Annotated in this window: 47 protein-coding genes (1 of these 47 running past the window's edge); 21 read left to right on the top strand and 26 right to left on the bottom strand. The window is 61.6% G+C overall.

Features of this window, described 5'->3' with window-relative positions:
- Both VGG64_01630 and VGG64_01635 read right to left on the bottom strand, forming a co-directional pair.
- A partial coding sequence (locus VGG64_01630; protein ID HEY1598272.1) for a hypothetical protein occupies positions 1–255 on the bottom strand: 255 nt, incomplete at its 3' end.
- 63 nt (positions 256–318) lie between these two features.
- Positions 319–552 carry a hypothetical protein gene (locus VGG64_01635; GenBank protein HEY1598273.1) on the bottom strand — a complete coding sequence of 78 codons (234 nt, stop codon included), beginning with the start codon at positions 550–552 and terminating at the stop codon, positions 319–321.
- Between the two features lie 409 nt (positions 553–961).
- Here VGG64_01635 and VGG64_01640 point away from each other — a divergent pair, with 409 nt between their 5' ends.
- Positions 962–2,227, top strand: a complete 1,266-nt coding sequence (locus VGG64_01640; GenBank protein HEY1598274.1) for a DUF1501 domain-containing protein — start codon at positions 962–964, stop codon at positions 2,225–2,227.
- A 20-nt stretch (positions 2,228–2,247) separates the two neighbouring features.
- On the opposite strand, the gene VGG64_01645 is transcribed toward VGG64_01640, so the two are convergent.
- The 9 genes from VGG64_01645 to VGG64_01685 form a co-directional block, all read right to left on the bottom strand.
- On the bottom strand, positions 2,248–2,865 hold the full coding sequence (locus VGG64_01645) for a lectin-like protein (protein ID HEY1598275.1): 618 nt from the start codon (positions 2,863–2,865) through the stop codon (positions 2,248–2,250).
- 227 nt (positions 2,866–3,092) lie between these two features.
- Positions 3,093–3,233: a hypothetical protein gene (locus VGG64_01650; protein ID HEY1598276.1), complete on the bottom strand. Its 141-nt coding sequence runs from the start codon at positions 3,231–3,233 to the stop codon at positions 3,093–3,095.
- A gap of 390 nt (positions 3,234–3,623) precedes the next feature.
- Positions 3,624–4,982, bottom strand: coding sequence for a hypothetical protein (locus VGG64_01655; GenBank protein ID HEY1598277.1), 1,359 nt, complete (start codon positions 4,980–4,982; stop codon positions 3,624–3,626).
- A gap of 169 nt (positions 4,983–5,151) precedes the next feature.
- Positions 5,152–5,802 (bottom strand): protein-L-isoaspartate(D-aspartate) O-methyltransferase, encoded by a 651-nt coding sequence (locus tag VGG64_01660; GenBank protein ID HEY1598278.1) that lies wholly within the window; start codon positions 5,800–5,802, stop codon positions 5,152–5,154.
- A 96-nt stretch (positions 5,803–5,898) separates the two neighbouring features.
- Positions 5,899–7,677, bottom strand: a complete 1,779-nt coding sequence (recJ, locus tag VGG64_01665; protein ID HEY1598279.1) for a single-stranded-DNA-specific exonuclease RecJ — start codon at positions 7,675–7,677, stop codon at positions 5,899–5,901.
- A gap of 140 nt (positions 7,678–7,817) precedes the next feature.
- The gene (rpmG, locus tag VGG64_01670) at positions 7,818–7,985 is read right to left on the bottom strand and encodes a 50S ribosomal protein L33 (GenBank protein HEY1598280.1); all 168 of its coding nucleotides are present in this window, start codon (positions 7,983–7,985) and stop codon (positions 7,818–7,820) included.
- Between the two features lie 307 nt (positions 7,986–8,292).
- Positions 8,293–9,156 carry a hypothetical protein gene (locus tag VGG64_01675; protein HEY1598281.1) on the bottom strand — a complete coding sequence of 288 codons (864 nt, stop codon included), beginning with the start codon at positions 9,154–9,156 and terminating at the stop codon, positions 8,293–8,295.
- A gap of 62 nt (positions 9,157–9,218) precedes the next feature.
- The gene (locus VGG64_01680) at positions 9,219–10,355 is read right to left on the bottom strand and encodes a leucine-rich repeat domain-containing protein (protein HEY1598282.1); all 1,137 of its coding nucleotides are present in this window, start codon (positions 10,353–10,355) and stop codon (positions 9,219–9,221) included.
- Positions 10,356–10,366: 11 nt separating this feature from the next.
- Entirely contained in the window at positions 10,367–10,858 is a 492-nt protein-coding gene (locus tag VGG64_01685) for a VanZ family protein (GenBank protein ID HEY1598283.1), read from the bottom strand.
- 728 nt (positions 10,859–11,586) lie between these two features.
- On the opposite strand from VGG64_01685, the gene VGG64_01690 reads away from it, so the two are divergent.
- From VGG64_01690 to VGG64_01700, 3 genes are all read left to right on the top strand, one after another.
- Positions 11,587–13,392, top strand: coding sequence for a hypothetical protein (locus VGG64_01690; GenBank protein ID HEY1598284.1), 1,806 nt, complete (start codon positions 11,587–11,589; stop codon positions 13,390–13,392).
- A 159-nt stretch (positions 13,393–13,551) separates the two neighbouring features.
- On the top strand, positions 13,552–13,905 hold the full coding sequence (locus VGG64_01695) for a helix-turn-helix transcriptional regulator (protein HEY1598285.1): 354 nt from the start codon (positions 13,552–13,554) through the stop codon (positions 13,903–13,905).
- A gap of 18 nt (positions 13,906–13,923) precedes the next feature.
- Positions 13,924–16,128 (top strand): hypothetical protein, encoded by a 2,205-nt coding sequence (locus VGG64_01700; protein HEY1598286.1) that lies wholly within the window; start codon positions 13,924–13,926, stop codon positions 16,126–16,128.
- 36 nt (positions 16,129–16,164) lie between these two features.
- Here VGG64_01700 and VGG64_01705 read toward each other — a convergent pair whose 3' ends face one another.
- Positions 16,165–17,208, bottom strand: a complete 1,044-nt coding sequence (locus VGG64_01705) for a hypothetical protein (protein ID HEY1598287.1) — start codon at positions 17,206–17,208, stop codon at positions 16,165–16,167.
- A 185-nt stretch (positions 17,209–17,393) separates the two neighbouring features.
- Positions 17,394–18,614 carry a hypothetical protein gene (locus tag VGG64_01710; GenBank protein ID HEY1598288.1) on the bottom strand — a complete coding sequence of 407 codons (1,221 nt, stop codon included), beginning with the start codon at positions 18,612–18,614 and terminating at the stop codon, positions 17,394–17,396.
- Between the two features lie 508 nt (positions 18,615–19,122).
- On the opposite strand from VGG64_01710, the gene VGG64_01715 reads away from it, so the two are divergent.
- Genes VGG64_01715 through VGG64_01725 form a run of 3 tightly spaced genes read left to right on the top strand, consistent with a single transcriptional unit; the run spans position 19,123 to position 24,466 of the window.
- Entirely contained in the window at positions 19,123–21,405 is a 2,283-nt protein-coding gene (locus VGG64_01715) for a hypothetical protein (protein HEY1598289.1), read from the top strand.
- Between the two features lie 2 nt (positions 21,406–21,407).
- Positions 21,408–22,412, top strand: coding sequence for a trypsin-like peptidase domain-containing protein (locus VGG64_01720; GenBank protein ID HEY1598290.1), 1,005 nt, complete (start codon positions 21,408–21,410; stop codon positions 22,410–22,412).
- Positions 22,409–24,466 (top strand): hypothetical protein, encoded by a 2,058-nt coding sequence (locus tag VGG64_01725; protein HEY1598291.1) that lies wholly within the window; start codon positions 22,409–22,411, stop codon positions 24,464–24,466. The genes VGG64_01720 and VGG64_01725 overlap by 4 nt, the downstream gene beginning before the upstream one ends.
- A gap of 207 nt (positions 24,467–24,673) precedes the next feature.
- Here VGG64_01725 and VGG64_01730 read toward each other — a convergent pair whose 3' ends face one another.
- Both VGG64_01730 and prpB read right to left on the bottom strand, forming a co-directional pair.
- Positions 24,674–25,792 (bottom strand): citrate/2-methylcitrate synthase, encoded by a 1,119-nt coding sequence (locus VGG64_01730; GenBank protein ID HEY1598292.1) that lies wholly within the window; start codon positions 25,790–25,792, stop codon positions 24,674–24,676.
- Positions 25,789–26,673, bottom strand: a complete 885-nt coding sequence (gene prpB, locus VGG64_01735) for a methylisocitrate lyase (GenBank protein ID HEY1598293.1) — start codon at positions 26,671–26,673, stop codon at positions 25,789–25,791. The genes VGG64_01730 and prpB overlap by 4 nt, the downstream gene beginning before the upstream one ends.
- A 198-nt stretch (positions 26,674–26,871) precedes the next feature.
- Between prpB and VGG64_01740 the strand changes: the two genes are divergently transcribed.
- The 7 genes from VGG64_01740 to VGG64_01770 all read left to right on the top strand — a co-directional run bounded on the left by VGG64_01740 (position 26,872) and on the right by VGG64_01770 (position 33,579).
- On the top strand, positions 26,872–28,443 hold the full coding sequence (locus VGG64_01740) for a DUF6798 domain-containing protein (protein ID HEY1598294.1): 1,572 nt from the start codon (positions 26,872–26,874) through the stop codon (positions 28,441–28,443).
- Positions 28,444–28,445: 2 nt separating this feature from the next.
- Positions 28,446–29,129 (top strand): CoA pyrophosphatase, encoded by a 684-nt coding sequence (locus tag VGG64_01745; protein ID HEY1598295.1) that lies wholly within the window; start codon positions 28,446–28,448, stop codon positions 29,127–29,129.
- Positions 29,130–29,271: 142 nt separating this feature from the next.
- Positions 29,272–30,453, top strand: a complete 1,182-nt coding sequence (locus VGG64_01750; protein HEY1598296.1) for a GNAT family N-acetyltransferase — start codon at positions 29,272–29,274, stop codon at positions 30,451–30,453.
- A 118-nt stretch (positions 30,454–30,571) separates the two neighbouring features.
- Complete coding sequence (locus tag VGG64_01755; protein HEY1598297.1) at positions 30,572–31,261, top strand: HAD family phosphatase; 690 nt, start codon at positions 30,572–30,574, stop codon at positions 31,259–31,261.
- Between the two features lie 237 nt (positions 31,262–31,498).
- Positions 31,499–32,248 (top strand): NTP transferase domain-containing protein, encoded by a 750-nt coding sequence (locus VGG64_01760; protein HEY1598298.1) that lies wholly within the window; start codon positions 31,499–31,501, stop codon positions 32,246–32,248.
- A gap of 187 nt (positions 32,249–32,435) precedes the next feature.
- The gene (locus VGG64_01765; GenBank protein ID HEY1598299.1) at positions 32,436–33,281 is read left to right on the top strand and encodes an HAD family hydrolase; all 846 of its coding nucleotides are present in this window, start codon (positions 32,436–32,438) and stop codon (positions 33,279–33,281) included.
- Positions 33,282–33,354: 73 nt separating this feature from the next.
- Entirely contained in the window at positions 33,355–33,579 is a 225-nt protein-coding gene (locus VGG64_01770) for a hypothetical protein (GenBank protein HEY1598300.1), read from the top strand.
- 119 nt (positions 33,580–33,698) lie between these two features.
- On the opposite strand, the gene VGG64_01775 is transcribed toward VGG64_01770, so the two are convergent.
- Positions 33,699–34,190 carry a 6-pyruvoyl tetrahydropterin synthase family protein gene (locus VGG64_01775; GenBank protein ID HEY1598301.1) on the bottom strand — a complete coding sequence of 164 codons (492 nt, stop codon included), beginning with the start codon at positions 34,188–34,190 and terminating at the stop codon, positions 33,699–33,701.
- Positions 34,191–34,201: 11 nt separating this feature from the next.
- Positions 34,202–35,080: a triphosphoribosyl-dephospho-CoA synthase gene (locus tag VGG64_01780; protein HEY1598302.1), complete on the bottom strand. Its 879-nt coding sequence runs from the start codon at positions 35,078–35,080 to the stop codon at positions 34,202–34,204.
- Between the two features lie 35 nt (positions 35,081–35,115).
- Here VGG64_01780 and ppk1 point away from each other — a divergent pair, with 35 nt between their 5' ends.
- Positions 35,116–37,551, top strand: coding sequence for a polyphosphate kinase 1 (ppk1, locus tag VGG64_01785; protein ID HEY1598303.1), 2,436 nt, complete (start codon positions 35,116–35,118; stop codon positions 37,549–37,551).
- Between the two features lie 70 nt (positions 37,552–37,621).
- Here the strand turns inward: ppk1 and VGG64_01790 are convergent, their stop codons facing one another.
- From VGG64_01790 to VGG64_01805, 4 genes are all read right to left on the bottom strand, one after another.
- Positions 37,622–38,800, bottom strand: a complete 1,179-nt coding sequence (locus VGG64_01790; protein ID HEY1598304.1) for an ATP-binding cassette domain-containing protein — start codon at positions 38,798–38,800, stop codon at positions 37,622–37,624.
- A 115-nt stretch (positions 38,801–38,915) separates the two neighbouring features.
- Positions 38,916–40,070 (bottom strand): ABC transporter permease DevC, encoded by a 1,155-nt coding sequence (gene devC / locus VGG64_01795; protein HEY1598305.1) that lies wholly within the window; start codon positions 40,068–40,070, stop codon positions 38,916–38,918.
- 104 nt (positions 40,071–40,174) lie between these two features.
- A complete protein-coding gene (devC, locus tag VGG64_01800; GenBank protein HEY1598306.1) occupies positions 40,175–41,371 on the bottom strand; it encodes an ABC transporter permease DevC in 1,197 nt (398 codons plus the stop codon).
- The gene (locus VGG64_01805; protein ID HEY1598307.1) at positions 41,364–42,548 is read right to left on the bottom strand and encodes an efflux RND transporter periplasmic adaptor subunit; all 1,185 of its coding nucleotides are present in this window, start codon (positions 42,546–42,548) and stop codon (positions 41,364–41,366) included. Before VGG64_01805 ends, devC (VGG64_01800) begins: the two co-directional genes overlap by 8 nt.
- 909 nt (positions 42,549–43,457) lie before the next feature.
- Here VGG64_01805 and VGG64_01810 point away from each other — a divergent pair.
- Both VGG64_01810 and VGG64_01815 read left to right on the top strand, forming a co-directional pair.
- The gene (locus VGG64_01810) at positions 43,458–43,967 is read left to right on the top strand and encodes a hypothetical protein (protein ID HEY1598308.1); all 510 of its coding nucleotides are present in this window, start codon (positions 43,458–43,460) and stop codon (positions 43,965–43,967) included.
- Positions 43,968–44,085: 118 nt separating this feature from the next.
- A complete protein-coding gene (locus tag VGG64_01815; protein ID HEY1598309.1) occupies positions 44,086–44,265 on the top strand; it encodes a hypothetical protein in 180 nt (59 codons plus the stop codon).
- A 258-nt stretch (positions 44,266–44,523) separates the two neighbouring features.
- Here VGG64_01815 and VGG64_01820 read toward each other — a convergent pair whose 3' ends face one another.
- Positions 44,524–46,779 (bottom strand): transglutaminase family protein, encoded by a 2,256-nt coding sequence (locus tag VGG64_01820; protein HEY1598310.1) that lies wholly within the window; start codon positions 46,777–46,779, stop codon positions 44,524–44,526.
- 202 nt (positions 46,780–46,981) lie between these two features.
- On the opposite strand from VGG64_01820, the gene VGG64_01825 reads away from it, so the two are divergent.
- From VGG64_01825 to VGG64_01835, 3 genes are all read left to right on the top strand, one after another.
- Complete coding sequence (locus VGG64_01825; GenBank protein HEY1598311.1) at positions 46,982–48,397, top strand: amidase; 1,416 nt, start codon at positions 46,982–46,984, stop codon at positions 48,395–48,397.
- Between the two features lie 105 nt (positions 48,398–48,502).
- Entirely contained in the window at positions 48,503–49,567 is a 1,065-nt protein-coding gene (locus VGG64_01830; protein HEY1598312.1) for a tartrate dehydrogenase, read from the top strand.
- Between the two features lie 67 nt (positions 49,568–49,634).
- A complete protein-coding gene (locus VGG64_01835; GenBank protein ID HEY1598313.1) occupies positions 49,635–50,390 on the top strand; it encodes a hypothetical protein in 756 nt (251 codons plus the stop codon).
- A gap of 32 nt (positions 50,391–50,422) precedes the next feature.
- Here the strand turns inward: VGG64_01835 and VGG64_01840 are convergent, their stop codons facing one another.
- From VGG64_01840 to VGG64_01855, 4 genes are all read right to left on the bottom strand, one after another.
- On the bottom strand, positions 50,423–51,409 hold the full coding sequence (locus VGG64_01840) for an NAD-dependent epimerase/dehydratase family protein (GenBank protein ID HEY1598314.1): 987 nt from the start codon (positions 51,407–51,409) through the stop codon (positions 50,423–50,425).
- Positions 51,410–51,508: 99 nt separating this feature from the next.
- The gene (locus VGG64_01845; GenBank protein HEY1598315.1) at positions 51,509–52,744 is read right to left on the bottom strand and encodes an FAD-dependent oxidoreductase; all 1,236 of its coding nucleotides are present in this window, start codon (positions 52,742–52,744) and stop codon (positions 51,509–51,511) included.
- 114 nt (positions 52,745–52,858) lie between these two features.
- A complete protein-coding gene (locus tag VGG64_01850; protein ID HEY1598316.1) occupies positions 52,859–53,719 on the bottom strand; it encodes a phosphotransferase in 861 nt (286 codons plus the stop codon).
- Between the two features lie 97 nt (positions 53,720–53,816).
- Positions 53,817–56,009 carry a PQQ-dependent sugar dehydrogenase gene (locus VGG64_01855; protein ID HEY1598317.1) on the bottom strand — a complete coding sequence of 731 codons (2,193 nt, stop codon included), beginning with the start codon at positions 56,007–56,009 and terminating at the stop codon, positions 53,817–53,819.
- A 192-nt stretch (positions 56,010–56,201) separates the two neighbouring features.
- Here VGG64_01855 and VGG64_01860 point away from each other — a divergent pair, with 192 nt between their 5' ends.
- A protein-coding gene (locus VGG64_01860) for a CehA/McbA family metallohydrolase (GenBank protein HEY1598318.1) crosses the window boundary here: on the top strand, positions 56,202–57,671 show its 5' portion. It continues 66 nt past the right edge of the window; 1,470 of the gene's 1,536 nt are visible here — the first part of the coding sequence; it begins with the start codon at positions 56,202–56,204; the stop codon falls past the right edge of the window.

Below are 57,671 nucleotides of genomic sequence, written 5' to 3' on the forward strand. Positions count from 1 at the left end.
CCCGCCGCTGCTGTCCTTCTCCAGAAATTTGAAATTGAAGAAATAGAAATCACATCTACCGGCCATCAGTTCGTCGCATTGCCATCGCGTCACGAGGCTCTTTGATACCAAATAGTCTCCCAATGCTGCTAAATCAGAACCCCTTGATCGTGCCGCCCTCGATCCGGCCATAAACTCGCGAACGGAAGCGTTTAAGGTTTCCGCCGCAATCAAGCGGCTGCTGACAACATGTTCCAGGAACGCATCAAGGTCCACGGATACCGGTCCCCAGGTCCGAACGCCTACTCATGCCCTCATGATACCCGGCCGGAGGGGCGATCAACTCATTTTTGCGGTATGGCGCGTTCCCAAGTAGGAGAGCCACGCAATGGGTTCTGCAAAAACTAGCATCAAGAGGCCGCCCACTGCTTCGGTACCATAGCCCATTAGGTAGTTCATTGCGGTGTAACCCTCTGCAGGATTGAAAATCCCGTTCAAGCCGGGTAGGCCGTGGAGTATTCCAATGATGCCAGCCGTTCTGACGATCAGTCCAAATATGTCACGAGCGTTCATCGAAAGGCCTCCTGGGATGCGGTGGACAGAATCCTTTTGCTGGCCTACAGCTTGGCCACTACGTTCTTCTATCACAACTTCAACCGGGGCCAGCACGCAGTTAGGACCGCGCCAGCGGCCAACTCCAGGGTCACGAAGCACAAATGAACCGTCGAAGGTATGGTCGAGCCAATGCCGTTTAAGGTGGCCAAAACACGCGGCTCCAATCGACAGCGGCGGCAATTAATTTCCGACTGCCCCACGTCCGCATGATCCATAAGCTTGCATTTATGGATTAGGCGGCAGTACAATGCCGGCGGCTAACGGGGCCGCTCGCGACGTTGCTCTGTAAGGCGGTGTGGGTCACGGATAGATACCCAAGGTGACGCCCAAACCCGCCGCACTGTGCTAACACCTCAGGAGGCCGGCGATGTTGACCTTTTTTGGACGGCGACGGCGGTTCTGTGACGGGGTCTCGCGGCGAGATTTTCTCCGCGTCGGCGCACTTTCGGTCGGCGGCCTTTCTTTGGCCGACCTGCTGCGGCTGAAGGCCGAGGGGGCCGTCGGTCCCACGCCCGGCAAAAGCGTGATCATGGTCTTCCTGCACGGCGGGCCGCCGCACCTGGACATGTACGACATGAAGCCGCGCGCCCCGGTGGAATTCCGCGGCGAGTTCAATCCGATTAGCGGCAACGTGCCCGGCATGGATTGCTGCGAGCTGATGCCCCGGCAGGCCGGCATCATGGACAAGCTGGCAATCTTGCGCGGGCTGCACTTTGTTGAAGAACACAGTGCCCACTCGCTGTGGACCGGCTTCCCCGAGCGGATCAATCGGCCCGCGTTTGGCTCGGTGGTCAGTTACTTGAAGGGGAAGCAGGATGGGCTGCCGCCATATGTGAGCTTGATGAATCAACCGCTGTCCGAGAATCCCGCGTATTGCGGCACGCCGCATCGGCCGTTCGTGCCCAACGGGCCGGGTTTGGAAGATTTGGGGCTGGCGGCCGGCATTTCCGTCGATCGGTTGAAGGGGAGGCAGCAGTTGCTCGGCGGACTCGACACGATCCGCCGCGAGGTCGACTACCGCGGCGCGCTGGCCGGCATCGATGCTTACACGGTCCGCGCGCTCGACATGGTGGCTTCCAGCAAAAGCCGCGAGGCGTTCGACCTGGATAAAGAATCGCCCGCCGTGCGCGAGCGCTACGGCAAGGCGAACGAAGATTTCTTGCGCGCCCGGCGGCTAGTCGAGGCGGGAATTTCGGTAGTAACGCTGGTCGTGGGGGGCTGGGACACGCACAGCAATAATTTCAACTCGATGCGCAACCTGCTTCCCAAGCTCGACCAGGGGATGCACGCGCTAGTGAGCGATCTGCACGAGCGGGGCATGAATCGCGACGTGGCGGTGATCCTGTGGGGCGAGTTCGGCCGCACGCCGCGCGTCAACGCCACGGCCGGTCGCGACCATTGGCCGCGGGCCGGATTTGCGGTGATGGCCGGCGGCAGTTTTCAGACGGGCCAGGTCATCGGCGCTACCGACGCCCGCGGCGAAGCGGCCGTGGGCTTGTCGATGAAATCGAGCCATGTGCTCGCGAGCCTGTACCAGCACATGGGCATCGACCCGGGGATCTCGATCCCCGATCACAACGGCCGTCCGACTTATCTGCTGGACGAGCGCGACCCGGTGCCGGGGTTGGTGTAGAGACTGTAGTAGAAGCCGCTTCACTGCGTGCGTGTGGTCGACGACCCGCGGCCGCGATACGCTAGCAAGCCGCCGACGGCCAGTACGACCGCGGTCGTTATCGAGGCCGGTTCGGGGACGAATTCCACGACGCCATTAAATGGAATGCCGATCGGATCGAGGGTTTGATTCGACCAGTCGTTCCAAGCACCCGGATTGTGGAAATTCGGGTAGTACATGGCGACCCAGAACTCGGTTCCAAAGGCATTGTTTGGCTCGCCGCTATCCCAATTGGTGTACGTGATCGGCGCACCGCTGACCCAGAGGTAGTTGTCGGCCGGGTTCGCGGCGTTGATTTGCTGCGTCGGGTCGTAAAGACCGATCCAGAGCAGATGTTGTTGGCCGCCATAGCCGCCGAACACGTCGAGCAAGAAGTTCTGCTGCTCTTGGTTGCCGATTGTTGCCAGGTGCCCGCCGAGAGCTTCTGCCTCCGCCTCTGAGTCGGCCCAATTCGCATTCGACAATAGTTGGTAACTATGCCCCGTCGCTGGATCGGAAATGACGGGACTGATGGGAATCACGCCTGCCGAGCTTGGTTGCGTGGCGGCACAGTAGATGACCGCCGATAGCGCTAAGAAAACGGGAACGCTTTTGAACATGTATCGAGCTCGCGGGGGTATTTCAGAGCTGTTTTGACGCGAGATTCGATTGTTGCTGCGGGCGGCAACCATGTCGAGAAAATTGCTAAAAGAGCAAAACGTGCGCAGGGGAGGCAATGGAGAGCCGCCCAAGTTGTGCCTAAAGCGGCATGGCGTAGAGGAGGGGACGCCCTGTGTCGTTGGGTGCTGCGTCGGCACTAAGTTGACAGGCGAGGAGCAGCCGCTGATTACGTGCGGATCAGTGCAGCGGCGCGCTTTTGCGAGCACTGCGGGTGGACGCCGCCTGGGGAATAGGAGGGCTTGCCGCAGACCGGGCAGACCTTGCGGGGAACGCTCAGGACTTCGGGCTTGGGCTTCTTTTCACTCATGGCGTGATCCCCAGTGTTGCTCGGTCAGTGACGAAACTCGCCGCGGCAGATGGTGCTGATTCGCCGCGGCGCGGCAAACTCGCGGAATGTCTCACTTCAAGGCGTGGTGTGATCGGATCGAGGGCCGGCGCAGGATTCCGTTCCGCTCGGATCTATGGAGGGAGGCTCATGAAGTGTCGGCTGCACAAAAGTCAGCCTGCATAGATGGGAGGTAGTTACATTGTCGCCGCAAAGTACCGACGCCACAAGCGGCAATCGTCGGGTTGGGCGAGCATCTTGCTGGATCGCCAAGCGATTAGGCCCCTTTTTTCCGGTTAAGGCATGCTGGCGCCTGCGCTGCACGCGGGCAGGACGTGCGCGGATTAGCTCGGCGGTGTGATCGAACGGGTGTCATTTACCATCAATCGGCCAGCGAAACAGCAGTTCTTGGTCTGCGCCGGTCTCGGCATCGATCTTCGAATTCACATCGTGCCACTTGCTGTGGAGAAGCAGGCCACGATCATCGAGCTTGTAAACAAAGGGCTCGCCCGAGGTGGCATCGAGCGGCACTTCCGTAATATATGACGGAGCGAGATCGGACAACTGCTCGGGAAAGCGGCCTTGATCGAGTCGATAGCGGGCTAGCGCCAAGGCAAGAATGCCGACCTGATTCGCGGCCGTGGTGCGTGCTCCTTCGCGTACGTATTGCACCAAGTGGCCGAGGAATTCCGGCAGCAGGTCGAAATCGAACGTCGACCGCCTCGGTGGGTAGGTCGGATGCTTCACATCTTCTGTCTGAGCTACTACCACGGCCCACGGCTGTGCGGCGACATCGATCAATCGGCGCATGGCGTCGAGGTAGCGGACGGCCAGTTGCTGTTTGGTCGCATAGTGAATGGCCGTGGTCAGATTGCCGCCGATGCGGAGGTTGTAGCCCATCGTCGTGGGATCGTCTGCCGAGACAATGCCTGCCACGCGATCACCGAGCAGGCCGATCTGCAAGCCTGGGCGGATGTCGACCGCTGCCAGCGCGACTTGCAACCGCTCGAGGTCTTGGGCGCTGAAATTGACTTGCGGCAGCAGGTGCTTCAGATTCCTGACGAACGCGCGCTGATTCGACATTCGCACGAGTTGCGAGACGGCCAGCGGATTGGATTCCAGCGATTGGGCGATCGTCAGGGCATCACACAGCGAGTCCGTCGCGCCGGTCGCATCGCCATGCCGCGCTCGCAGATACCCTTCGAGAAGTAAGCAACGGACGATGCCACGCAGCGGGCTAACCCAGGGGACCGATCCACCGTAACCCTCTTCGGCGTGCATGGGAAAATTCGCGCGGCCCCCGAGCGCGGCCGCCTGATGCCAGCGGGCGAAATCTTCGCGGCAGTCCAGCAGCAATTGTTCGGCAATGGGCAGCGCTTCCCACTCCCCGGCAAGCTCAGGGAGTTGTTGGTCCGAGTCGAATTGCGGTAACAACCGCAGCTTATCTCGGTACGCCTTCATCCAGGTTCGTTCGTCGGCCTGGTAGAGCGCGAAGCAATCCTTGTCGGGCGGGATCCGCGGACTGTTGGCGTACAACTCGTCCGGGGTGACCGGTTCGCCGCGTGCGCGAATGGCAGCGAGCGCGGCCTGCACCTCGCTCGATTGCCACCACCACCAGACAACTGGTACGGCGATCGTCGCGACGGCGACCGCGGCGGCCACGATCAGCACGATCCGCTTATTACGCGATGCGGTGGGCGTTTGGTTGTGGTCCACTGCGCGACCGAACATAGGCCGGTTCCGGGGCGGCTTGCGCCAGAGAAAAATAGAGTCAGATTAATTGTCAACGATGGATTACGGCTGTGCCAGAGATTTCGCGTTCGCCACGGCCGAACGCGGGGAATCCCACTACGATCACCACGCCAGTAACGTTGCCCAGTCCCGATCCGCGAGGGCTCTGTTAACTCTCATGCGTACCTCCACCAACCAACGGCACGAAGCGGCACTTTGTCAATTCCAGGCGGTGGTATGTCTCGCCGTGGCGCTCGATGCGCTCGAGCGTCTGGCCGCTGGGGCTACCGAGAGGTATGGCTAATCGGCCGCCCTCGGCCAGTTGATTCAGCAGGGCAGGGGGGCAGGTCGTGGTAGCCGCGGCAACCAGAATGCCCCGGTAGGGCGCCTCGTCTGGCCACCCCTGCGTGCCGTCGCCGACCAACAATTTGACGTTCTGATAGTTCAGCTCTGTTAGAACGCGGCCGGCCCGCGCCGAAAGTTCAGCATGTAATTCCAGCGAGATCACGCGTGCGGCCAACTCAGCCAGGATGGCGGTTTGATAACCGCTGCCGGTGCCGATATCGAGGACGGTTTCATGGCCCGCGAGTTCGAGCGCCTCGCTCATCATGGCCACGATCAGGGGCTGGCTGATGGTTTGCTCGCAGTCGATGGCCAAAGCGCGATTGGCGTAGGCATCGGCCAGTCGCGCGACATTGACGAAGCGCTCGCGCGGCACACGGCTCATCGCGTCCAGCACACGGCGATCACGAATGCCGTGCCGCTCGAGGTCGCGGACCATGCGCAATCGCGCAAGATGGACTTCGCTGTCTGGAGGCATACGCGGGGTCTCGCCATCGACAGAGTCGCCAGTTGCTTGCTCTCAGGCAACTGTGCCACAGGCGGCCGTGCCGCAATCGCCTTTTGATGTCGCTGGCTATCGCGGCGTGGCCGCGGCCAATTCGGTGACAGATTTTTCTGCCGCGCGCCAATCGGCCACGTGCAATTCTACCGTGCGGCGGCCGCGAAATTCGTTGATCACGGGCCGAAACGCAATCGATATAGGGCCTGGGCATTGCGCCATCGGCTCGGCCCAATCGCCGCCGCCAAACGCTACGCCGCGCAGACTTGTTTTGGCCTGGGCCAACTTCATCGACAGGTGCCGTTCGCCCCCTCCCATGCGCTTGGGGGGCTCGGCCAGCGTAATGCCCGTGGCACATAGCATGGGACGAGGATTGGATTGGCCGAAGGGAGCCAAACGTTCGATCTGTTCGACGGTGGCCAGCGTCAATTCGGAAAGATACACCTCGGCATCGATCGATAGTTCCGCCACGCGCTGCTGCTGGGTGATCGTTTCGGCGGCGTAGTCGCAAAATTCGCTGCGAAAGGCCTCGACGTTTTGCTCGTTGATTTTCAGGCCGGCCGCCGCGGCGTGACCACCATGGGTTAGCAGGTGTTGCGAGCACGCGACAAGCGCCTGACACACGTCAAAGCCGGGAATGCTGCGGGCTGATCCGGTGCCCGGCTTCACGCCGACTTCGTCCAGCGCGATCATCACGACCGGGCAATGGTGTCGGTCTGCCAGGCGGCCAGCGACGATGCCGATCACGCCCGGATGCCAGCCCCGTTCGGCCAGCACCAGCGCCGCATCTTGCCCGGCGTCGAATTGCGCTTGAGCTTGCGCCCCGGCCGCGAGCAGAATGCTGCGCTCCAGGCTTTGGCGGCTGCCATTGAGCTGGTCGATGTATTCGGCCAGCATGTCGGCGCGCTCTTGCGAAGTAGTCATCAACAGCTCGACGGCCAGTTGTGCCTGGCCCAGTCGACCCGCCGCGTTCAGTCGTGGGGCGAGCGCGAAACCGATGTCCTCGGCATTGAGCGCCGGCTTGCGATCCAACTCGGCTCGTTTCATAAGCGCGGCCAGGCCCAGCACCGGCCGATCACGCAGCGCGACCAGTCCGTGTTGCACAAGCACGCGGTTCTCGTCCACCAGCGGCACCACGTCGGCCACGGTCCCCAGTGCGGCCAGTCCCAATGCCGATAGCAGGAACGAACGCATCCGGTCGTTCACCTTTTGGCCGCCACTGGCCTGCTTTGCCACCAGCCACGCCAGCTTGAACGCCACGCCGGCGCCGCTCAGTCCGGCAAAGGGATATCCTTGCCCAGGCAGGCCCGGATGAACGATCGCGGCGGCATCGGGCAGCACGGCGCCGGGCTGATGGTGATCCGTGATGATCAGATCGATCCCCAACTCGCGGGCGGCACGCGCCTCGTCGACGCTGGCGATGCCGCAGTCGACGGTGATTACCATCTTGGCCCCCTGGCGCGCGAGCGTGGCGAGCGCTTCCTGGTTCAGGCCATAGCCCTCTTCCAAGCGATGGGGGACGTAATAGCCGACGTTGGCGCCGAGCAACGTCAAGCATTGCCAGAGCAGGCTGGTGGCGGTCATGCCGTCGACGTCGTAATCGCCGTACACAATGATCCGCTGGCCGGACTGCACCGCGCGCAAAATCTGTTCGGCGGCACTCACGGCGCCGGGCAATAGCTCGGGATCGCGCAGCGAAGAGAGCTTGGGTTCGAGAAAGTCGCGGGCTGAGTCCGGATCGCCGAGCCCTCGACAGATTAGCAGCCGGGCCACGACCGTGGGGAGGCGTGCGGCGCGCTCCAGGGCGCGAATCCGCTCCGAATCATGCGAGTGAATGCGCCACTGCTTCGGCATATCGTCCTGACGAGCATCGAGCGGCGGTTTGTTCCTTGGCGCCGTGACCTAAAGCAATAGCAGGCTGCGTCCAAGCGGCGGCCCGAAGTAGAGCCCTGGCCGCCCGCAGGCGGTAGCTGTTGGCTAGCCCACGCCGGCAGCTACCGCTTCTTCTTCTCGACGTGCAAGGTGTGCTTGCGCAGCCGTGGGCTGTACTTCAGCAGCTTGAGCTTCTCGCCGCCGGTCTTGCGGCGGACCGTATAGTTCAGGTCCCCCGTCTCCTCGCAGGCGAGAAAGACGACTTCGACCTTTTTCTTACTTTTGCCCATCGGATCACTCGTCTCCCGAATTTCCAGGCATTCACGATTTTGTCAGGGGGTCGATTCTACCCGGAAAGGGGCCAGTACCGCCAGCCCTGGGAAATAGCGGGTGGCGGCCTAAAAATGAGCTGGTCCGGGTCTCGCGGACATCCCAGCCTACGATCACCAAAAGCTCATGGCGATGACCCAAGAGAGACGCCGTTCGCATCCACGTGGCAGTTGTGAGCAAGGGGTAGGTTTAAAGCCGCGACCCTATGAAATCGTTCGGGACTTGTTGAAAGTTCGACGGCGGCACAATGCGAGTCGGGGCGCCCTTCTACGGCGCGTCGTAAACCTTGATCGTACAGTCGGGGAGCAACGCCTCAGCCGATCCGACATCAATGTCTTTCAAAGAGTCGTTGCTGATCAGCCATGTTGCCCAGTCATTCTTGGCACCCATAAGGCGCCACGTAACCGGCGTCTTTACCTGATCGCACAATATAATCCAGGAGTGGCTTGGGTTTGGTTGCCCTCTAAGGCTGCGCAGGTGGTCAATAAGTTCATTCCTTTGACGAACCTGATGCGCATTCCACCCCAGCCACAGGGCCAAGAGCGTAACCATCGAGAACATCGTCCCAAGCCCGAACTGGTACCAGCGGCGCGTGTGTTTAGCGGTTTGCGACATTATTGAATTGTATCGCGGGCTGCGAAGGCAGGCACTCCGGGCATCCTCGATGTCTACGGTCGCGCTCGCCGAAGCGGCAGTTCTTGAAACCAGAGACTCGACCACTTTTTCCGGAATTCCTGCCGTCTCGCCATAAAGATCGAGGACGATTGGTTCTTCGCCCGTCGCAGGATAAATAACGATCAGTGGCGGATACTTGCGACCCAAAGCCGATAATTCGGCTTCGACATCGAGACCAAAAGGCGTGCAGTCCATTTGCAGCGGAACAGCTTTCGTCTTACGCAATGCCCTGCGGACTTTCGGTGTGTCGACGTAGTGTTCCAGCATTTTCTGAATGACATCCCAATCGGCAGTGAAACTGGCGAGAACGTCGTGTCCCTCAGCGTGATATTGCCGCATCGCGGCACGCGAGAAGGGCTGCCATGGGATCGTCCGCCAACGTTTCTCGTCCAAATAGTGCGACCAGAGCCAAGTGGCAACTGCCACGAAGGCGATCGTGACGATCAGCGTCCGCAACGAAAATCGAAACCGGCGGCGGACATGCTTGGGTGCTGGGGGCATGGACGCTGCTCGGCCGATTACGGTGTGGTAGGAGCAGGACGGACGGAGAAGTCAGAAAATATCTTGCAATTTGGTAGGGCCGCTTGAAGTAGCTTGACTTGCTCTTCGCTGACGGGCGTCCCTTGGACGTGAAGCTCGGTCAGGTTCTTAAGATTTGCGAGCGGCGTTAGGTCGCTGACTTGTGTGTCGTCGAGCCAAAGCCGTCCGAAGTTCGTGAGATTAGCTAGTGGTGAAAGGTCGCTGACCGCTGTTCCTTGGACGTGAAGGTCGCCGAGAAGTTTCAGCGCAGCTAGAGGAGCGAGGTCGGTAACTTTCGTCCGATCGGCGTACAAAACTTGCAAGTACGGAACGCTGGCAAGGGGAACGAGGTCGCTGATCGGCGTGTCCTCGCATTCTATCTGCCATACATTCTTGAGCCCGGCCAGCGGCGAGAGGTCGCTGACTTGCGTGCCACGGAACGAAAGGCGCTCTAAGTTCACGAGCCCGGCCAGCGCGGACAGGTTACTGACCGGCGTGTTGCCTAGGGTAAGGGTATCCAGGCTCTTGAGCCCTGAGAGCGGTGTGAGGTCGTGGACCGGGGATCTGTTGAGCTTAAGTGTGTCCAAGTGCGTTAGTCCGACGAGAGGCGATAGATCGCTGACGTGAGTGCCTTCGACGTCGAGCCTTTCTAGGAGGACCAGCGCGGCAACGGGCGTTAGGTCGCTCACTTGGCTATCGTTAAGAAACAGAGCAGATAGGTTCGTTAGTGCTGCCACCGACGATAGGTCGCTGACCTGCGTCTCCTCGACGCTGAGCATTTCGAGGTTTCTCAGCGCAGAGAGCGCCGAGAGGTCGCTCAATGAGGGATTTTGATTTGCAAGTACGGCTTCGACTCTTGGCCCGCAGATGGCCGACAACGTCCTACGCCACCAGGAAGGTTCTAACAATCTCCCTGACGAATCAAACGCAGAGGGCTGGTCAAACCGGCCGACGAATCGAATGTCGACGTTCTCGTATTTGGTTTTTAGCTGCTCAACAATCTGAAGTTCGTGTCGGGATTGGGCGCGTTCGTACGAGACCCATACCAAAGGCAGGCTTACGACGGTGATAAGAACGAACAGCGATCGCAGGCTGTAGGAAAACCAGCGGCGGGTGTGTTCGGGGACTGGGGACATGAAAGCAGTCGTTAGCCAATGGTTCTCGGCGTGGAGTTGTCGATGGCGAGTTCGCGATTCTTTATCCAATTGAACAGCGTCACAGCACCGACTCCGAGAGAGTCGATCAGCACGTCCAAGATCGTCCCTTCTCGACTTGGGACAAACGTCTGGTGAAATTCGTCGCTCGCCGCGAATATCACAGCGATGATGCCGGCCGTGAGAGCGTTTCGTCGTTTGTGCGACGGTCGCCAGGAGTTCAATAGCAGGACAAGCGCGGCTGTCAGAATCGCGAATTCCGTGGCGTGCCAGCTCTTCACGACGGCAAACCAGGCAATTCCCCAAAAAACCTCGAACCGCTCCAACAGCTTCCGACCGAATACCGATTCGACTGCGGCGAATAGCTGATCCATGCTTACGACCGTACAAGATGTCGCGAAAATCAGCCCTGCCCAAAATAGGATAAATGCCACTTGGAACCGGAACCAGTTGCGGGCGTGCTTGGGGGCTTGGGACCTGGACATTTCTTCTACCCTGGCGTGTTATGTTTCTGACGCCGCGCCCTCGCCCCAAGCAAGAAACGTATCCAGAATCTGTTCAAGCCTGGTCTCGTCACCTGCCCCGTACCAAACTCCATCTTCAACACGGCAACGTAACCACCGCGGATCCGACTGGAATCCAGCGGCGTCAACATTTTCGGGAATCGGCGGAAATCTGCGGTCGACGATTGGCGCTTCAGCCAGATCGATTGTGACCCATCAGCCTGGATTGTGGCAACTCTCAATCGAAATGCCGTAGCGATGTTCGCGCACTCCATTGCAGTGTCTGGCAAACCAAGACGCCGCGCGAGCGCGGCCCTAGATTAGTTGCATCGGAATCGGCCGAGGGCCTGCTCGATCACCGCGTTCGCGAGCTTGCGGTACGCACTCCAGCCCGGCTCCCTCTGTACTTGGTTTGCCCGACTCGCCGGCGGCGGAATGTCCGCCACTGTGGCGACTATTTAATTGTTGCTGGTCCCCGGGGGGATTGATGGGCCTATTTTCCGGAATTGCCGCTGTAAACGGGCCCGCTGCACGATTTGTTGCATATCCTCGGGTATCATGTACCGTAGGTAGTGGAGCGGGGTGCGCTTAGATCGCGGTCACGTCGACGCATCACCCGGTCGAATCACTACGACTTACGACCGCAAATATCCGCGAGTTGCGACTGCCTGTCGCGCCCCTGTCTGCACGTGAGGGGAATGGAACCGAGTATGGCCGACCAGCCATCGCCGAATGCGCGCCAGAAGCTGGCAAGTTCCGCGGCGACTACCGCCAGCGGCGGCGCGGACGGCGCGGTAGCACAGCCCTCGGCCACTGCCACGTCGGGCGTATCAGCTACAGGAGCCGCAGGTACACCGACGGCGAACACACCAACGACCGGCGCTGCGCCGACCGCCACGACGAAGACCGATACCGCGAAGGCCGGCGCTGCGCCCGCGAGCGAGAAAGCTGACAAAGCTGCAGCCAGCCAACCTGCCGACAAAAGCCAGCCCACCGAGAAGAAAAAATCCGCCGCGCCGGCTGATCCCGCAGGGGATGATCGGGTCGGACGATTTGCCTGGATGACGGTCGTGCCCAGTTGGCTCGTGAGCCTGTTGGTGCACATGTCGATACTGCTGTTACTGGCGTTGATCGTCGAGCCGGTGAAATTGACAAAGCAGCTCGTCGATCTCGTGGCGACGGATGCCCCCATCGGAGAGCAGGTGGATCAGATCGTGACTTCGGATCTGCCGCCCGGCGCGACTGACTTGGGGCAGACCGAAGGCCTTGCCGACGCACTCATTGTCTCGGCCGAAGCAGACGGTATGGATATTTCGACGTTCAACGAACTGCCCGCCGCGCCGGGGGGCCCTGGCGAAATGACCAACATCGGATTGGAAGCTTCGCAGGTGCTCGACCTGGGCAAGGCGCTTGGTGGTGGCGGAGGCGCGGGCGGAGCGGCCAACGATAGCGGATTGTCGGGCCGCGGTGACGCATCGCGCAAAGCACTCGCGCTCGAGCGTGGTGGCTCGGAGGGAAGCGAGAACGCCGTGGGATTGGGATTAACCTGGCTCGCCCATCATCAAAACCCTGACGGCAGTTGGAGCTTCAATCATCGCAAAGGGCCCTGCCAGGGGCGCTGCGGAAATCCGGGCCGGCTGGAAAACGGCGATATCGCGGCCACGGCCATCGCCTTGTTGCCGTTTCTGGGTGCCGGTCAAACCCATTTGCAAGGAAGCTACAAGAAGAACGTGCAAGCCGGCCTGTATTATCTCGTGAATCGCATGCACATCGGGCCTGATGGCGGCGACCTCTCGTACGATCAGGGCGTGATGTACGGTCACGGCCTGGCGTCGATCGCACTGTGCGAAGCCTACGGCATGACCAAGGATACCGGGCTGGCCGAGCCGGCGCAGCAGGCGATCAATTTCATCGTCTACGCGCAGGATCCGGTCGGGGGTGGCTGGCGCTACACGCCTCATCAGCCGGGTGATACCTCGGTGCTGGGCTGGCAGTTGATGGCGCTCAAGAGTGCGCACATGGCCTATTTGAATGTGCCGCCCAAGACGATCAAAGGAGCCGTGAACTTTCTCAACTCGGTGCAAGCTGAAAGCGGCGCCACCTACGGCTATGTGAATCCGGGGCGCGGGCCGGCCACCACCGCGATCGGCCTGTTGTGCCGGATGTATCTGGGTTGGAAGCATGACGAGCCGGCGCTCGAGCGCGGCGTGCAGTTGCTGGGCGGTCAGGGGCCTTCAGACCGCAACATGTACTACAACTATTACGCGACGCAGGTCATGCACCACTACGAGGGAGAGCAGTGGACAAAGTGGAACGCCAAAATGCGCGACTACCTGGTGAACTCGCAGATTCGCGCCGGCCACGAACGAGGAAGCTGGTTCTTGGGGGGCGATCATAGCGCCGAGCAGGGGGGCCGTCTCTACACGACCTCGATGGCGACCATGACCCTGGAAGTCTACTACCGCCACCTGCCGATCTATCGCAAAGACAGCACAATGTCTGAGTTCGACGAATAGCCTCCACGACGCGCCGGCAGGCAGGGCGCGACGAATGTCAGGCGAACGGCCCCTCCGGATGCGCGGCAGCCCGCATGTTTGATCAACAATTCTGTTGACGGCTTGCGCGCCCATTGCTATGTTACGCATAGTATGTGACACAAATCGTCGAGGTGTGCCATGCGGATCGAACGGGAACTGATGCGTGGGGCCGGGCCGGTCGCCGTGCTGAAGCTGCTCGAAGGGGGCTCGAAGTACGGCTACGAGATGGTGGAAACACTGGCGCGCGATTCGGACGGCGTGTTGGACATGGGGCAGGCGACTCTCTATCCCCTTTTGTACAACCTGGAAGCCCAGGGGTTGGTCAAAGGGGAGTGGCGCGAGTCGGAATCGGCGCGACCCCGCAAGTACTACGCGTTAACGGCCAAGGGGAAGAAGCGTCTGGCGCATGACGTCGAACAGTGGCGCGCGGTCGCCCGTGCCATGCGCGGCCTGGGGGTTTTGCAGCCTGGCCTCGGTGGCGCTACCGGTTGAAAGGGAGCGGCGACGGCGATGCGCGATTTCTACGATCCAACGCCACGCTGCGGATGGCTCGCCCGGGCGTACGACACGCCGGTGAGTGATGCCTTTCATGGAGAGCTTACGGCGCGGCTTGATGCGCGGCGCGTGATTGCCGCGGCCGGTTTGCCGGCCCCGCTACCTGGTCTGATCTATGCCGTGGTCCGTCGTAGCCGATTGCGGCGCGGTGAGCGGCTGGATGTGGCCCGCGAATTGATCGCGCATTTCAATCGTCAACTGGCGACCGGCCGTTCGGCCGCCGAGCTGGCCGGAGATTTCGGCCTGCCAGACCAGATGGCCAGCCTGATTCGGCAAACTATGGTTGGTCGGCGCCGTCCGTTGTGGAACCGGCGCGCGACGAAGGACGAGCAGTGCGGACTATTTGCCGTCGGGCTGCCGGCGGCACTCTCGGCTGTGGTCGAGACGGTGGTGCGCAGCAGCCGCCTGTGGCGGCGCGAAAAGCTGGACGTGGCCCGTGAGCTGACGGCGCACTTTGCCGATGGCCTGGCGGCCGGACGCGCGCCCGACGAGCTAACTCGCGATTTCGGCCCCGTAGAGCAGGCGGCGCAGCTGATCCGTCAGGCAAAGATCCGCAACCGTTCGTTTGTCTGGCATTGCCGGCGGATGGCCCTGCGTGCTCTGGCAATCACGTTGTTCGTCGCGTTGATCGCGTACGGGCTGTTGGCCGCGCGATTCTATTTTGCTTCACCCGCGGTTGCGCACAACTATTGGCAGGATATCAACGCGGCCCGCCAGGCCGGCGAATCGGACGCTGCCTGGCCGCTTTATCGCCAGGCGATCATCAAGCTCGGCGATCCTCAGGACAAAGTGGCCAACCTGATGGCCGATCCCCTCTGGGCTGATTGGGTCGATCAAGGCCCTGCCGGCGAGCATTGGTCGCGCATCGTGGCCATCGTCGAGCGTTATCAAGATTCGATCAAGCTCGCCCGCGAAGCCGCCGAAAAGCCGCAAATGGGTTACCTGTTGGGCAACCCGGAAGATCGCAAGGCGTATCTGGCGGCGCACGCCGATTGGCTGGCCAAGGCGAAACCGCAGTCTGCCGATGCTAATACAGAGTTGGTCGGCGCGCACTTGGACGGTGTGCAGAATCTACGCGACGTGGCGCGCTTGCTGTGGGCTGACGCGCGTGTGGCGGCCGTGGCCGGGGAAGGTGATCGCGTGGTTGAGGACATTGTGGCGTCGCTGGCCATGGCCGCGCAAATCTATCAGCCGCGCAGCTTCTTGGTCGAGCAATTGGTCTCGCTGGCCATTTTCGACACGACGCTGGACAAGTTGGCAGCGATTCTGGCCGAAACGCCGGAAGTACTGAGTGACGGACAATTGCGCGATTTGGCGCACGCTATCGCGGCCTATCGCGATGATGCCCTGGTGATGGACTTCACCGCTGAACACGATATCGTTGATGACATTTTGCAGCGAACCTTCACCGATGATGGTCATGGCGACGGGCGCGTTACGCCGGCTGCCTGGGTTTGGCTGGAGCAGTTCGGAGATTTGCGACCTGCGCTTCATGGCGAAGCGACGCTGCGGACCACGCTGCGAACGACGATGTTGCAGCCAGGCTTGTCGGCTGTCATTGCCAGTCGCGCCCAGATGCGAGAGATGATTCAGTCGCTGGCCAACGAGCAGGCGGCTGATCACGTGGGGCCACCGTGGCTTTGGAATACCGAGAAGATTAATGCCACGAATGACCGCATGCGGCAACTATCTGCGGGACGGCTCGAACAGTTGCGTTACTTTTTGCCGACCTTGCTGATGCCTGCGACCACCCAGGTCTACATCGCTGCCGAGCGCGCGATTCAGGTGCGTGATGACGTCGAAGTGGCCTTGGCGCTCGAGCTTTATCATCGTCGTCATGGCGACTGGCCGGCGAGCCTCGACCAACTGGTGCCGGATTTGCTGCCAGCGGTGCCGCCTGACCGTTTTGACGGTCAACCGCTGCGCTATCTGGTCCGCGACGGCCGTCCGGTGCTGTACAGCGTGGGTGCCGACCGCGACGACGATCGAGGTCGTCCAACGGCGCTAGCGAGTAGCGCGATCCCGATCGAGTATGGGCAACTCACGCCCGCATCACTCGCGCGTTACCAGACTCATGATCATGACGGCGATTGGATTCTCTGGCCGCCGCTGCCGCCAGAGAAGCCCCAGCCGGAGTCACCGCCGAGTGAAGAGGATTAGCCTCCACAGTGATGACTAGCAATCCGAACCCGGCTCTTAATTGCCGGGCGCGGCGATTGGATTGACCGGCTGGCCAACATCCTGTATTCCGAGTGCGCACGGCCCCCAGACGAATGATTGGCCCATACCGACGAGTACTCGTCCCTCCAATTTTTGTAAAACCTTGCGCACCTCAACGTGCACTTCCGGAGTCTGACGGATGGCAATGATGCGGTGAGATAGGTGCGGCGGCGCATCGCCGGCGACGTCGTACGGGATCCACGTTACTGCACACAGTGAACCGTCTCCTCCTTGCGTGCTCCAGCTTTCGGGGGCAACAAGCGTCGAAATGGCTTTTGTAGCATCCTCATTTGAGATGCGTTGCAGGGTATAAGCGACAACCCGAAACTCGTCCGACGTCACCTCGGACGAGCCGGACACATTTGTTGAAAGTCTGTCCGTCTTCTTCGGCGGAACGGAACGAAGTCGCGACAGCAGATCCGTGATATTCTCGTGGACGTCGGCCCTCTGGCTCACAACAAGGACTTCGCCAAACGGAACGATCGATCCTGGGCCGCCGTTTTCGTCCCACGAATCGGGGTGCACCACAGAGGTGATTGCCTCGATCAGTTGGGTCATCGCGGCTCGGCTGCTACTTCCGCGGTCGAGCAAATCCGCAACGTCGTATGTATTCATAATTAAGACCTCGTCGGCCTTTTCCTTGGTGGTGATCAATAGCACGTCGTCCTTGATCGTGTACGTCAGATCGAATTCCTCCAGGATCAACTTCAGGCCCGAGGCGAGCCGGATCGGCTTGCGGATCGATTTGGTGACGGGCGACGACGGATCGATGGCCGCGTCGGTCAGCCCCTTGTTGTCGAGGATCATGACAATGTCGTGCTTGTTGGCGAGATAGTCGACGACATCCGATAGCGGCGTGTCTGCGAAATCGAACACGGTCGGCCCGCGCAGGGCCCGTTCGAGCGAGGCCCGCGCCGTGGCGGCGATATGCGGCTCCGGCGGCGCGTCGGCCGCGACGGCACGGATGGAACAGGCGAGAATCACGACCGGCGCAGCAACCAACATGACAAGACGTGACATGGCGGCCTCCCCTGGGCTCGAAGCGGTTCGCAAAATTGTATAGCGCGAGCGAATGCTCGGCGGGCCGTTCCGGCAGCCCGACACTAGCGCATGCTAATCCTGGCACTGATGGACTGCAATGAAAATTGCCCGAGGCGTGCTTCTGTTCATTCGCACGGTTGGGCAAGCCAACTGTGTCACCCGTTTTAATGCCGTAGCGTTTCGGGGGCGGCGGCTGTTTCGGGTCGCGTGGGCGCGGGGGACAGAGCCGGGTCGATCGATTGGGGAGTGACCAGAACGAGTCGCTTGAAGAGATGTACCGTTTCCGCTTCATCGGAAGTTGTGTTGCAGGTGCCTGGGGCCGCGTCTGTGAGGGACACGTGCATCACCAGATCGCCGAGGGGTATTCGCCAACGAACGGGTCGCGCCCGCTTTTCCGCCAGTCCCGCACAGACGAAGGTCTCGCCCACCCGCGCCTGGAATCGCGTATTGATCTGACTGACCTTGAGCGCCGGGATCTGGTAGTCGCCGATTTTGAGAAGTCGTGAGGTATCCAATTCGGACAAGGACGACCAAATGTCGATCTGCACACGTCCGTCGGCCAGCACTTGCGGCGTGAACTCAACCTCGGTGCCATAGTTTTTCATGGTGATGTTTGTCCCGCCTGCGCCACTGGGAACGGGGAACTGCCCGCCGCTAAGAAATGTGGCGCGTCGGCCGTTATAGGCAACAAGGTTCGGCTCGCAGACGACCGTGGCAATCTCCTGCTGTTCGAGCATGTCGAGCAGCGCGTGCAGCCGATGGTTCTGTGGTATGACGCCCAGCGAAGAATGCCCAGGCGCGGCCTGCGGTTGGCCGTCGGTCGGTGCGAGCAGATTCTCGATCAGGGGACGATCGTCGATCGCCTTCTCAACACTATCGCCGGGCGTAACGATGGGGCGAAAATCGAATCCCACGTGACGCAGCTTCGTGACGTCGATATCTATGACTTTCAATTTTACCAGGACCGCCGGGATAGCGCCGGTCTCAGCCCGCAAACGATCGACCTCGGCTTGTAGCGTCTGCAACTCGGCGAGCTTTTTTTCCAACTGATGTCGGGCCGTTTGCTCTTCACGCGCAATCTCTTCGCGGACGCTGTCGGCCGCCGAAGAAGCGCCGGCTGCTTCCAGCTTTTCCAAAGCCGCACGCAGCAGATCGAGCCGGGTCGGAGGAGTCGTGGGGGAAACTGCCGGGGCGTGAGCCGGAATCGGCTGCGGTACCGCGGCATATTGCGTCCGGGCGGTCAGCCGTTGGAATGTCGGCAGCGGCATGGCCGGTATTTGTGCCGGGGTAGGGACTTCGGCCGGAGCGCCACGCGGCTCGTCGGCCGAGGCCATGCCGACGGCGGCCATTGCGATCAAACCGAGCACGGCTGTCATGAATCGCATGGCGAGCTCCTTAGGCAAGAGACTTTACCGCAGGCCGCAAACCGTTTGGGGGCTGGCTGGCACCGGGCGAGCAAAGTGAGACCATTCGTAGAAACGGTCCATGCAGGCGGCACGGTATGTACCACCGTCGGCCAGCGAGCGTCAACGACAGTCTGTTTGAAACAAGATTCGGGAGGCGTTTTCTGGCCCATGCGCCAAAGGCCGCCGCGACGGGGGCTTGCGCGCCGGGTCGCCGTGCCGGCGGTACGCCGATGCCGATTCTAGGGATTTGGACCCGCAGTTCGAGACACCGCAGAGAGGATTGCCGGCCGGAAACGGGCCGGCAGCGACCTAGAATTGGGGGATTCGGCGCACCAGGCGAAAAAACGGCGGATGCCTGTACGCTAGCGGACGGCTGCAGGGCAGAGTTCCTTCCCGGGCTTTGCGGCCACCGTTATAGTCTGGTGGAATACGTGGGGAGTCGAGGGTTTGCGGAAGCAGGTCGTTAGCCTTTTGCAATGAAGTTCTCATGATCAATTTTGCACGCGTCAGTTTTCGCAGCGTTACACAGTTCGGCCCCTCGTTCTGGGCTTGCTGCGCAGGGACGACCGGACCGGCGCGAACGGATCGCCGCATTGTTGCGATCGTCGCTGCGCTGTTATCGGTCTGGACCCTCAATGCAAGCTCTGCCTGTGCCGCCGAAGAGTTGGCTGGCTGGCAAGGGATGCGGATCGTTAAGCAAGAGGGCTCGCCCAATCGGTTCTTCGCCGCCGATCTGGCCGGTAACGGATTGCAACAGTTGATCGTCATCAACACGCGCATGTCGCGGTTGGACATCTATCGCTGGCTCGCGCCGGCGGAACGGCAGACCCCGTCGACCCCGGATGCCGAACGACCGAACGAGCTGCCCGGTAACCCCGACTGGAAACGGACCGAATTGGCACTCGACGAAGTGCCGGCCGATGCACTGGCCCGCGACCTGGACGGCGACGGTAAGCCGGAACTAGTGATACTGACAGCTCCGTCAAACAAGGTCTTGCTCTTCAAGTCGACCGGCACGGATGAATGGAAGCGGACCGCTTCCTGGGACTTGCTGCCGGGAGCCAGCGCGGGCAAGCAGGAGCTGCTGTTGTTGCGCGAGCGCACGCCGGGCGAGTTCGAACTGTTCGTCAGTTGCGAGCAAGGTATTCAAACGTTGCTGTTGCAACCCGGCGCGAGGCCCACCTGGCTCAGCCCGCGCGAACGGCGAGGGCGCCTCGGCTGGCGGTTTGTCGATCTCGACGGCGACGGCGATCTCGATTTGTGGGAATGGTCGCAGACGCCGAAGCAAACCATACGCTGGTACGAGAATCGCGATGGCAAGCTGATGTCCGCGCAAGTGCTATACGATCAGGCGGCTGTCGGTGCGCGGGCGCTGCCGGTAGCCGGCGCACAGGCCGAACTCTTGCTGCTGGGTGGCGTGCAAGAAGGCTTACTGCGACGTTACGCGTTGGGGCGTGGCGAAGAAAGCGATCTTGGCCGCCAAGAATCGCTTCCCATGCCTGGTGGACCGAAGGCACTGTGGACCGGCATGATGCTTGCTGGCAAGCCGGCGCTAGTGGCCGTCGACGCTGGACAGCCTCGCCTGCGCGTGCAACCCGTCGGCGAGAACGGCTGGCAGGCCGAAGAGACGTTCCCATTGATCAGCAACGTGCGCGGCCTGGCCGCGGCGCAGGCGCAACCGGGCAAGCTGCTGTTGTGGGTCAAAGATGCCACCGATTTGTATAGCAGCGTGTGGGAAAACAACCGCATGACCTATCCGGCCGCCATGCCGCAATCGGCCGACGTTACCGATCGCACGATTCTGGCGCTCGACTCTGTGGGGACGACCGTCTGGTGGGTGCAGCGCGTCGGCGCCGATCTGGATTTATACGTATGGGAGAAGGAACAAGCGGAGCCTGTGCGGACGCGCTTCACAGGACAGGGAGCCAAGGCCGAAAAGGTGGTCTGGCTGGGGGGCAAGCGTGTGCTGGTGCAACCCGCATACAGCAATACCCTGAAGCTGCTTAGCGTCGACGATGACGGCAAAGTTACTTCGCGTGAGCCGGCGAATCTGGTGAAAGTCGACCTCGGCGAATTCGGCATCTACAACTACGGAGGCCGGCCGCGATTGGGCCGATTGACCGATGGCGTACTGCAATGGCTCAATGAAGATATGCAGCCGACCGATCAGGTCATGCTGCCCGACGGTCAGAAGATCGCCAGCTTTGTGCCTTTGCCCGACGGCACGGCGTGGGCGCTGGAGCAGGGGGGCGCGTTCGTTCATTTCCTGAAGCCCGACGAAGCGGGCATCCTGCGCGTGGCGCGCACCATCAGACCGCCGGGCGGCAGCCAGTTGTTGCTCGACCCTGTGCTCGGATTGATGCTGGTCGATCAGGAGAGCATCGTGCGACTCGGCAAGGGGCGTCCCTGGGAATTGGTACTGAAAGACAGCTTCGATGGCCGCGTAGGCCGACCGAGCGGAGTGAAGGAACCCGCCATCCACCGCCTGGCCACGACCGACGTAACCGGCGACGGGCAAGAGGATGTTGTCTTGTTCGATGATGCACGTCATCAACTGACTGTGCTCTGCCGTGGCGAAAAGGGGCTCGATGCGCTTGGCTCGTGGAAGGTATTCGACGATCGCACCTACCCCTATGGCGGCAAAGAAGAACAGCAGGTCGGTGAACCGCGAGGCGTGATCGGCTTTGACGCCGATGGCGACCACGTACAGGATTTGGCGCTATTGTGCCAGGACCGCTTGATTATCTATATCGCTCGGGAGGCGCAATAATAATGCGACGACGGAATTTCCTTTGCCTGGTACTACTCTGTGTTGGCGGTACAGCCAACGCGGCCGACCGTGTGACCGTCACGCTGGTCGGAGGCGCAAAAATCACGGCTGAACTACTGCGCGAGAACGATCAGGGGCTGGTGCTGGACCTGGGGCACGACGTGCTGCAGATTCCGGCGAAGCGCCTGTTGGGCATCGACCGCGGCGCGACCCAGACGGCCGAGCAGTCGCACCAGGACCGCGGCATCTTCGTCACCGGTCGTGCTGCGCCGGCCGACGTTCCGGAACTCGTAAAGCGCTGCGGCGACGCCGTGGTGATGGTCAAGACGGCCGTCGGCCAAGGGAGCGGCTTCGTCATCAGTGCCAAAGGGCATCTGATCACGAACTATCACGTCGTCGAGGGTGAAACAAAAATCTCGGTCACCTACTTCAAGCTGACCTCCCAGGGATACGAAAAACACGAACTAAAGAAGGTCCGCATCTTGGCGCTGCAGCCGCTGCGGGATATCGCGCTGTTGCAGCTTGATGTCGGGGAGCTGGCCGGCGAAATGCCCGTGCCGGTGCTGATTGACGATCGCGACGATTTGCGCGTGGGGGACGTGGTATTCGCCATCGGCAATCCGTTGGGATTGGAGCGTACCGTTACCCAAGGGATCGTCAGCTCAACCAGCCGTACGATCGGCCACCTGCGACTGATCCAGACCGACGCGGCTATCAATCCGGGCAATAGCGGCGGACCGCTATTCAATTTGCGGGGTGAAGTAGTTGGTATCGCCTGTGCAGGTGCCACGATGTTCGACGGCTTGGCTTTCGGCATCCCGGCGAGCGATTTGATCGAGTTTCTTACACATCGCGATGCCTACCTGTATGACGCGTCGCAACCGCAAAACGGCATTACGTATCTGCCGCCTCCCTCACGCGAGGCCGCCGCGGCCGCCCTGCGCCGTGATGGTGAACAGCAAGCCCAAAAAACTGAACCCAACGCTGGTACGAAAGGTCGGCCATGAATATTCGCGTTCGTCTGTCCCTTGTTGCCCTGAGTTTGCTGCTAGTTGCCGGCCTGTTGCCACGAGTCGTGCCGGCCGCCGAGGCGATGCAGCCGTCTTACCAGTGCTTGCCCGAAGAGACGGTATTCGTCATTCGTGTGCCTGAGGGGCTGAAGTTCGTCGATGCTTTTCGTAGCCAGACCAAGCTGGGCAGCGTGCTCTTGAGCCCGAAACGCTTTGAAGGCATCGTAAACCTGATTCGCGAACAGGCTGCCGAGGGGTTGACGCAATTCTCAGAATCGTTGGCGAAATACAATCTGAAAATCGAGGACTTTCCCAAGCTCTTCGACAAAGAAGTTGGCTTTGCCCTGGTGCTCGAGCCGCGCCGCGGAAAATATCCCCTCGTCGTCGGCCTGACTTGGGCTGAGCCCGATTCCGATCTTGGGCAGCGGCTGTTGGCTGCCTTGGCGCAAGCCGTTGACGAAGGCAAGGGGGAGCCGGGCGCCGTGCGCAGGCTTGATCTCGACGTGGATGGGCAGCAGGTCATGCAACTCACGTTGCCCGAGCGCGGACCGGCGACGTCGCCCAGTCTGGATGTCGACGAGCTGCGCGATCTGGACGACGATCAGATTCAGGCCAAGCTCGAAGAGCAACGCCGCAAAGCGGCCGAGGGGAAGCAGGTCGAGATCGATCAAACGCACATCTTTCTGGCACGAGTCGGGGACCGATTGTTGGTGGCTAATACCTTCGGGCAGTCCGAAGGCGAAGTCCGTGCGCTGCTGGCCGACGACCCGGACAAAGCGATCGATTTACCCCTGATCACCGGTGCCGAGGAAGCCAAGGGAGTATTCATTCGTTTTCTCAAAGCGCATTCCGCTCCGCCCACCGGCTTGACGCCCCGCATCATGTCGACCCCGGGGCTAGCCGCAGCGTTACCCGACGGCGTAACTGGGGTGGAAGTGCTGTTCTCGGTCGACCCGCTGATCAAGCTGGCGGCCGATGCCGACAGCCAGACGACGATGCGCGTGCTGAAGACTCTGGGGCTCGATCGCGTGGGCCCAGGCGCTTTCCGGCTGGCGCTGGACCGTGGCGCGATGCGGATGGGCCTGTTCGTCGCGGCTCCCAGCCCGCGCCAGGGCCTGCTCACGCTGCTTGACCAGCCCACATTTTTGGGCGATCCGCCCGCCTGGGTTCCGTCCAGCGTGTTGGGATTCGGGCAATTGAGTTTTGATCTGGGCAAGGCCTACACGCTGGTGCGCGATGTGATGGTGCGCGAAGGGGGCGACCAGGTGCAGAGCGCCATCGAGCAGGTCGAGCAACAAATCGGATCTGTCACGCAGAATGACGTGGCAACACTCCTGTCGTCGGTCGGGCAGAATCATTATTTTCTGTCGTTCCCGTCCACGATGGAGAAAGTCGCCGCGGGCAAGGACGTCGAAGTCTCGGCCCCGTCGTCCCGGCAGGGATTCGTCTGGCAACTGAAGGACGAGGCGCCTTGGAAACGCTTAATTCAATTGGGTGCCGGTTTCGCCGCACTCACCGACGGGGCGGTGACAGCCGCCGAGGAGCAAGGCTTTACGGGCCTGAGGCTGAACGTTGAAGACACGTTCAGCGGAGGCATCTTCGTGGGTCATGGGTTCATGGTGCTGGGCATCGGCCCGGACGTGCTCGAGCCGCTGATGTCGGCCTTACGTAACCCGCCCGAGGGCGCCGCCGCGCTCCGCCAAGGGGACCTGGTCAGCCGTGCCGGGGCGCTGCTGCCGGCCGAGCAGTGCATCTATTTCCATGTCACCGACTTCGAGAAGTACTTGAAGACGATGCGGCAGACGATTTCCTCGCTGTTCGACCTGTCGAACACGCTGGGAAATGTCTCGCAACCTCTCAGTGGCCCTGGCGGTGTTATCGAAGCGGCGCCGGGCGCCAAGGCCGATGATTCGAAGTTTGCCGAGAAGATGAAGGAATTACTCCCCACGGACGAAGAGCTCGAAGGGACGGCCGGAGTGAGCGTTGGGCGGTTGATCATTAACGACCACGGCTTGACCTACCGCGGCGCGATGGAACTGCCGCCGCAGTAGGCCGCAACTCGCTCAGACGCTGCTGTAGATATCCGACTGCTTTTTTGCGCGCGGTGGAAGCGCCGGATTGTGCTGAGGGTTTCACCCCCTCACCCTGACCTCTCCCCTTAGGGGAGAGGAGTTGGGGCGTCGCACGATCGAAGCACATAGGTGCCGTGCGCGTCGGAGTGCCGTGCGGGACGGCTCGTGATCTATTCCGCTTGATTGCTATCGCTTGTCGACGGGCTTCCAGCTGCGCGTGGCTGATCCGATGTACCTGGCTCGCGGGCGGATCAGTCGGTTGTTGTCGGCCTGTTCGATGACATGGGCGCTCCAGCCCGATACGCGGCTGATGACGAACAGCGGCGTGTACAGGAAGATCGGCAGGCCCATGTAGTGGTACAGCCGGGCGCTGGGCCAATCGAGGTTCGGCGGCAGCTTCTTCTCGCCGGTGACGATCCGCTCGATCGTCTCGGCCATCTTTTCCATATCCTCGTTGTGCGTCTCGACGGCCAGTTCTTGGCAGAGCGTCTTGAGATACTTGGCGCGTGGGTCGCCCGTTTTATAGACGCGGTGGCCGAAGCCCATGATTAGCTGCTTGGCGGCGAACGCTTTGCGGACCCAGGCTTCGGCCTTGTCGGCCGAACCGACCTCCTGCAAAACTTCCAGCACGCGTTCGTTGGCTCCGCCGTGCAGCGGGCCTTTGAGCGCGCCGATGGCGCCGGTGATCGCCGAGTGCAAGTCGGCCCGCGTAGATGTGATCACGCGTGCGGCGAAGGTCGAGGCGTTGTATTCGTGTTCGGCGTAGAGGATCAACGAGATATCCATCGCCTTGGTCCAGCGCTCTGAAGGCTTCTCGCCGCGCAGCATCCACAGCACGTTGCCGGCCAGCGACAGAGTAGGATCCGGCTTGACGGGCTCGTCTCCTCCCGTGAGGCGATGCCGAGCCGCCATGATCACCGGCAGTTGCGCGAGCAGACGTTCGGCCTTGCGCAGATTGGCATCGTGGCTATTGTCATCCGTGTCGGGATCCCAGTGAGCCAGCAGGCTGCAGCCAGTCCGCATCACATCCATGCTCGATGCATGGGCCGGAATCTTGCGCAACACGTCGATGATCTCGGCAGGCACGCCAGCGCCGCGCGCCATCCGCTTCTTGAACTCTGCCAGGTCGTCGCCGCTGGGAAGTTCGCCGTACAGAATCAGGTAGGCGGTCTCTTCGAACGTTGAGTTCGTCGCCAGGTCCTCGACCGAGTAGCCCCGGTAGTGCAACCCTTCGTCAACGTTGCTGATGCCGGTTTCGCCGGCGATTACGCCTTCCAGGCCCGGACTGTAGACGGCTTCACTCATGAATTCGCCTCGTGATGAAAGTAGGCCCGGTCGCGGGCTTCGTATCCAGTGTATCCGAGTAGATCGTAGAGTTCTTGTCGCGATTGCATGCGGTCGAGCAGGCCCTGCTGCGTGCCTGTTCCCGCGATCACGGCCAGCGCGTCGGTAACGGCCTTCATCGCTACGCGCAGCAGCGTGACAGGCAATAGCACGCCTGCATAGCCCAGCTGTTGCAAATCGGCCAGCGGCAACAGCGGGCTCTGACCAAACTCGGTCATGTTGGCCACCAGCGGCGCGCGAATGGTGTGAGCGAATTGTTCGAATTCGGCGATGGTGCCGAGCGCCTCGGGAAAAATCCAATCGGCGCCCGCGTCCAGATAGCGATGCGCCCGGTCGAGCGCCGCATCCATGCCGTGTACGCCGCGGGCGTCGGTGCGGGCCAGGATGATGACGTCGCTGTTGCCACGCGCGGCGACCGCGGCGCGGAGCTTGGAACACATTTCGGCCGGTTCGACCAGCGTTTTGCCCGACAGGTGTCCGCAGCGTTTCGGCAGCCGCTGATCTTCGAGCTGGATGGCCGCGGCTCCGGCGGCGATCAGTTCGGTCACGGTGCGTTCGACGTTCACGGCTTCGCCAAAGCCGGTGTCGGCGTCGACGATCAGCGGAATCGATACGGAACGAGTCAGCCGGGTCGTCTCGTTGGCTAGTTCCGAGAGCGTGAACAGCCCGATATCGGGTAGCGCCAGCGCTCCGGCGGAAAATGCGGCACCAGACAGATACATGGCGCGGAAGCCGGCCCGCTCGATCAGCTTGGCGGCCAGCGCGTCGAAGGCGCCCGGAATAAGGATCGTCGATTCCTTGACCGCGTCACGCAGCAATGTGCCAGGAGAGATCGAGGCCACGAAGCAACCTTCCAGCGAAACGGGGAAAGCGAGCACGCCCGCTTGCCGGAATATAGGGAGCGACGGCTCCCTTCCGCAAGGGGCGCGGCGGGCAACGGCCCTGACGGACGACCTATCGTTAGCGTTAGAATATGACTCGTCCCTGCGGCAATCGCTGATCGTGCAGGGTTCGCCTGTTAAAGGAAACGAGTCCTCAAAGTGTCGGCCGCCGCGATGCACGAAGAACCTCCCCATGGACAGCAGCCGAACCGATGGGGGCATTGCGCGGAAATCGCGCTCGTATTTCTGGTGTTCGCGTTATACGCCGGTTGGCCGATCCCCGAGCCGAACGAACCCTATTACCTGGCTAAGGCCAAGCACCACTGGGATCCGTCCTGGATCGATCACGACTTCTTTCTCGACTCGGCCGATTCGCATTGGACCTTTTACGTCACCGTGGGCTGGCTGAGCCGTTGGCTCTCGCTACCGACCATGGCGCTGGCGGGGCGCGTCGTCACCTGGTTGCTCTTGGCCTGTGCCTGGCAGCGATTGAGTTGGGCCCTGGTCCCCAGGCGCGGCGCTGCGCTACTTTCGGCCGCGTTGCTGGTGGCCTTGAACGAGAACTTTCAAATGGCGGGCGAATGGGTTGTCGGGGGTTTCGAGGCCAAGGGACTAGCCTATGCGCTGGTGTTTGCCGCCTTGGCCGAGCTGGTGCGCGGCCGCTGGAATGCAACCTGGGCGCTGCTGGGCGGGGCCGTTGCGTTTCATGTGCTGGTCGGCGGCTGGACGATGGTCGCCGTGGCGTTCTGTTGGCTGGCATCCGGCGCCGCGCGACCGCGGCTGCTATCCATGCTGCCAGGTCTTGCCCTGGGGGCGATTCTCTCATTGGCCGGCCTGATTCCGGCGCTGGCATTGAACTGGGGCGCAGATCCCGATGTGGTGCGCAGTGCGAACGCCATCTACTCGTTCGAGCGCTTGCCGCATCACCTGTCGTTTTTCGATTTTCCGAGCCGTTTCAAAATTCGATTCGCCTTCTTGGTCCTTGTGTGGGGATGGCTGTCGCAGTTTTTTGCCACGAGCCCTGGGCGACTGCGTTTGCGCCGCGTGGTCAATGCTTCGTTGGCCGTGGCGGGAGTGGGCATTGGCATCAGCTTGGCGCGCGATTATCGACCCGAATTGGCCGCCAGCTTGTTGCGCTATTATTGGTTTCGCTTGGCCGACGCATTTGTTCCCTTGGGTGTCGCCACGGGCGCTACGATGGTGGCATTTCAACTGGGCAACATTCGGCCGCGCTGGCGCGTGGCGGCGCCGGTGATGCTTGCCCTGATCGCGACGTGGCTGTTGGAACCTCAACTTGCGGCGCGGATCGCGCCCGAGGCGCCGCGTGCCGACAAGCCGGGCAAAACCGCGAACCTGGCCGATTGGCGCGACGCCTGCGATTGGATTGCCGCGCACACACCGGTCGAGGCAACCTTTCTCACTCCGCGTACTGCCCAAACCTTCAAGTGGTACGCGGGGCGGAGTGAGGTCGCCACCTGGAAAGACTTGCCGCAGGATGCCGACAGCATCGTCGCCTGGCGCCGGCGGTTGGAAGATCTGTACGGCACGGGCGATTCGTCCGAACCGTGGTACGATAGCCTGGCCGAGATCGACGTCGCACGCTTGCGCCGCGTCGGCGAGAAATACGGGGCAAGGTTCATTGTCTGCGAGTCGGACCCACCGCTCGATTTGCCCTGCTTGTATCGCAACTCGACGTACGCCGTGTACGAGCTTGGACCTGGGACGAAATGACCATGACCGATGACGTGCCAGGCGATGCCGCAGACGATTTACCTTTGTGGCTTGGCCACAGATTGCAACAACCGCTGCCGCCCGAATCGGTGCGCGCCGCGTTTGCTCCTTCGCTCAGCTATGGGCGCCATTTTGGTCCGCCTGGCCATGACGCCCGTAGCGCCGCGGTGTTGGTCCTGCTATATCGGCGCGACGGCCAGTGGCTGGTCCCGTTCACGGTGCGTCCCGACACGATGGCGGACCATGCCGGGCAAGTCAGTTTTCCCGGTGGGATGGTCGAGTCGGGCGAAACGACACGCGACGGGGCGTTGCGCGAATTGGAAGAAGAGTTGGGCGTAGCGCGCGATTCGGTCGAAGTATTGGGCAGCCTGTCGCCGATGTTTTTGTTTGTCAGCAATTTTCGGATTACCCCCTGGGTCGCCGTCGCACGCGCTCCGATTGCATTTCGTCCTTGCGATCGCGAGGTGGCCGAGGTGCTCGAAGTGCCGGTGGCGCACATGATGAACTCGGCCAACTACGGTGTACATCATCATCAGCGCGGCGAGTTGCGGTTCTCGGCCCCGTATCTTGGCTGGCACCAATATCACGTGTGGGGCGCCACGTGCATCATCCTGGCGGAACTGGTGGCGATCCTTTCGGAAGGACAGGCCGCGAGCTTCGCCTACGGTCACGACAGGCGACCTTAGTTGTCACGCGCCATGTTGCCGCAGAAGCGCGCAATGGCGGGTGAACGGCCCGGGGTTCCAGAGATGCGGACTGGTCCGGTTATGCGGTTGCGAGAGGCGAATTCCCCTGCGCCCCGCTCTTAACCGAAAGCCATGATTGAGGATGAGCCAGGCGCCACAAACTCCGCAATACGAGCTGACTCGACTTCAGTCGGTCGACGAGCTTAGGTCGATCGCCGCCGCTTGGGACGAACTATGGTGGCGTAGCGAGGGCTTGTTTCCCACGGCACGGGCCGCGACCGTCGCGCAATGTGCCGCACAGTTCGCGCAGGGTGAGCGCGTCTGTGCGCTGGTGGTTAGTCGGGGCGATCGGCTGTTGGCGGCGTTGCCACTGGTGGGCGCGCGCGTCAAACACGTATTGCCCGTGGGGGGATTGGCAGGTAACGCCTGGACGCCGGCAGGGGACCTGCTGTTGGATCCCGACTGCGACGTGCCCAGCGTGCTCGATACGCTTGTAAGCGGAGTGGCCGGGTTGCCCTGGCCGCTGGTATGGTTGGAAGCCGCGATGATGGATTCTGCGCGGTGGATTGGATTGCACGAAGCGCTGGGTCGCGCCGGGTTGATGTCATTTGTGCAAGATCGATTTGCCGTGGCACGCTGCGGCATCGACCGGTATTGGGAGAGCTATCAACGTGGCCGTTCGCGCAACTTGCGGCGCGCCATGCGCCGTGCGACGCGTGCCGCTGAGCAGTTCGGCGAGATTGGTTTCGAACTGCACACGCCCGCCGCCACGGACAAAGTCAACCGCCTGCTACGCCGCGGGTTCGAAGTTGAAGACTCGAGTTGGAAGGGGGAGGCCGGCAGCTCGGTGTTGAGCAATCCCGGCATGTTTGATTTCTTTGCGCACCAAGCCCAACAGTTGGCCACGTGGGGGCAATTGGCGGTCTCCCTGCTGACGATCAACGGTGAAGCCATCGCCTTCGAGTATGCCCTGGCCGCCAAGGGGGCATATGCCCCGGTGAAGGTGGGTTACGATCCGCGCTTCAGCGAGGTGAAGCCGGGACAGCTGCTGCGCTGGCATTTGCTGCGCACGCTGCACACCGAGGGGCGATGGTCGGGCGTGGACTTTGTGGGGCCGATTTCGCACGCCACGGCCCGTTGGTCGACCACTACCTATCGGCTGTGCCGTATGGTCATCGCGCCGCCGCGGTTCTCCAGTCGCCTGTTGCTGGCCGGCTACCGGATGGCTAAGTATCGCGGCAACGTCAGCGAGACGATTAGTGAACCGGCATTGCTAGCGGAGGATCGCAGCGAACCCGCCTTCGCTGCGACGAGTGCCGACTAGTCGGACCGTGTGCCCCACTCGATCGGGGGCATGGTCTTTCGCCGTGCGTGTCGATACATTTCTGCCAGGGTGGTTCGCATCCTAGCCATTTTCTGCCGTATTAGATTTCTGTTAATTCATGAATTCCGCCCCTAACCCACAGGCCGTCGTATTCGATCTCGACGGACTGATGTTCAATACCGAAGAACTGTACCAGGACGTGGGCGCCGAGATGCTCAGGCGTCGTGGACACGAGTTTGGCCCCGATTTGCTCGACGCGATGATGGGGCGCCCGAACCGCGTGGCGCTGCAAATCATGATCGACTGGCACGACCTCGCGGCTACGGTCGAGGACCTGACCCGCGAGACGGCCGAAATCTTTCCGCCGATTCTCGACACCCGGCTGACTCCGATGCCAGGACTACTAGAACTGCTCGCGGCGCTCGAGCAGCACGGCATTCCCAAGGCCATTGCCACCAGCAGTGGCAAGCGTTTTGTCGACGACGTGCTGTCGCGGTTTGCACTTGCGCCACGCTTCGACTTCATTTTGACCGCGGAAAGCGTCACCGAAGGGAAGCCTCATCCCGAGGTTTATCAAAAAGCCGCCGCGGGCTTTCACCTCACTCCCCCGCAGATGGCGGTGCTGGAAGACAGCGCCAATGGCTGCCGCGCCGCCGTGGCGGCGGGGGCGCGGGTGGTGGCAGTGCCAGGAGGGCACAGTGCGCAGCACGACTTTACCGGCGCCGAATTCATAGCGCAAACCCTTGGCGATCCGCGGATTTACACGCTGTTGGGCCTGGGACAGCCCGAGACGGGACGCTCGTCTTGACGCTAGCGGACTAGCGTTGCTAGACTCCGCGACCCGTTCGAGGAGACGGGTGGCCGTGGGTCTCATCGAATCCGGTGTGGCTCGCGTGGATAGCAGGGCCTGACACGCGTTTTTCTGAGCGGATGTACCGCCGGGTCGTCCCTCGAGAAGGGGAACCGGGGCGTATGATCGCGGCCCGCGACGCCTTGGCCCAGACACGAAGAAACCATTTTCGAGCCCACCAACGAGGTGCCTTTGATGTCGAGGACGATCGCGATCGTGCAGCCCCGCCTGGCAAAGCCGGGAGCCAAATCAAACTATACGCGCAAGCTGGGGGGCCAATCGCTGCTGGAGCGCGTCGTGCGACGTGTTACCGATTGCGAGCGCCTGGAACGAGTTGCCGTGGTGATTAGCGAACGGTCCGAAGACGAAGCCGTATTCGACCTGGTGCCGCGTGACGTGGCCGTGTTTGTCAGCCAGAAGCGCGATGCCTTGGGCCAGGTCTGCGACGCGATCGACCACTTCCGGCCGGATTCTGTGGTGTGTGTGTCGGCCGATCATCCCTGCGTCGATCCGGTGTTCGTCGATCGACTTGTAGCGACTGCCACCGAGCAGCCCACCTGTGACTATATCAGCTACAGCTCCCGCGATGGGCAGCCGGCCATCCAATCGTCGTTGGGCGTGTTCGCCGAATGGTGCCGAGCCAGCGCGCTGTTGCGCGCGGATCGCTCAGCAACTGCTACGGCAGATCGCGACCAGGTGACCCGCTATTTGTATTCACATCCCGAGATCTTTGGCGTGCGCTTGATTCCGGTGCCGGCCGAGTTGGATCGCGACGACCTGCGGCTCACCGTGGCGCACGACGAAGATTGGGAGCACTTGCACACGATCTACGATGCCTTGGGCCCAGATCGATTCGACTGGCGCGGAATCGCCGATCTGTTGCACCAGCATCCTTCGGTAAGGGAACGGATGGCGCACTTGAACCGAGAGCCGGTCGCGCCGTGAGTGATTTGCTTGCCGAGAGGGAATTCGGCAGGGACGATGCAGACAGAGCCGGATGTTCGCAGGGGCGACGTCGGCTCCTAACGAATCACAGCCCGAATTAGGGTTCGAGAAACGAGAGGCGGCAACCGCGGCAAGCGGCCTTTATGAGGGTCCTTGTTAGCGCACCCGGCATGGAAAGGATTCCACGATGGGCGCGGAAATCGATTTGTTTACGTCGTATGTCACTGGCGGCCTGGCGGTGCGCAGCGCGCCGTTGGTATCTTTGCCAGATTCCCCAATCAATGCGCCACGTATGGCGCTTTCGCGGCATGACGCCGAGGATTCCGGCGCTGGCCCCTCCGAATTCTCGACGAAGGTCGTGCTGGTTGACGTCGAAGATGTGCTCTACGATGCCTCGGCCTGGCAACGCTGGCTGGGGCAACTCTTTGCCCCGCTGACGCCGCGCACCCTGGAGTCGGAATTCCAACGACATTGGCAGGCGGAGTATCTGCCGGCCGTGTATCGCGGCCAGCAAGAGTTTCACGCGGCATTTGCCCGTTGCCTGAGTACGCTCGGGCTAACCGCTGGTCATGTCGAAGAGATCGTCGCGGCCAGTCGGGCGCAGCGCCGTCGCGACGCGGGGGCGCGGCGGCTGTATCCCGGCACTCGTTCGACATTGAGCCAGTTGAAATCCGCGGGCATCACTTGCGGCGTCCTTACCAACACGGACCGAACCGCGGCCGCGTTGCGTCAGGATCTTGCCAAGTTGGGGCTGGCCGACGCGTTCGACGACTATTTCACTTCGGTCGATATGCAGGCTCACCTGCCTCATGCACCCTGTTTTGATCATGCTTTGCAAGTCTTGAACGTTCCGGCGGCCGACGTGTTGTTTGTCAGCCACGACATTCGCGAACTGCAAGGCGCGCAAGCTGCGGGCTGCCAAGCAGTGGCGTTCAACGCGCGCCCGTGCGCGGCTGCCATCCCCAAGATCGATCGATTCGACGGGGTTTTGAAGCTGGCTGTACCGGCCGAAGTGGCGCGCGTCGCAACCTAACATGCCCATTGAAATCGGTGGCGACCCTGCTGACAGGAATGGGTTGCCGATCACCAGGGAAGGAATCATCAAGATGTCGCCTACCATATGCGACCCCGACGATCACGACGTGCAGACCGTCCGTCGCCAGCCGATGTCGCGGCGGTTTCGCCAGGTAGGACCAACTGGCCCCTATCGCGCCAAAGATGGCGCCGAGCCTGTCCTGCCATTGCCCCGCTGGACCTTTTGGGCACTGTTGGGCTGGTCGGTCGGCATGGCCACGATATACACGGCCATACTGGCGGGCTGGTGGGAGTAAGGGAACTGACGAAGGCGTAATAATGAAAGATGAAGGGGAAGAAAGTCGCCTGTGCCCTGAAGCCGTGGGCGACCTTGAACTTGGCAAGACCGTTGCCGGCATTCATCGTTCAGAATTCATCATTCATCGTTGATTTCCCAAACGCCCCATTGGCCGTCGCATTCGTCGACGGCGACTGACATTCTCTTCGGTCGCGTGCCGGTCCGCTTCTGCAATTCGTCGAGAAGTTTGTGGCCAATGTACTGGGCCAGCAACTCGGCGGTGGTGTTGGCGACCGGCAGCAGCACGCAATCCTCGCGAGGAAATAGCCAGCGACGCTCCTCGAAGGTAACCTCGACACTCGTCGGCCCGGCCGCGACCTTGATTTTGGGATGATCGGTCGGCAGTAGCATGTGATGGTCGAGCACTTCGACGATTTGCCGCAGCGCATCGCGGACTGCGATGAAATCGACCACGTAATGGTTTTCATCCAGCGTGCCGTGAACTTCGGCAGCCACTTTATAGTTATGGCCGTGTAATCGCTCGCAAATATTGCCGGCGAACGTGATAAAGTGCGCCGCGCTGAAAACCAGCGATTCCTTGGCAATGCGGACGTGGAATTTCTCGCTCACGATGGGACTCGTCAGGATGCGTAAAAGTTGAGCGGCGTCTCGATTATGCCTTCGCGAAGCGCGGCAAACAAACCGGCTGTAATCAGGTCGGCCGACGTGCCAGGATTGCGGCGATGTCCGTCGGCACGCAGCCAGAAGTCCAGATCCGCCAGCGCCTCGTGATAAGCGGTTTCCCCCGGCTGCCCGGCGGCCAGCACGCGTTGGGCACCACGGGTTGCCTGCGCGGCGATCGGCTGGCCGCACTTGCGCGCGATCAGGCTGTCGGGATGCTGGCTCAACAAGCGCAGGTGCGTGTGAACGATCGTATCGGCCAAGGGCCACAAGGCCTGCACCCCGGCTTGCAACTCGGGCAGGACGCACTCAAAGATTTCCGCGAAATTGTTGGCGTATTGTCGCGCAACCAGGTCACGCTCGGCAGCCAGTCGCATTGCATACAACAGGTCGCTAGGGGGTGGGTCGGTGATGTCGGCCTCGTCGACTTTTCCCAGGCCACCGGGCATTGCCAGACGAATGGCTTCGTAAACGCCTTGCGCGTCGGCCGGATCGAGACGTGTTAAGATGGCGCGCACACCTGTGCGTAGCGATTCCTGTCGAGGGACCATTGCCAACGGCACGAGAAGCAGCACGGCCCCAAGGTTGGTGTTCGTGCCGACAGCCCGTCGGGTGGCGCCGATGGCCTCGCGCACGCAGGGTCCCAACCGTCCTCCCGCGGCGGCATCCGCCAGGGCCGGCGCGATCGCCAGCGCGCTGGTCGCGAAATCGAGATACGTGAGATCTTCGAAGTCGGCGCCGCGATGTACATTGCCCGGCTTGGGCGCCGTAGCTTCGAGCAGGCAAGCCAATCCGCCCCACTGTCCAACCTGCTGCGGCCAATGATTGCTGTTCGACAAAACCGAGTGTCCCTTTACCCCAGAACTTAGTCGCAGTGCGCCTTGCGCCGCATACGCTGTGGAATCACGTCGACCTCGTGTTCCATGGATTTGGTCAATATACCTGCCGTCGATCGGGCGGTAAGATGGGCCTGACGGCAGGACGCGACTGGCTGTATGGCCTGCGTCGGCCCCCGGGAGCGTTTTTTCTTGCGTCGGAGCGGCATCGCAGCTGGCGGCCTCCCGGCAAAAATCTAGGATTTAGCATCATCTGGGGTAGCGCCGAGAGCGAGGATATCGTGATCGAACAGGCATTTTTAGCGGACCATTTTCTCAATCGCGAGTTGAGCTGGTTGGAGTTCAACGCGCGAGTGCTGGAAGAGGCCGCTGACGAAACCAATCCGCTCTTCGAGCGTGTAAAGTTCCTGTCGATCTTCAGCTCGAATCTCGACGAGTTTTTCATGATCCGGGTCGCGGGGCTGCGCGAGCAGGCGTTTGGCGATCTGGCTCCGCAGGACTATTCGCCCGACGGCATGCGTCCGATCAATCAGTTGCAGCGGATCGCGGCGCGGACGCAGGAACTGGTCGCGGCGCAGTACCGTTGCTGGAACGATTCAGTGCGCCCGGCGCTGGCCGAGCAGGGATTCCGTCTGCTCAAGCACGAAGAGCTGAACGACGAGCAGCGAGGCATGCTCGACAAGTTTTTTGCCGAGCGCGCCTTTCCGATTCTTACGCCCATGGCCGTCGACCCGGCCCATCCCAGCCCGCGCTATCACAACCGCTCGTTGTACCTGGCCGCGATCTTGGATCGGCGCACTGGGTTGGGGCCGGCGCACCTGTTTGCCGTGGTGCAGTTGCCGCAAGTTTTGCCACGGCTGGTAACGCTCGGCCAGGGAGACGACCTGCAATTTATGCTGCTGGAAGACGCGATTTCGGCGCGTTTGCCAGAGCTCTTTGGCGGCTTCGACGTGCTGTCCAGCACGACCTTTCGTATCACCCGCGACAGCGACGTGGAGTTGCTGGAACAAGAATCCGACGACATGCTGCGGCTGATCGAAAAGCGCCTCCGCGAGCGTGCCCGAGGACAGGCTGTGCGCCTGGAGGTGGCCGCCGACGTCAGCGACGATTTGATCCGTATGATCGTCGAGCCGGAGGAAATCAAGGACGGAGACGCGAGCGCCGAGTCTTACAGCGAACTGTACCGGGTGTCTGGTCCGTTGGACCTGACAGCCATGACCGAATTGCTGCGTGTGCCAGGACGCGAGCATTTGCGCGACGTGCCGTTCACGCCCCGTCCGCCCCGGGGGCGCGGGGGACGCGGCAGCGAGGATTTGTTCACGTCGATTCGCCGGCAGGACATCCTGGTTCATCACCCGTTCGATTCCTTCGAGCCGGTGGTGGAGTTCGTCAACCGTGCCGCGACCGATCCAAATGTGCTGGCCATCAAGCAGACGCTCTATCGCACGAGCGGCGATTCCCCGGTGACCCGTGCCCTCATGGCGGCGGCCGAGAACGGCAAACACGTTACGGCCCTTGTGGAGCTGAAGGCCCGCTTTGACGAGGCCAACAATGTCAGCTGGTCGCGGCAGTTGGAGAGGGCCGGGGTACACGTCGTGTTCGGCTTCCTCGACCTCAAGACACATTGCAAGTTGTCACTAGTTGTCCGCCAAGAGGGGAACGTCGTGCGACGATACGTTCACCTGGGAACGGGCAACTACAACCCCACGACCGCGCTGCTGTATACCGACCTGGGATTGTTCACGGCTCAGGAGGATATCGCGGCCGATGCCTCGGCCCTATTCAACCTGCTGACCGGTTATTCGCAGGGGCATCAATGGCGGAAGCTGGTGGTCGCCCCGGGCGATCTGCACCGGCGCACGATCGAATTGGTCGACGAACAAACGCGCCGTGCCCGGGCGGGCCGATCGTCGCGGATTTTCGCCAAGCTCAACGCGCTGGTGGATTATCGCGTGATCGAGTCGTTGTACCGTGCCAGCCAGGCCGGTGTGCCGATCGACCTGGTGGTGCGCGGCATCTGTTGCCTGCGGCCGGGCATGCCGGGTATTTCGGAGAACATTCGCGTCCGCAGCATTGTGGACCGTTTTCTCGAACACAGCCGCTTGTACGTTTTTGGCCCAGACGAGGAGGCGGAGATCTTGCTGGCCAGCGCCGACTGGATGCCACGAAATTTCTATCGTCGCGTCGAGGTCATGTTTCCGATCGAGTCGCCCAATGCCCGCGAGCGGATCTTGCAGGAGATTTTGCCGGCCTATCTGCGCGACAACGTCAAAGCGCGCATCCTGCGTGCCGACGGTACACACTACCGCGCCCCGCGCGGTCCCGACGAAATACGCCACCGTTGCCAGGAAGAATTGCTGCACGGGCGGCTGGGTGGCATATCGCCAGTCTCGGAATCGGCCACTCCCACGTTAGCCGAGCCGCACGTCGAAAACGGCGCGCACAAGCCGGGCAGCGAAGCGGCCCGCCTGTAGCAGCGCGCTAGTGGTCGATTTGCTGAGAAAGAACATTCACGGCCGGGGGTGGCACGCCTACCCGGCGGCGTTATTGACGCGAGAAGAGCACCTTCAGCAATTGCTCCTTGAGCGATGCGCTGGCATCGATCACGGCCTGGAATTCATCCTTGTTTAGCGTGCAGAGCGTAAGCTCCTCGCGGGCCGTGACCGTGGCGTTGCGCGGCGCGCCGCTGAGCAAGGCCGCTTCACCAAAGAAATCTCCTTGATCGAGCGTGGCCAGCGTGCGGCTGTGTTGCGATCCATCGGTGGCGGTGACCGTGGCGGTACCGGAGCGGATCAAATAGAACTTGTCCCCCGGATCACCTTGACGCACGATGACGGTGCCGGCCGGATGCGTTTCGAGCTTCATCTTGTCGGCGACTTCGGTCAACGTGCGCGGAGTCAACGAGGCGAATAGCGACGATTTGCGCAAGAACTCGCAGATCACCGCGGCCTCGCTCACCACGACGTCCGAAATCACGCGGCCGTCGACCATGTTCACGATACGGTCGGCCACGTCGAGGATGCGGTTGTCGTGCGTCACGATCAAAATCGTGGCCAACTCTTCCTTGGCGATTTTCTTGAGCAACTCGACCACGTCGCGTCCCGATTGCTTGTCGAGCGCGGCCGTCGGCTCGTCGGCCAGAATCAGTTTCGGGTGGTTCGCCAGGGCGCGGGCGATCGCGACCCGCTGTCGTTGACCACCGGAAAGCGACTCGGGCTTATAGTCCAGGCGGTGCCCCAGTCCCAGCGCCTGCAGCAGCTCGGCGGCCCGCTCTTCGGACTCTTCGCGGGCGAGCGACTTTAGCTCCAAAGCCATGCGCACATTTTGACGAGCCGTGAGCGATTCAAATAAATTATGAGCTTGAAAGATGAAGCCGATATCGCGGCGCACTTCGGCCAACGCGCGGTCGTCGAGGCCGGCCAACTCGTTGCCCATCACCTGTACGCTGCCATCTTGCACGGTGCGCAGCGCGCCGACCAGCGTCAGCAGCGTCGTTTTGCCCGAGCCCGACGGGCCCGTCATGATCACGATCTCGCCACGGGACAGTTCCAGGTCGTTGTCGTAAAGGACTTGTTTGCGCAGCTCGCCGGAACCGTAGGTGTGATTCAGATCCTCGATCCGCACGCACAAGTTGTTGTCGCTATCCGATCCGCGCAGAGCGGGATGGACCCGCGTGGCGGATCGCAGCGGCTGGCCGTTTTGTTTCTTGCGGCGGAATCGCATAGTTGGTTGTTCTATGATCGGTGGAGTACGTCAACGCGCTAATTCATTGTTCGTTGCCGATGCTGTGGATATCTGCTCGCCGATGGAGCGTGAAGTGTTCTCAGGGTAACACACGTCAGAACAACTCCGCCGGGTCGGCCTGAAAGACGCGTCTCAGTGCCAGGCAGCCTGAGACAATGCACATGGCCAAAGTCAAAAACAGGACGCCCAGTACCCGCGGCGCCGTCAAGTTTAACAGCAGTCCGGTTAGCCAACCGAGCACGCCGTACAGCGCAGCCGCTGCCACGATGCCCGGCACGAAGCCAAAGGCCGACAGCCACAACGATTCTTGCAACACGACCGAGACAAAGTAGCTGTTGTGATATCCGATGGCCTTGAGCGTGGCGAACTCGGCCATATGATCGTCGACGTCGGCGTACAAGATTTGATAGCAGATCACGACCCCCACAATAAATCCCATGACGGTCCCCAGGCCGAATATGAAGCCAATCGGGGTGCTGTGCTGCCAAAACGCCAACTCCTGATCGATAAACTGCTGCCGGGTTTGCACGCGTACGTCGTCCGGCAGTGCCTGGCGAACCTGTGCCAGCGCGTCCGCCAAAGGGATGCCGGGGCGCACCTTCAACAGGCCCACATCGACGTCGGCCAGCTTGTCGTGCAACGACCCTGGCAGACTGAAATAGTCCCGATATTGCTGCGAACTGATTACACAATTGCCGTCGTTGGCAAAATCCGTCCCCAATTCGAACGTACCGACGATGCGCGTGGCGTGGTCCGAGAGCTCGATCTTGTCGCCGATCTGCGGGCTGCCATAGTCTCCCTTCGAGCGGCGGTCGACGGCCAGCGTTCCGGGAGCAATGATGGCCGTGGCGTCGAAGTCCGAGAGCAGCAGCACCGGCTCGGCCGGATCGAAGGCCAAGACGCGGATGGGATGCCCTTGCCCGGTGGCGGGATTCTTCCAAATGGATTGCGCCGTTTCGATGTACAGCGGCCAGGCCGACTCGATCGCCGCGCAGCCGCGGGCTTGCGCCAGACGCCGTCGGCTGAAGGTCTCCTTGACGGACACCGTATAGCGCGCGGCACTTGTGATTACCAGATCGGCATTCATCCGTTGGTGCAAGGCGACGGTGCTATCGAACAGGGCGTTGCGAAAGCCCAATTGCATGAACATCAGTACCACTGCAAAGCCGATCCCACACACGGCGATCATCAACCGACGCGGTTGATGCACCAGGTTCTTCCAAGCCAGCGGTATGCGAGAGTTGCGCACGTCAGTAGTCAGACGTTAGTGATGAATGGTCAGGTGCGACGTATATCTGAACCCGGGTCTCTGCCGCCCCTTCGCTAGCAGGGCGGGACGACTCAATGACGTAACTAAAACAAATCTGCCGGGTCGGCCGAGTTGACTTTCGCCATCGAGGCCAAACCTGATAGTCCGCACATGACTACGGACAACAGCAGCACTCCACAGGCGCGGGTCAGTGTCATCTCGATCGGGATGTGCGTCATGCGCTCAGTCAATTGATAGAGCATCTCGGCAAGCAACAGGCCAGGCAGGAATCCGGCCAGGGCCAGAATCAACGCCTGTTGCAATACGAGCCAAGACAGATATTGCCGCGAATAGCCCATCGCCTTCAGCGTGGCGAATTCCGCCAGGCGGCTGGAAATGTCACTCGACAAAACCTGGTAGACGATCGACGTTCCCACCAGTAGCGCCACCAGCACGCCCAGTCCGAAAATGATGCCGACCGAAGTTTTGGTCATCCAATGCCGGCGCTCGTGGGCGGCAATTTCGTCGCGGGTCATTACGTGTACGTCGCGCGGCAGAATGCTGCGCAGTTCGGCAGCCACGGCGTCGGGATCCGTGCCCGGGGCGAGCCGTACCAGCCCCAGGCTGATCTCGCCGGGTTTGCGAAACGGAAGCAGGCGAAAAAACGTGGCGTTGCTCGCCAGCAAGGCACCATCGGCGCTAAAGCCGGTGCCGAGCGCGAAATCACCTGTGACGTGGACCGAGCGGCGCCCCACTTCCGTCGTTACGCCCGCCTGCTTTGGACCAAACTCCGAGCGCGACAAGCGATCGACCAGCACGGTATCGGCCTTGCCAAGCTGCTCTTGCTGATCCGCGACCTCGGGGAGTGCAATCACGCGATCGCGTGGGTCGAAGGCCATCAGCAAGATCCCGCGCCGCTGGCCCGTCTCTACATTGCGCCACAGCTGAAAGCCAATATTCAGGCCGCTCGTGCCTGTCACACCGGGCAGGGACGCCGCCTGCGTCAAACGCGAACGGGGTATCGTCGAGGCTTTGGAAAGGTGCAAGTATTCTGGCGAGGCCAGCAGCAGATCGAAATCGAGATGATCGTAAATCCGCGTGGCGGTCTGACGTACGGATGCCAGAAAGCCCAGCTGCAGAAGGACCAGCACGACCGCGAACGCTACCCCGGCCACGGCCACGCTCGAACGGGCCCTCTGGTGAAGCAGATTGAGCCATGCCAGAGGTGTTTTCATGCGGATCGCTGCGCCGCGCGCGGCGCGACCGATTTGTTCCTCGCCGAGGTGCCGATCATTAATCATGTTCCTTGGCGCTGGCCTGAGCCGCACCGGCCGGCGGTGCGGTGTCGATGACCACATCGACTTGTAGATCGACCAAACCGGCGGCCTCTTGACTGTCATCAAGACGAATCCGCGCCAGCACCACCCGCGCGTCCGCCGCAGCGGTGGGGTCGAGGCTCATGACCTCGTTCTTGGCCACGGTCGTGCCGACGCTTTCGATCGTTCCCCGCAAGGGCTCAGTCAGGGCGTCGCTCGTTACCGTGGCTTGTTGGCCCGGGCGCACGAACCGGACGTCGGTTTCGTAGATCTCGGCCGTAGCATACATGTGTTCGATGTCCCCCAACTGCAAGATGGGGCGGGGGCCGATGGTCTCGCCGGCTTGCGTCATGATCCGCAGGACGCGCCCATCGCGCGGCGCCCGGACCACAGCCAGTTCTACTTTTTGCGCGGCCGTGGCCAGTCCCTTTTCCAGCGATTCGAGCTGCACGGCGGCTTGCAGCCGCGCTTGATTTGCCTTGGCGGTTTCCAGCCGTGCCGTGGCCTCGCGCTGGTGTACCTCGCGCGAGCCTTCCAGCTTGGCCAATTGGGCCCGCGAGCTGTTGAGTTCGGCCTTGGCCTGCTCCGCGACTAGCTGCTGATGGTCTCGCTCTTGCTCCGAGACGACCTCGCCAGCGGCTGTGAGCCGCTCGAGATCGCGCGCGGCAACACGCGCGCTCAGCTCGGCGGCCTCGATCTTTGCCCGCAGCGCTTTGGCGTCGAGCTCGGCAAATGGGAGTTGGTCGAGCGCGGTTTGGGCCTCGGTCAACAGGGCCGCGCCGTAATCTTGCTCGGCGTGGCCGCGCGCTTTGGCTTCGGCCAACTGAATCTCGGCCAGTTGCCGTTCACTGATGCGGAGGGGATAGCTACCTAAAAACGCTAGCTCCTGCCCCTTCTTCACCTGATCTCCCTCGGCAACGACGAGCCGGTCGATACGTTCGCCGGCGGTGCCCCCGACCGCGATCACTCCGCCCTGCGGTTCCAAACGGCCGAGTGCGGCCACGGTACTGCGCGTTCTCGATTCCTGTCGGGTCCCCGCTGTCGTCTTGCCCGTGTCTGTCTGTGATGCGCCGTCGCGTCGCGATCGGAACGCAAACGCCGCCGCCATGACGGCCGCCAGCACGAATGCGACGCCGATCAGGTTCCGAGTGGCTTGCGGCATAGAGCTTTCCGAGGTGAAGGGGGGTAATTGGCAGAATAGTCAACCTGTTGAATGGCCGCAACGCGGGATCGACTTGCGCGTGCCCGCCAGATGGTGAGACGACTCCACCGAATTGGTGATGCGAGGCCCTTGGCAGCTTCCGCTGCCGCGGATTCGTCGCGGGCAGCCGCAGATTTGGGGGCTTAGTGGGGTCGACGACGCGACGGCGATACGAAGGACTTTTGTCCCAAGCGACCCGCGCTTTGACCGTGCTCGCTCGCTGGTCTTCTTTAGACCTTTAATCGTCGGAGCGGCTGACGAATCGACGCAGCGTCCGTTGCAACCGTGCGCGGGTACTTAGGCCAATAAGACCTGCTTGGTCTTCGCTACGCCGCTTTCCCGTTGCGCCTGTCGGCGGCACGGCTGCAGGCTGCAACCATGGCTCAACGAAGCGTGGCCAACGGTGCAGCGGCATGACAGTCGCTTTGGAGGCCGGGAATAGCTCTCACTGTCTCGGTGAGCAATCATCACGCTGGTGAAACGGCATCTAACTTGTTTTCTTATATATGTTTAGATGACGCGCGCTAAAGTCGTATCACCAGCCTGGTGAATCGTGCGGAACAGGAGGCATGGCGCGATTGGCGCTGTAAGTCCTTTCGTTCGGGAGGGATCGGCCGCACAGATTGCCCGTCTTCTCATGCTGGCACGCCGCTTGCTTTTAGAAACGCCGGTCCAGATCAGGCAACCTCGGTAGTGGTGCTTGTTCTGGCAGTTTGCATGGTCGAGTCACGGAGGCGGCTTTCGACGTGCAGGCTGGGGGTGTCATGACCCTTTCGGAGTCACAGCAGGGAGGCTCAGCAACTGCGTAACCGGTGCCGACCGGATCGCGGGTTGTCGATCTAAATCCACTCGGCTGAGTACGACACCAAGATGCAACCTTATAGAGACGCCATTATCGCACCTGACAAGGTGCGAACCACAGTGGCAGTGCGTGCAATTGAGTCTGTCGAATGCCTGGTCGTCGCCACCGATGAGGGGCGACGCGAAAACCTGGGGTTCGTTGCGCGCGAAGGAGGATGGAACGTCACGCTCTGTCGCGAGCCTGCCGAGGCAATTGCCCAGGCGCGCCAGCGGCTGCTGCAAATGGCCATTGTGGACCTGAGTGGTTCAGTCGCCAGCGATTCGGCAAGTTACCGCTTTCTGGTTGAGCAGTTGGCATGCACCAGCCGCATGCTGCTTCTGGTTTGCGGCAATGTCGACGACACCCGTGAAGAAGTTTGGGCACGACATCTGGGCGTATGGATGTACTTGCCAGGCGCGATCGACGGAGCGGATTTGGTCGGCCTGTGCGTGGCAGCGAGAGAGACGGTCGAACGTATGTCCGCCCTTAACCGGCAGCGGGCGCTGTCCGTAGACCGCAAGACGAATCAATCGAGATGAGTTACGAGTCTTAGTTTTACTTCCAGTGAGTGGAGAAGGCCTCGGATATGACCCATGTCCGCGGCCTTCAGTATTGCAAAGACGGCTTGGCCGTCTGCACATCAGAAAGGAAAGCAGCATGCAGTCCTACAGCAACGCGACCCCGGATTACAGCGCCGACAACGAGTTCGATCATGGACGCCGTAGCGCAGACAAATCGCCGTCGCGTACCCGCCGCTCGACGGCCCGACGTTTGGTGACGAAGTCCTCGTCGTTCAACGGTATGCACCGTCGCCGTAATAAGCATTGGAACTGGTAAGGCGCCCCGCAGCGCTGGTTACCTTTCCGGTGGTCCGTGGCACACCCGCACGTGGCTTGCCCTATCCAGGGGTATGGCGGTCATAAGGCCGAGAGTGTCTTGCGGATGCGCAATAATAATCGAGAGAGAGATTGGCGATAACGTAGGCCGCGCTGGGCCAGCGCAGTCTACGTTGTCGCTATACAATTCTCCACGGCCCATTGCTTCGGACCGTGGAACGCTGTCGCACGGGGGGCGGCGGCAACGGGCGACGGCAGTCTATTTTGCCGCTCGGTCGAGGAAGGCGCGAAAATCTTGCAATGCGCCCCTATCCAGCCCCTCGGCCGGATGTTCCAGCAACCAATCGGCGTCTGCTACGGCGCCAGCACGGTCTCCGTTCTGCGAGCGGAGCATGGCGCGGTCGAATCGCGCCCGGTGGGCCTCGGGTGAGATGGCCAACAAGGCATCCAGATAGCGCAGCACGGCGCGGTTGTCGCCGCTCATGCCGGCCACTTCTTTCAGGTTGTAGAGGATCCGCACCACGATCGCGCGCTTGGTCGTCGCCTTTTGTTGCTCTTCGGTTAGCGGCGCACGCGTGGCGGCCAATACCCGCCGGCCGGCTTCCTCTGGACTGACCACCTGGCCGCCATCGAAGACGTCGATCAGCCGACTTTCGCCGCCAGTTGGTACATACCGCACGACGAAATGACCGGGCAGGCCGACTCCTTCGACGTGCAACGACAAACGGCGGGCCAACTCCATGTAGACGATCGACAACGTGATAGGTAACCCTTCGCGATCGTCCAAAACTTCGTTGACGTAGCTGTTCGCACGGTGGTAGTAGTCACCGCGACTGCCGTGGAAGCCGCTTTCGTCGAAGAAAAACTTGTTCAGCGCGGAAAAACGGGCGGCTTCGTCTGGCATCTCTCCCGATTTCGCCGTAACGTCAGCAGCCATGCGATCGAGTTGACGACGATAGCTCTCAACATCGATCTCGTCGTTGTCCAATCGCGCGATTGCCAATGCCGCGGCGAGCAGGTCGATCGATTCTTCTGGTTGGTCAAGCACCTTGAGCAATTCGGCATGGGCATGCACCTGGCGTAGCGAATCGCTCAGGCGGCGCAGCTGCTCGGCCTGATGCGACAACGCCTCGGCGCGATCCGTCAGCGCCGCGGTTGTCACCGCCGAGTTTTCAGCCAGCTGTTCGGCCAAGGCGATGCCAGGATGGCTATCGGCCGGCATCTCGTCGAGCAGTCGATCGATGCGTGCCACGGCTTCGGCCGAAGGTGCCGGTGCCGTTAGTTCCCGGCCCACGCGAAAACCCTTGAACTCGGCATGCGTCTCGCGAAATTTGGCAAAACCGACTTTGCCCGTGGTTGCTGTCGAGACGTGGGTCGTGATCACTTCGTGACCATTGACGCGGCAGACGATCCGTTGCGGCTCGACGCGCACGTGCAGCGTGTTCCACTCGCCCGCCTTATAGAACGGGCTTGCTTGTTGCGCGAGGATGGTCCAATTCAACACGTCCGGACCGTCGAAACGCGTCAGCCGCATGGTGCCGGCCGTGGGATAGAAGCCGTAGTGCTTGTCGCCGCCATCGGCGCCGAAAACCAATCCGGCGGCGCCGGCCTCGTCGTCGAGCCGTACGGTCGCGGTCAGTTCGAAAGGAACATCCGGAGGGGCCTGCGATGACAAGCAAAGCGAGCGACCGCCGAATCCGTCTCCTTCGCCGTCGACCAACACGCGGGCTCCGCGTGCGTGCCAGTTGGCGCCGAATACCGGCGTCCATTCGGCCGCGTCGAGGGCGCCTTGCTTCACCCAGCGATCGATGGGCACCGGGTTGGGACGCGCCAAAAGGGGCTTCAGGTCGTTGATGCCGACGGCGAAACCCAGATTGTTGGTTACCAGCGACTTCAGCGTCAGAATGCCGCCGACGTGACCTTGCATATCGACCAAGGGACCGCCGCTGTTGCCCGGCTCGACGGCGATGGCTAGCTGAATCATTTTTCGGCCGTCGATCTCGCGCTGCCCTGATACGACTCCCGCCACAACGCTGTGTCGCAGCCCCATGGGATTGCCAAGTGCGACGACAGCTTGTCCGGGGCGCAAAAATTCGGAATCCGCCAGCTTTAGCGGCGTCAGTCCTGTTGCGTCGACCCGCAGAATGGCCAGATCGAGGAAGCGATCCGATGCATGTACGCTCGTTACTTCGTGCCGCTTGCCATCAGCCATTTGCACCGTGATCGGCCGACCTTCGCCGATGACGTGCAGATTTGTGGCGATCAATCCGTCGGCCGACACGACAAAGCCCGAGCCCAAACCATGCTTGCGGCCGTCACGGCCACCAACGGTGATCACGGCCAGCGAGGGCCGAGCGCGCTGATAGACGTCCTCGACGGACTTGCGCGTGCCAGTCTCGCGCTCGCTAGTGGCCTCGGGTTTTGCTTCGTCGGCGAATATGCCGGCCGGCGCGAAGCTCGCAATGCACAGCGCCAACATGGAAAAAACTGTTACGCGCTGCGACGCAATGGACATTAAGCAGCTCCTCGATCAAAAGTCATAGACCAAATGCGGCAGGCGTCATGCGGCACGCTCCGCACGGTTTGACACCTGGTGGACGCGTCTCCATGATAGGAGGCCGCCAGGCGAATGGCAAAAAACCTCGCGTGGCGCTAGGGGACTGGCAGCTGAATCGACGGCAAATCTTCGATTGTCGGCACTTCGCCGATGCGCAGCAATGACGAATGAACTTTGTTGGATGCCCGCCTTGGATCTGGCCGCGGCCATTCGCGCGCGGCGGGTGTCGCCCGTCGAGTTGGTCGAAGCAGTCCTCGCACAGGTAGACCGGCTTAATCCGCACTTGACCGCGATTGTCACCCGCACCGACGAACTGGCCCACCAGCAAGCCCGCCAGGCTGAAGAAGCTGTCATGCGAGGGGACGAGCTGCCGCCTCTGTGGGGCGTGCCGATTACGATCAAGGACCTGCACCTGACCGAGGGCATTCGCACGACGATGGGCTCGAAGTTGTTCGAGCAGTTCGTGCCCGACCACGATCAGCCGATCGTGGAACGATTCAAACGAGCCGGCGCGATCATCTTGGGAAAGACGAACACCTCGGAATTCGGTCTCATTCCGCTAGCTGCTAACGCATTGTTTGGCGATTCGAACAATCCCTGGGACGGACGCTTTAATACAGGCGGTTCTAGCGGTGGCGCGGCTGCTGCCGTGGCCTGCGGCATGGGGCCGTTGGCCACCGCCAGTGACGGTGGCGGATCGATCCGCATTCCGGCCACCTTTTGCGGCGTCTTTGGTTTGAAGCCGCAGATGGGGCGCGTGCCGCACCTCCCTTTTCCACGCGGCTGGGAGTCGCTGTCGCATCAGGGGGTTCTGTCGCGCACTGTGCGTGATACGGCGCTGGCGCTCGACGTGCTCGCAGGGCCGCACCCGCTCGACCGTTGGAGTTTACCGGCGACCGGGCGCAGCTTTTTGTCGGCCTGCACGGGCGAGGCGCGCGGCTTGCGTCTGGCTTGGGCGCCCCGTTTGGGCGATTTGCCGGTCGAGCCCGAAGTGCTGGCCGTCTGTCAGCAGGCTGCCGAGCGTTTCGAGCAACTCGGCTGTCGGGTGACGCCTTTGGATTTGGATTTGCCCGATCTGGGGCCCGCGCAGCAAACAATCGTGCTATGCGAGGCGGCGGTCGGCATGCAAGCCCGTCGCGCCGAATGGGAGCAATCGATTTTTCCTCCCACCCGCAAGATGCTTCCCAACGCTGACAAGCTGACGTACTACGATCTGGTGCGCGCGCAGTGGGCTCGCGAGGAATACTGGGAAAAAATCTCGCCGGTGTTCGAACAATTCGACGCTTTGCTGACGCCTACCGCGCCGATCACGGCCCCGCTCAACGGCACGTTGGGGCCGAAGGTGATCGAAGGGCGCACGGTGCGACCATTGTCATGGTTGGGGCACGTGGTTCCAGCCAACATGACATGGCAGCCGGCGGCCAGTATGCCCGTGGGTTTTGACAGTCAAAGCTTGCCAATCGGTTTGCAGATCATGGGTCGGCAACACGACGAATGGACCCTGTTGCAACTGGCCAGCGCCTATGAAGCAGCGTTTCCGTGGGCCGATCGAAAACCGCCGCTGGCATTGCCCTGAGCAGTTTGCTTGTGCCCCAGGATTTCTGCGTAAGCTGCGACATCTGCGGATGGATCTTTTCGGGTTCGGCAGTTCGGCCATTTTTATCGCAAGGAGCATTGCTTGATGAAAACGTTGCGGATCGCGGTTTATCCCGGCGATGGAATCGGACCCGAAGTCATCCGGCAGGCGGTGCGCGTATTGAGGGCCGTCGAAGCGCGGCAGAAAGACTGGTCACTGGAGCTGACCGAGTTTCCGTGGGGTGCCGCGTATCACCGGCAAACCGGCCGAGTGGTGCCGGAGGACTTTCTCGAGGTGCTGCGGCCGTTCGATGCGATTCTTTTGGGCGCGGTGGGTTGGCCGGCGGAATTGCCCGACCATGTCACGCTCGCGCCCTTGGTCACCTTGCGTCAGCGCTTCGATCAATATGCCTGCGTGCGGCCGGCCAAGCTCTTTGCCGGGCTGCGGGGTCTGCTTGCCGACAAAGGGCCGGCCGATATCGACCTGGTCGTGGTGCGCGAAAACTCGGAAGGGGAATATGTCGATAATGGCGGTCGGGTGCGCCGCGGCACGTCGGATGAGTATGCCGTGCAGACGGCAATTCACACCCGTCGCGGGATCGAGCGGGTTTTGCGCTTCGGATATGAGCTGGCGCGGACGCGTAGGAACAAGCTGACGATGATCACCAAGAGCAACGCCCAGCGGCACGCTTACGTGCTCTGGGACGACGTGCTGGACGAGGTGTCGCCGCAGTTCCCTGACGTGAGCACCGACAAGCAGCATGCCGACGCCGCGGCTATGAACTTGGTGCGCCGGCCGGAAACGTTCGACGTGATCGTGGCCTCGAATCTGTTCGGCGATATTCTGACGGACCTGGCCGGCACGATCGCCGGTGGGCTGGGGTTGGCTCCCAGCACCAACACCAACCCAGAACGAAAGTTTCCCAGCATGTTCGAACCGGTACACGGCTCGGCCCCCGACATTGCAGGGCAGGGAATCGCAAATCCGATCGCCGCCGTACTGAGCGCCGCCATGATGATGGATTGGCTGGGGGCGGCGGCTGCGGGGAATCATCTGCGCGGCGCCGTCGAACGGACGCTTGCCGCCGGACACAAGACGGTCGACCTGGGCGGGCGGCTATCGACCGAGGCGATGGGAGACTTATTGGTCGCCGCCGTCGAGCAGGCGTAGCAGCGCGGCAAATGATCGTCTACCATGTCGAACAGTCTCTGATCTCGCGCTCTGCGGAGAATTCACAATGTCGGCAATCACTCGACGCCAGTTTGCCCGCGATTCGTTGGGCACCCTGCTGACCATGTCTCTCTTGGAGACTGTGTTCCAACATGAATTGCTGGGTCAGGAGGTGCGGCCCGCCGCGGCCGGTTGGCTGCGCGACATCGAGCAGTTGGGCCAGGACCTGAAAGGGCAGAAGCTCGAACAACTTGTCTGGCAGCAGAAGGTCGAAGAGCTGTTTAGTAAGGTGCCGCTGGCGGACATTTTGGCGCTGATTGATTTCGATCGCTTGGCGAGCGGTGTGAAGTTTGTCGACAACGGCGCGCTCAGCATGCGCTTCAAGTTTCCTGAGGTCGAAGGCGTCCCCAAGAATCTGGTCTATGGGAAGCAAATCTTCGCGCTCAAGAAAGACCGCTCGGTCGTGCCGCATGGGCATAACAACATGGCTACCGCCTTTTTGATTCTGAAAGGGGATCTGCGCGGCCGGCACTACGATCGCCTGAAGGACGAGGCCGATCATTACATCATTCGCCCGACGGTCGATCGCACATTCGTGCCGGGCGAATGTTCGACCGTGTCGGACTACAAAGACAACGTCCACTGGTTCAAGGCGATCACCGAGCCGGCGTTCATATTCAACCTGCACGTGCTGCAGGTGAATCCGGACAATCGCGAGCCGACAGGCCGGCTGTATCTCGATCCCGAGGGGGAAAAGCTGGCCGACGGTTTGATTCGTGCACGGCAATTAAGCTATGACGAAGTTCATAAGCTGTACGGGTAGTCGCGCCGCCGGCCGAGGTGCAGCGGGTTGCGCTACCGAATGCCCTGCTCTTGGAACCACTGCCAGGCATCTCGGGCGGTCTCTTTGACCGGCCTTTGATAGTAGCCGAGCTCACGCTGGGCACGCACACTACTATAGTTTTTTGGCAATCGGCCTAAATCCACGGCGGCCGAGTTGACCTCGGGCTCGTGGCCGGTGACGCGTCCGACGACATTCCCTACGCGTCCGGCGATCATTTGCATGAGAGGACCCGCGCGCATGAGCGGGCGGCGCACGCCACAAATGTCGGCGAATATGCGACAGGCTTCAATCCATTCCATGGTCTTGCCGGCCAGTAGATAGCGTCGGCCCGTGGCACCGCTGTCGCGTGCCGCCAGGATTCCTGTTGCCACGTCGCGCACATCGCACAGGCTCAACCAACCGCGGGGCGCGAAGACCGTCGCGCCGCGAGCGACGGCCAACAGCAGTCGCCCCGACGAGGGTTTCCAGTCCCAAGGACCGAGCATGAAAGCCGGATTCACGACGACCGCGTCCAGCCCCTGGCTGATCTCGTCATCGACAACGCCTTCCGCCGCGCGTTTGGTGACCACATACGGCACCTGGGGTCCGCCGGCAAACGGTGTGTCTTCGTCAGTCGGATGCCTGAGCGAGCAGCGACCGAATACGTCGGTGCTGGAAATGTGAATCATCCGTGCAGCGAATTCTCGGCAGGCGATGGCGACATTTCTTGTCCCGCCGACGTTTATCTCCTCGTAATGCTCTGGGTGTGCCCAGCCGACATTCACGTGCGCGGCGCAGTGAATTACGGTCGTCGTTCCGCGACAGGCCTGGCGTACCGCTGCCTCGTCACGCACATCTCCGGCGTAAACATCGACGTTCAGTCCTGCCAGTGGCCGGCGATCGGTCGTGCCCCGCGCGAGCACGCGCACGGCTTCGCCACGCGATAGCAATAATCGCACCACATTGTTACCAACCAGGCCCGTGGCGCCCGTAACGAGCGTCACCCGATTCGAGCTCATGGATTGCAACTCTCCGTCGATCGGCGGGGAAATCGTGGCCAGGATAGCTTGCGGTTGTGGGGCGAGAAACGTGGGCGAGCGGTCGCCTGCTCGTGAGCGTTATGCTCCGTTCGTAGCGGCGGGTGCGGTGATGTCGTAATACGTGCTATACACCGCGCAGGCCCGGCGTGCCAATTCGTCCTCGTCGAGACGCTGGCCCGCGAACCGTGCCAGAGACATGCCGGACATATCCAATGTGGGCTCGCCGGCGTCGATCCATTCGGCCAGATACTTGCCGACGCCTCCGCCCCCCGATACGCCGTGGGCACAGAATCCGCAGGCGGTCCATAAGCCGCGCACCGCGGCAAGCGGGCCGAGTAGGAAGCCACCATCGGGCGTGAACGACTCCAATCCGCACACCGAACGCGTTAGCGGGCTCGCAGCCACGGCGGGCACGCGCCGGCCGGCGGCGTCCAACAGAACTTTGAAGTGCGCGGCGTCGAACGTCTGCACGGTCGGGTTTTCCGACTGCGGAATCGGCGTGCGAAACGGTCGCGGGTTCTTCTCGTAGCCGCCGACAATCAGCGCGTCATCTTTTTGGCGCACGTAAACCAGGTTGTCGGGATCGCGCAGGTTCGGCAATAGTTTCTCGCTGACCGTCGCCACGGGCGCCGTCTCGACGTATTGGTGTTCCATGGGCACTAGCGGAATCGACACACCGGCCAATCGCCCAATGACAGGGGACCAGATGCCGGCCGCGATCACCAGTGTTTCGGTCTCGACCGGACCACGCATCGTCTGGATGCCGTGGATGGTTCCCTTCGCAACGTCGACCGCCGTGACGCGCGTCTGTGGCTCGAATTGCACGCCGAGGGCGCGGGCATCGCGAATCATGGCCCCCGCCAGCACGGGTGCGGCGGCCGATCCATCTGTCGGCATCAACAGGGCGCCCTCGACGCCAACCGGATTCATCAGCGGGAACAGCTTGGCGGTTTCGACGGCTGAAAGCAGATGTGTCTCCAGCCCACATTGGTCGGCGAATGCCTTTTGGCGGCGTAGCTCGGCCAAGCGCTCGGTCGACGAGGCCAATCGCAGACTGCCGACTTCGGAGAAGCCTGGCACGCCGTCGAGCTGCAAGCCACGATACAGCGAGACGCTCGCTGCGAGCAGGCGCGTCAGACTGACGCTCGCGCGAAGTTGACCGATCAAGCCCGGAGCGTGCGAGGTGGTGCCGCTGACGAGCGCGCCTTGCTCGACGACCAGCACGTCCTTGCGGCCCAATTGTGCCAGGTGCAACGCGATGCTGGCCCCCGCAATACCACCGCCGATGATGACGATTTCAGCGCGAGACTGCATGGTGATCCTGCTTGACGTTTCGTGGTCGACCCGCGTGTTACATGCCGAGGCACGGCGAGGTTTCAAATTTAATCGTTTGCGGCGAAGTTCGGAAGGAGCCCGCCGGGCACCGGCTCAATCCTGGGCCTGCAAAAAGAATCGCCCCAGGTGCTCGCGCGCGTAGCTTGTAAAATCGAAGTCCAGTTGCGAGATACCCGCCTGGGCAAAACCCCACATAGCCTCGCGTAGTGCGGAGACCCTACGCATAGCACGCAACCGCGCGAGCTCCGTCGGTTGTTCGCGGCCGAAGTACAGACGAAGCAATTGCTGCTCCTGGCTTGCGTCCAGTCGATGGTTTTCGGCGAAGTTGCCCAGATCGAAGAAGCGGTCCCCCATGCCGGCGTACTCCCAATCGATGATACGGATGGTCGTGCCGTCGTCGATCAGGTTGCCGGGCAAAAGATCGTTGTGGCAGGGACACGCAGCCGAGGACGTGGCCACGCGCTTTTCAAGCATCTTCAGCTCGGCAATCGCTTGCGGCACTTCAGGCGGCAGCGATACGGCGCGTGCTATGGCCAGATTGTGATAATCGTCGATCGTCAGAAAGGCTGAGAATTCGCCCGGCACCGGCGGCGCGGCGTGTAGGCGCGCTATCGCCGCGACGGCGCGCTGCAAGACGTCGTCGCGGCGAGCGCTATCGACCGACAATACCTGGCCGGCCAAAAATCGCGTCAGCAGCGCGCAATGCTCTGGCAGATAGGCGACAACCTCGGCGCCCACGCCCGCGGCGGCCGCGGCAACCGCGCAGGCATGTTCCCGATCGCGATCGATGCCAAGCTGAGCGGTATTCTGCCCAGCGATCCGCAAAACATACGTGGCGCCGCCCGTTTCCACACGGAAGTTATGATTCGTGATTCCCCCCGATAACGGTGTCACCGTCGCGGGGCCGGCTAGTTCGGGAATCTTGCCGAGGATGGACTCGATGTCGGACGGCACGGGGAGGGGTTCACCACGGAGACACTGAGGCACAGAGAAAGAATAGGGAGCTTAAAGTGCAGGTATTCGTTTAAGCAAATGCGGCATCACCGCTATTTTATTTTACTAGTGGTTTTGCGAGATCCACGATCCACTCTTCTAGCAGGCGGACGGCCGCGGTGTCGACAACGCTCGAGCTCAGGGGGGGCATCCGGCCGCGTTCCGTTCGTGAAATGCGATTGAGCACCAGCGATCGCTCTGGGGCACCAGGCACCAGCAGAAGCCCTGCGGCGATGCCGAACTTGTCGTGCAGCGCGGGCTCGTTCACAAGATTCATCTTGTCGAGCGGAGTGGTGAATTCCATTTCCAGCCGGGCGTTGCCTCCACCGGCAATAACATGGCAGTGCGCGCAGTTGGCATGCAAATAACTGCGGGCACGCGCGTCGACGGTGGCGGACGTGTCGAGCGGGTCGACCAAGGCGACCATCTCGGGCGGGCGCCGGGGAAGCGGATCGCGGAAAACGCCTAGGCGTTCGAATACGACGAGTTGATTCTCTTCGACCTCGCCATAGCGGTGCTTGCGGTTCATCTGGGGCATCGCGAGACCCAGTACGTAGTTGGCCGCGCGAGTGTGGCAAACCATGCACTCGGCGCGACTGGGAAAGTGCCACGTCTGCTCGCGCGGATTGCTGGCTTCCTGATCCATGACTTGTAGCACGCGATCACGTCCAGTGGCCGGCACCAACTCGGCGTCGGTCTGCTCGTCGTTCCACTCGTAAGAGTAGCCGGACCATTCTCCTTGCTCGCGCACCAGCAGCCGCGTTTCCAGTCGCCGGCGCGAGTGGGGATCTCCCGGTTGCATCTCGAAGGAAAATGTCTTCACCGCCACGGCCCCATCCGAGAAGTTCCAACCGTGGGCCTCGGTGAATTGAATTTGGCCGTTCTCTGGCAGCGAGATAAGCCGCTCTTTCTTGGCACCGTCTGACCACAACGGTGAATTAACGGAATAAGGGATCACACCCGCCGCCGGCAGATGGTCGGCGACCGACGCGAAAAGCCCGGTTTCGCTCAGTCGCCTTGGAAAAGGTCTGTCCGTCGCGGGAGCTTCGTTTGCCGTTAGCTCGTAAATGCCCCCTACATAATCGACAATCAGCAACTCGCCCTCGGCATCCGCGCCGAAGCTTGCGATTTGTAGCGCCGTATCGGCTAACTCGCGGTGCCAGGTGATGTGCTGACCGTTGAAGCGAATGCCCCAAATCCGGCCCGTGGCGTAGTCTCCGTAGACGTATGCTCCGCGCAAATCGGGAAACCGTTGGCCATAGTAAACGTGACCACCGGTGATCGAGCGCGCTTCGGAATGTGGATGAGCGATGACCGGAGCCACGACGGGCGTGGGACCCTGCTTGCGCAGCGGCTGAAACGGCAGGTCTCCCTCGGTGATACTCCAGCCATAGTTACCGCCGCGCGTGATCACGTCGATCATTTCGCGCCAGTCCTGTCCGACGTCGCCGACCCACAAGCGACCGGAATCGCGGTCAAACGAGATCCGCCAGGGATTGCGCAACCCATAGGCCCAGATCTCGCCCCGGGCTCCGGTAGTATTGACGAAGGGATTGTCAGGCGGGATGGCATAGCTGCGATCGGCGTCACTGGCATGTACGTCGATCCGTAAGATGCCCGACGGCAGATCGCTCAGGTCCTGCCCGGTGAGATTGGTATCGGAGTCCGAAGTGCCATCCCCGGACGAGATATATAAAAGTCCGTCAGGACCAAAGGCTAGATCGCCGCCGTTATGGCCGTTGGACTCCCATTCCAGAACGACGCGCTGCGTGGCCGGGTTGCAGCACCGCGGGGTGTCGCCGCGGACTTCGTATCGGGCAATCCTGTTGCGCTTTACCTTGGCGTCTCGCGGACCATTACTGAACACATAGACGAAATGGTTTTCGGCATAGCCAGGGTCAAACGTCAGACTGTAGGTTTCTTCACCTACGTCGAGAAACACATCCGCGCGTTCGACGTCCGCTTGGTTGGCGAAGGCCAGCACTTGACCACGCTGCTCGATGACCAGCAGCTGCTTCGTTACAGGGTCGTGCGTGAGGAACAACGGCTGACTTAGGGGTAATCGTTCGAAGACGCGCCGCAGCCGGTAGGGAAGTGGCGGGTCGGGCGTGCCCACCACGTGAGAAGTGGTCCAAGGGACGCGCGTTTGCGTGTCGAACGGTTGTGCTAGCTGTTGCTCGGCAGAAGCAGCGCACGCGACAAGAATACCGGCCGCCGCGATGAACCCAACGATTGTCACACCAACGCGCATCGCATTATTCCGTGGTCTCGGCCAGCCATGAGCACTGGGCGCATGATACCGGCGGACCAGGCCTGGACCAAGCACGCAGGCATCGCTGCAGGGCCTTTGGGCCTGCCTGCGGTGGCACAAGCGGCATGCTAACCTTGGTGGTAGGCTCCGGTTTCCGGCCGGACCCGGATTGTTGAGTGCCACGAGGTTTTCATGCGTCGATTCGTTTTCATAATTGTCTGCACGATGGCATGCGTGGCGATTGCGCCGGCCCGTTGTGCGCAGGCAGCCAGTGGCGGTGAGCTGCGCATCAACGTCGTCGATGCCGACACGCGCGAGCCGATCGCTTGCCGCATGCATTTAAAGAATGGCAAAGGGGTCGCGCAGAAGGCGGCGCGAATGCCCTTCTGGAACGATCATTTCGTCTTTCCCGGCGAACTCAAACTGAAGTTGCCCAGAGGGGAGTACTCGTTCGAACTCGAGCGTGGGCCTGAGTATCTCGATCGCAAAGGCCATTTCACAATTAATGACTATGCCGACGACGAGCAAGTGATCGATCTCAAGCGCGCCGTCAACATGGCCGACGAGGGATGGTGGTCGGGCGATCTACACATTCATCGCACCGAGAAAGACATTCGCCTGCTGATGCAGGCGGAGGATCTGCACGTGGCCCCGTTGATCACCTGGTGGAATGACAAAAATCCCTGGCAAGGAAAGCCGCTTCCCACCGAGCCGGTGGTCCGATTCGACGAAAACCGCATTTACGATCTGCTCGGGGGCGAAGACGAACGAGGCGGGGGCGCCTTATTGTTCTTCAACCTGGCGACGCCGCTGGAAATTGCCGGAGCCGCGCGCGATTATCCGCCGTCGACCAAATTCTTACTGGCCGCGCGGCAACAAGGGCGGGCCTGGATCGATATTGAAAAGCCGTTTTGGTGGGACGTACCTATCTGGCTTGCCAGCGGCAAGGTCGATTCGATCGGCCTGGCCAACAATCACATGCACCGCGACGACATGCTCACCAACGAAGCCTGGGGCAAGCCGCGCGATCGTGGTCGCTTTCGCGATCCGCACGGCAATGGCCAATGGTCCGAAGAGATCTACTACCATGTGCTCAACAGCGGGCTGCGAATCCCTCCTTCGGCCGGCAGTGCCTCGGGGGTGGCGCCCAATCCGGTGGGGTATAACCGCGTGTACGTGTGGGTGGACAAGAAGGACTTTAGCTACGAGGCCTGGTGGGAAGCGTTCAAGATGGGACGAGTCGTTGTCACCAATGGCCCATTGATTCGTCCCTTGGCGAACAATCGCTTGCCCGGACATGTGTTCACCGGAGCGACGGGCGAGGAACTAGACATCGAGATCACGTTGAACCTGGCAACCCGCGATCCGATCAGCTATCTGGACATCGTCAAAGACGGGCGCGTCGTTCAGAGCGTGCGCCTGGACGAAGTGGCCAAGACCGGGCATTTGCCGCCGGTGCATTTCACGGAAAGCGGTTGGGTCTTGGTGCGGGCCGTGACGGACGTCGACAAAACGTACCGATTTGCGTCAACCGCCCCGTGGTACGTTGAAATCGGCGAGCGACCAAGAATCAGCAAAGGCTCGGCCCAATTCTTTCTCGACTGGATGAACGAATTCACCGAGAAGCTGAAGTTCGAGGACCCGGTAGAACGCCGCGAAACT

This window comes from Pirellulales bacterium, assembly GCA_036490175.1.
Lineage (GTDB): Bacteria > Planctomycetota > Planctomycetia > Pirellulales > JACPPG01 > JACPPG01.

What these genes read in the sequence shown, in the direction of transcription:
- VGG64_01635 (HEY1598273.1), bottom strand. Translation starts at nt 552, where the DNA reads ATGAACGCTCGTGACATATTTGGACTGATCGTCAGAACGGCTGGCATC.
- VGG64_01640 (HEY1598274.1), top strand. Translation starts at nt 962, where the DNA reads ATGTTGACCTTTTTTGGACGGCGACGGCGGTTCTGTGACGGGGTCTCG.
- VGG64_01645 (HEY1598275.1), bottom strand. Translation starts at nt 2,865, where the DNA reads ATGTTCAAAAGCGTTCCCGTTTTCTTAGCGCTATCGGCGGTCATCTAC.
- VGG64_01650 (HEY1598276.1), bottom strand. Translation starts at nt 3,233, where the DNA reads ATGAGTGAAAAGAAGCCCAAGCCCGAAGTCCTGAGCGTTCCCCGCAAG.
- VGG64_01655 (HEY1598277.1), bottom strand. Translation starts at nt 4,982, where the DNA reads ATGTTCGGTCGCGCAGTGGACCACAACCAAACGCCCACCGCATCGCGT.
- VGG64_01660 (HEY1598278.1), bottom strand. Translation starts at nt 5,802, where the DNA reads ATGCCTCCAGACAGCGAAGTCCATCTTGCGCGATTGCGCATGGTCCGC.
- recJ (HEY1598279.1), bottom strand. Translation starts at nt 7,677, where the DNA reads ATGCCGAAGCAGTGGCGCATTCACTCGCATGATTCGGAGCGGATTCGC.
- rpmG (HEY1598280.1), bottom strand. Translation starts at nt 7,985, where the DNA reads ATGGGCAAAAGTAAGAAAAAGGTCGAAGTCGTCTTTCTCGCCTGCGAG.
- VGG64_01680 (HEY1598282.1), bottom strand. Translation starts at nt 10,355, where the DNA reads ATGTCCCCAGTCCCCGAACACACCCGCCGCTGGTTTTCCTACAGCCTG.
- VGG64_01685 (HEY1598283.1), bottom strand. Translation starts at nt 10,858, where the DNA reads ATGTCCAGGTCCCAAGCCCCCAAGCACGCCCGCAACTGGTTCCGGTTC.
- VGG64_01690 (HEY1598284.1), top strand. Translation starts at nt 11,587, where the DNA reads ATGGCCGACCAGCCATCGCCGAATGCGCGCCAGAAGCTGGCAAGTTCC.
- VGG64_01695 (HEY1598285.1), top strand. Translation starts at nt 13,552, where the DNA reads ATGCGGATCGAACGGGAACTGATGCGTGGGGCCGGGCCGGTCGCCGTG.
- VGG64_01700 (HEY1598286.1), top strand. Translation starts at nt 13,924, where the DNA reads ATGCGCGATTTCTACGATCCAACGCCACGCTGCGGATGGCTCGCCCGG.
- VGG64_01705 (HEY1598287.1), bottom strand. Translation starts at nt 17,208, where the DNA reads ATGTCACGTCTTGTCATGTTGGTTGCTGCGCCGGTCGTGATTCTCGCC.
- VGG64_01710 (HEY1598288.1), bottom strand. Translation starts at nt 18,614, where the DNA reads ATGCGATTCATGACAGCCGTGCTCGGTTTGATCGCAATGGCCGCCGTC.
- VGG64_01715 (HEY1598289.1), top strand. Translation starts at nt 19,123, where the DNA reads ATGATCAATTTTGCACGCGTCAGTTTTCGCAGCGTTACACAGTTCGGC.
- VGG64_01720 (HEY1598290.1), top strand. Translation starts at nt 21,408, where the DNA reads ATGCGACGACGGAATTTCCTTTGCCTGGTACTACTCTGTGTTGGCGGT.
- VGG64_01725 (HEY1598291.1), top strand. Translation starts at nt 22,409, where the DNA reads ATGAATATTCGCGTTCGTCTGTCCCTTGTTGCCCTGAGTTTGCTGCTA.
- VGG64_01730 (HEY1598292.1), bottom strand. Translation starts at nt 25,792, where the DNA reads ATGAGTGAAGCCGTCTACAGTCCGGGCCTGGAAGGCGTAATCGCCGGC.
- VGG64_01745 (HEY1598295.1), top strand. Translation starts at nt 28,446, where the DNA reads ATGACCGATGACGTGCCAGGCGATGCCGCAGACGATTTACCTTTGTGG.
- VGG64_01750 (HEY1598296.1), top strand. Translation starts at nt 29,272, where the DNA reads ATGAGCCAGGCGCCACAAACTCCGCAATACGAGCTGACTCGACTTCAG.
- VGG64_01755 (HEY1598297.1), top strand. Translation starts at nt 30,572, where the DNA reads ATGAATTCCGCCCCTAACCCACAGGCCGTCGTATTCGATCTCGACGGA.
- VGG64_01760 (HEY1598298.1), top strand. Translation starts at nt 31,499, where the DNA reads ATGTCGAGGACGATCGCGATCGTGCAGCCCCGCCTGGCAAAGCCGGGA.
- VGG64_01765 (HEY1598299.1), top strand. Translation starts at nt 32,436, where the DNA reads ATGGGCGCGGAAATCGATTTGTTTACGTCGTATGTCACTGGCGGCCTG.
- VGG64_01770 (HEY1598300.1), top strand. Translation starts at nt 33,355, where the DNA reads ATGTCGCCTACCATATGCGACCCCGACGATCACGACGTGCAGACCGTC.
- VGG64_01790 (HEY1598304.1), bottom strand. Translation starts at nt 38,800, where the DNA reads ATGCGATTCCGCCGCAAGAAACAAAACGGCCAGCCGCTGCGATCCGCC.
- devC (HEY1598306.1), bottom strand. Translation starts at nt 41,371, where the DNA reads ATGATTAATGATCGGCACCTCGGCGAGGAACAAATCGGTCGCGCCGCG.
- VGG64_01805 (HEY1598307.1), bottom strand. Translation starts at nt 42,548, where the DNA reads ATGCCGCAAGCCACTCGGAACCTGATCGGCGTCGCATTCGTGCTGGCG.
- VGG64_01810 (HEY1598308.1), top strand. Translation starts at nt 43,458, where the DNA reads ATGCAACCTTATAGAGACGCCATTATCGCACCTGACAAGGTGCGAACC.
- VGG64_01815 (HEY1598309.1), top strand. Translation starts at nt 44,086, where the DNA reads ATGCAGTCCTACAGCAACGCGACCCCGGATTACAGCGCCGACAACGAG.
- VGG64_01820 (HEY1598310.1), bottom strand. Translation starts at nt 46,779, where the DNA reads ATGTCCATTGCGTCGCAGCGCGTAACAGTTTTTTCCATGTTGGCGCTG.
- VGG64_01825 (HEY1598311.1), top strand. Translation starts at nt 46,982, where the DNA reads ATGACGAATGAACTTTGTTGGATGCCCGCCTTGGATCTGGCCGCGGCC.
- VGG64_01830 (HEY1598312.1), top strand. Translation starts at nt 48,503, where the DNA reads ATGAAAACGTTGCGGATCGCGGTTTATCCCGGCGATGGAATCGGACCC.
- VGG64_01835 (HEY1598313.1), top strand. Translation starts at nt 49,635, where the DNA reads ATGTCGGCAATCACTCGACGCCAGTTTGCCCGCGATTCGTTGGGCACC.
- VGG64_01840 (HEY1598314.1), bottom strand. Translation starts at nt 51,409, where the DNA reads ATGAGCTCGAATCGGGTGACGCTCGTTACGGGCGCCACGGGCCTGGTT.
- VGG64_01845 (HEY1598315.1), bottom strand. Translation starts at nt 52,744, where the DNA reads ATGCAGTCTCGCGCTGAAATCGTCATCATCGGCGGTGGTATTGCGGGG.
- VGG64_01855 (HEY1598317.1), bottom strand. Translation starts at nt 56,009, where the DNA reads ATGCGCGTTGGTGTGACAATCGTTGGGTTCATCGCGGCGGCCGGTATT.